This is a genomic window from Kribbella sp. NPDC056951 (assembly GCF_042674205.1).
Lineage (GTDB): Bacteria > Actinomycetota > Actinomycetes > Propionibacteriales > Kribbellaceae > Kribbella > Kribbella yunnanensis.
On sequence record NZ_JBHUQZ010000006.1, the window covers coordinates 1 to 55,583 of the forward strand.

Consider the following 55,583-nt stretch of genomic DNA (forward strand, 5'->3'; position numbering starts at 1 on the left):
AGATGATATCCGGTATTAGACCCCGTTTCCGAGGCTTATCCCGAAGTTGAGGGTAGGTTGCTCACGTGTTACTCACCCGTTCGCCGCTCGTGTACTCCCGAAGGAGCCTTACCGCTCGACTTGCATGTGTTAAGCACGCCGCCAGCGTTCGTCCTGAGCCAGGATCAAACTCTCCGTTGAAAAATATAGACAAGCTGGCCAAAGACCAGAGAGTCAACAACTTCGATTGATCCTTTGAATCAGAAACAAATCAAACTGACTTGAATCCAGAAATTATCAAAGGAATCCGAACACAGACAAAACAAGACCCGCACCCACAAGTCGAAGACCGGGGGCTGGGAAGATTGCCGATGCCTGTGTACGGGGTTAATGCTGTATTTCGGCATTGACTTTCGGCACGCTGTTGAGTTCTCAAGAATCGGACGCACACCGCGCTTCAAACTCTCATTCGAAGCTCCGGGGCAACCCGCCAAACTTTACTGTTTCGTCCAGGCCCGGTCAAATCGGGCTTTTTCGTCCCAGTCACCCGTGTTTCAGCGGCCGATCCGAGTCCGTAGACGCGTTTCAGCTGCGCTTACTTGGAGGGTGGTCAGGAGGTCCGGCCGCTTCCGCGTCCTGCACTCGCTCCCAACAAGAAGAACATTACTGATGTTCACCCCCCAGATGCAAATCGGGGGTGGAAGCCGGTCCAGCCGGCTCCCACCGCCACGTACAGCACCGTCCAGCAGACGCCTCTCGGCGAGTGGCCGCTCGGAGCGGCTGAGGTTGAGGCCCGGGGGTCTTGTACCGGACGGCATCAGGTGTAACCGGCCCGGTCCGCCACCTATTCCCGCACGCAGTCGAGCTCGAAGCCGGTCTGCTGGAAGACGAGCCGACCGTCCCGCAGCTCGAGCTCAGCCTGGGTGCTCGAAGCCATGAAGGTTGTGGCCGAGAGCGCGAAGAACCGCAGCGGCGGTTGCCCCTCGAACGTGACCTGCAGACCGCTCCCCCACACCTTCACCGCGAACCGCAGCCGATCACCCACGCGGTAGTCGCCGGCGAGCTCGGCCAGCACCTCTGCTGCCGGTTCATCCGACAGCTCGGCCGCCGGCTGGTAGTCCTCCCACCCGTACGACGACGCCGCGGTCGCGAACGCCCGCATCGCGAGCCGGTAGCCGCTATCCGAGTTCGTCATGACAGCAGCGCCGTACCCGGTTGCCCGGTCGACGAGGAGGTTGCAGCGGAAGCCGAGGTTCCCACCGCTATGGCCGAAGAGCTGACCGGACGCGTTCAGGAACGGACCGATCCCGACGTGGGTCAGGCCAGCGATCGGACTATCCATCTGGATGACAGGTGTCAGCATCTGCCGCGCGAGCTCCGGTGAGACGAGCGCGCCGCGCGCCCCGGCGGACGCCTCCTGAACCCCGATCCCGAATCTGGCGAGATCGGTCGGGGTAGTCCACAGGCCCGCGGCAGCCAGCTCCGGGTACACGTGCCACCCGCCCTCAACCGATTCGCCGGCCTCGTCGTGGCCGATCGCGGATCGCCCGGCGAGACCGGGCGGTAGCGGTTGGGCAAACGCACTGTCCGACATCTTCAGCGGTTCGAGAACCAACTCGCGCATGAGATCAGGGAACGGCGTACCGGTGACATCTTCGAGGAGCTGCTGGATGACCGTCGTACCGCCGCCTGAGTAGGCGAACTGTGCGCCTGGGATGCGCTCCACTCGTGGTCCGGCGGTGTTGCTCGGCGGCGCACCTGTGAGGATCTCGAGAGTCGTCGGCAACGAGCCATCGGGGTGGTAGCCCGGGAACCCGGGCGTTGACATCCCCGCGCTGTGGCTCGCCAACTGCCGCAACGTGACGACAGGTTGCCAAGCACGCGTCGGCGGCACCTGCCACGATGTCAGCCGGGTGTTGACGTCTTCGTCCAGCTCGAGCAACCCGCGATCCACCAGCCGCAACATCGCGAACGCCGCGACCGGCTTGCTGATGGACGCGGCCTGGAACAGCGTGCCCGCCTCGACCGGTGCCGGCTTACCTGCTTCGAGGACACCGGCCGTCCCGGCGTGCGCGATCTCGCCGTTCTCGATCACTGCCCAGCTCACGCCGGGCACCCGGAACTCCTCGCGATCCGCCTCGATACCGTCCCGCAGTACGTCCACGTTCCCCTCCTCGACGCCTCACCGGAACGCTACGCCGGATCGGGGGACTACCTCGACGGTTGCGGCGCGCTGCAGTCGATCTTCGGGTTGGCGCCGACGTAGTTCAGCGGGCCCGCCACCACGGTGACGAGGGTTGTGCCGATCTTGGCGCAGGTCGCATCGGAGCCGGAGAGATAACTCCGTTGGCCTGCTGCGGCGAGACCGATCAGCAACCACACGGCGACGATGATGGCGACGGTCCGGGAACCGGTCGTGGATGCTCGACGGGTGTGCATATCCACCTCCTGGGCTGGGCGAATCCCCGTGTGGAACGCCCTTCCAGTGCCCGTGCGGACCTGACCGAAAACGCTACCGCCGTCAACGTTGCGGGTCGGCCAGCTGCAGCCGGGCCAGAACGCGCGCGAGATCGCCGATGGCGACGTTGAGCTGCTTCAGCGCGGCCTGGTCGAGCGGGGGCGGCTGCTGCAGACCGAGGTTGGCCGCGAACCTGAGCTTGGCATCGGCCTCCGCGTCCCGCAGCGAGGTGTCGAGCGCCTCCTGCAGCTGCGGACTCGGCACCATCTCCGGTCTCTCGCGCCACTTGGTGACCGTGCGTGGCGAGATCCCGAGGTGCTCGGCGAAGGCCTCGTTGGTCAGCCGTAGCGCTGCCCGCAAGGCGTTCGCATGCCGTCCGGTCCATTCGTCGATGACTGTCATCGCTATCACTCTCCTGGGCGTTGATCACTCCTTGCAATCAGACTACGGCGATTGAGTGACCGTCGGAGTTCCTAATTTCTGCCCTGTGGATACCGGATGAGTTCCTGGTGAGGCCGACCGCTCGGCCGTTGACTTGGTCCATGGACGAGATCAGCGGTAGAACCGCGACGCTGCCGCGGAGATCCTCGCGGCGGCGGCATCTGAAGGTCGCCGGCGAGGCGGGAGCACGCCGTTTCCAGCTCGTGCGCCATGTCGACGTCTCCGGCGTCAGCGGGACCGGCGTCGTCGCCGAAGGCGTTGAGTGGACCGATGGTTCGGTGGCCCTGCACTGGGGCGGCCGGTACCCGACGACCACCGTCTGGGCCGACGGCATCGACGCTGTGCTCACGATCCACGGCCACAACGGATCCACCACGATCCGCTGGCTGGACGAATGAGCACCCACCGACCCCGGCGCGGCGGGTCCCTGCAGACAGCCCGTCGCGCCGGTCTACTCCGAGTAGAACTGCTCGCGATACTCACCGCGAGCCGGGCGCTGCGGTTCGGCCTGCTCTACTTCGAGCAGATCATCAACCGCTGCTGTGAACTCCAACTCCGCACGGCTCGGTTTCGGCTGCTCGACCGCCTCGGCCGACGTCCGGCGTACCGGCAGGTCGTTTGCGGCCGCAGACAGCTCGGCGAGCGTGTCGAGCAGACCCACCGCGTTCTCGACATCCCCAGGATGATTGGCAAGCCACCAGACCGCGGCCGATCCGGGCGTCGCAAACACGTCGTCCTTCAGGTAGGCACGCTTGTCCTGCTCCATCCGGCGTTCAATCAAGGTCGTCTGCTCGAGGCGATGCAGAGCGGCAAGGTGCTGCAGATGCTTGTGATCCGCATCAGGCAACCGCAACCGTACCTCGGTCGCCCAGCAACGCACCTGCCCCTTCTCATCCAGCGCCGGCTCCCCCAGGATCGCCGCAAGATGCTGCTGGTTGAGCGCCTCCTCAGTCACCTGCAACCCAACCGCCAACGCCCGCGCCCGCTTCAACAACGCATCAACCGCCACCGCCCCAAGATCCGCATGCCGCGACCCCGACAACACAGTCGACCACTGCACGACCGCCGAGAAGCTGAACTGGAAGTCCGCCGAAGCCGACGGCAACCGCACATCGACAACAGTCCGAGTCGGCGGCCCCGAAAACACCGGATCCGGCAGTACGACGGGCGCCGGTGCAGCCTGCACCTTCTGCACCACAGGCTTGGGCGGATCCGGCTGCTTCCACACAACTGCCAGCAAAACCAGCAGCACCACACTGAGCACGACCGCCGCCCATGCCGGCAATCCGACCACCAGCGACACGACGTACAAGACCACAACGATCGCGGCGGCCGTCAGAAGAGAGTTCCGATGGAGCTTCATGGTGGCGTTCCTTCACCGCGTCGGGCAGACGTCAGCAGAGCAGCCAATGCGCACCGGACGGCTTCCCCGTCCTCACGCCATCCAGGTCACCGGCAACCCAGACCACGGACCTCACCCCACGGCGAGCCCTCCCAAAGTCTCACATGCCCAACGGGCCGCGGCCGCCCGCCGCGTGTCGCTCAGCTCGCCCCGCCCCCGACCGAATTCAGCGTCGGTGCCCGGCCGCCCACTCCACACGGCCAGGCATCGATTCAGCTCGGAGCAGCCGGAGGCGAGTCCGGCTGCTCCGACCACCTGACCACGACCAGCGACCTAGCTCCGGTGAACTTGTTCATCGGTCGTTGCCCACCGACCAGGCACGACCCGTCCTGGCCCCGGCCTCGGAGTCACCGCTGGGCGGAGGGTCGGCGAGTGGTCGCAGCGTGGGCAGGTTGTACTCCTCGCGGAGCGCCTGGGCGACGACGGGGACGCCCGCCTGCTCGAACGCGTCCGCCAAGTTGTGAGCCGCAGGCCTGCGCGCGGGCTCCTCGAGTTTCTGAATCGCCTCGATCAGGTGCTGGCTCTCAGCGGACACATCTGTCTCGCTCGCGCCGGTCGCCAGCCGGGACAGCTTCGTCAGGACCTCGGCGAGCTCTACCGCTCGTTCGACTGAACCGTCGTGCTGGGCCAGCCACCACACGACCGCCGAAGCCGGCGTCCGTAGGGCATCGTCGCGAAGGTATGAGCGAACCCGGTTTTCGTTCGCGGCGCCGACCTCCCACAACAGACCATGGCGATGAGCCTCGTCCATTTTGGCGAGGTGCTGTTCGACTGCTTCCGGCAACTCGAGCCGCAGGCCGGTCGCCCACACTTCCAGATCTCCCCCGTCCGCCGTTGCCGGACGACCGATCCGGGCGGCCAGCTCATGTTGGGCCAGCGAGTACTGCGCCGGGCGCCACTTGGCGGTCACCTCCCGAGCCTGTTGGAGGACGAACTCACGGGCGACGTCCGCGTGATAGCTCTCGACCTTGGCAGCCTGCCAATGCACGGTCGCCGACACCTTGAGGAACACGGTCCCGTCCGCGGTCGGCAGTCCGCTCGTGGACAGTTCGGACTCGGAAGCCGCCGACACGTCGGCGAACAGCTGACCGCCTGCCTTTCGGTACGCGACAACACATCCGATCGTCAGCACCACCGACAGGCCAGCTCCGAGCCAGCCGAGCACAACACTCAGCCAGACGACGAAAGCTGTCCACGGCACGAGGATGGCTGCGATGACGACAGCCCTGGGGTGAGTGATCATTGGCCGGCCTCCGACAAGGTAGGTGCTGCAGGTCGCCGGCCACGCCGGACGAGTTGTTCGATGCTCTGCACGGTTCGTAACCGCAGGGGATCGTCACTGCGGTACTCGAGCCAGTCGAGAGCCGTGTTGAACAGAGCGTCGAGAAGGTCAGGCTGGTGCGCGCAGACCATCGCGAGCAGCTGCTGTACGGCCTGTGCGTCGCTCGGCCGCTCCTCCCCCAGCGCCTCGGCGTATGCCGTAAGCCAGGGCCGGAACAACGCAGCCCGCCGCGATTGATCGGTCTCGGTCAACGCGCGATGCCAGCCGGCGACGATCCGCTCGACAGCTTCGGTTCCCAGGAACATCGGCAGCCCGGCCGGCGCGGCGACCGCCGCGAAGCCGGCCGGATCGAATCGCCATCGCTCCAGGACGTAGTCGATCACCTGCAGACGGCGCCTCGGCTCCGCTGCCAGTTGCCCCAGGCCCTCGCGGGCTGCGCGACGGACGCCGTACTCCGAATGCTCGGCGAGCCAGGCCAGCCGCACCACCGCTTGATCGAGATAGCGATCCGCCAAGATGTTGACGCAGGCGGCGACCACGATGGCGACCCGGCCGTCCGGAAGATGTGTGTCGCGCGTCCAGTTGTACAACAGCTGCCGAGCCGCCGACGCCGTTCCGTCATCGTCGAGAAGATCCTCGAGCAGGGTGTAAGCCGCAGAACGCTGTGATTGGTATCTGTCGCCGGACCAGTCCGTCACGAGACGCAGCGCAAGGTCTGTGGCGCGCGTCCTGCGGCATTGCGCACCGAAGCGGCGAGCGAGCGTCGCCATGTCGAAGCGATCGAGGGCGCCGACTCCGGTCCGCACCAGCTCTCCGACCCAATCCGTCAGCGGGCCCCGGAGCCACGGCATGTCGTCCCAGAAGTACCGCAGCACCTCGGCCGGCATCTCCTGATCCGCGAAATGGAGCCGCTGCCCGGGCTCCGGCGTCACCGACAGGTCGAGGGTGATCGAGGCCAGCATCTGCTCGAGGCCCGGGACGTCCAGGGCGTGATCCGCGTCCTCCTCGGTGCCTCGGAGCAATCCGAGCAGGCGCTCGTGCGCGAGCGAGACGGTATGTGTCGACAATCCATGCAGAAGCGCCACAGTGATCAGCAGCGCACGCCCGCGCACGTCCTTCACCGACTGCACACCCCGAGCGATCGTGTCGGCGCGTTTCTCGGCCGAGTTGAGAACCTCCGAGAGGAGGACGTCTACCGGGATCTCCGGGCGATCGCGCCGGGCATTGCGGACCTGGTAGACGATGCGAACCAGCCCCTCGATACTCGACGAGGCGAAGCTCTCGCGGTACGCCGACAGGTTCGTCGGCGGCAGGCACTCGGCAGCGAGCTGCCGCTGCAGGACCTCGAACATGTCCGGGCGACCGATCTTGGCCTCGAAGCGGAGCAGGTCGACGTTCAACCGCTCGCCGTGCAGGTGCGGCAAGATCGTCACCAGCTTCGCCTGACGCTGCAACAACGCAGACTGCAGTGCCTGCAGATAGTCCTGCAGTTCGCCGAACGCTTCACCATCGACGTCGGACAGGTCGAGCATCAGGCGATCGTCGTCACGAACGTCCGAACCTTCGAAGATCCGCCGCTCGGCCTCGGCTGCCGACTTCTCCAGGTCCGGTGCGACGAAGCGGACCGCTGTGCCGGGTGCCATCCCGGCCCGCAGCAGCATGAGGCCCGCCGTACTGCGGCCGGTGCCAACTGCCCCGCTGAGGATCACCAGTCCATCCCGATCGGCGAGGATGCTCGCCGCACGGTCGAACCCGGGAGGTGGCACGAAGCTCTTCCACCGCTGTTCGAGCTTGTCCTGACTGAAGTCCCACGTCCGTGGCTTCCGAGGCCGCTGCTCGTAGTACCGGATGTCGTTCAGTTGGTCACCGGTGCCGGTGTGGATCGGTCCCTTGCTGTCATTGACCTCCGTGCGCGGCGCCTCCGGTGGAGTGGAGTCGGCCGGAGCAGACGGACGCTCGGCGTCGGGTTGTGCGGCCACCACCAGCTCAGTCATCGCTCACGTCCGTGGTACAGCGTGTTGTTCTGCGTCCCGCTCCCCGTGTAGATGGGTCCGCTGGATCCGTTGATCTGCACACCGAAACCTCCCGCCGGCTGATTCGGTGCAGGCGGAGTCGCCGTACCGGCCGGGGTCTCCCGCCCACGCGCAGGCTTCAGGAAGCCCGCGCCGAGCAGGTCTCCGGACGGTTTGGGCACCCGCAGGTAGGCCTGGCCTTGATACGTCTTCACCTCAGCGCCGGCCTCGACGTACAAGGACGCTGGATCGTCGGCGAAACGGGCAAGTACGGCGTCTTCGTACACCCGGCGCGAGATGATCGCGGCGACCTGCGTCACCTCGGGATCGGAGCCGTTGAGCAAGTGGCGGACAGGGTCGCTGTCGAGGAGACGGTGCAGCACCACGCGTTCGGCACCGCTGCCATCGCCGAGCTGGTTCTCGCCGGAATCCGCAATCGGGCCGACGTTGACACTCACCCGGAAGCGGATCGGGCCGTTCCAGAAGTGTGGGCGATAGCGGTTGCGGTGCTCGAGCTCTTCCTGCAAGGCGGTCAGGTACGGGTTCAGCAAGTGCGGCAGCAACTCGGGCGGCAGGACGATCGCATAGCCGTCGCCGGTGCCGTTGTGGGCGCTCTTCCGGGCCCAGATCCAGGCCAGGCCGGCGCGCTCGAAGGCCGACTGCATGATCTCGGGGATCAGCTTGGTCAGCTCCGTCTGGTCGCGCCCGGCATTGCCGCTGTAGTTCTTCATGTCGACGACCAGCAGGGCGCGGTACGGCGGGAGCTCGGAAACGCCGGTGTAGCGCGAATCCATCGGTGTGCTCATCGTGGTCTCCTCCGAACGGGTGGGTCCCATCAGAGTCGACGAGATCGGCCGGGCAGATTGTCCGGAATCGGACAGCCGGGCGGTGATGCAGAACTCAGATGCGAAAAGCTTCGGCCAGCCGGTCGAGATCGGCGACGACGAGGTGCGGTCCTCGCGTCAGCGCACCTGATGCCCGCAGAGTCGTGAGCTGGTCGGCGACCGTGCTGCGCGCGAGACCGAGTGCGCCGGCGAGCTCTTCCTGGGTGAACGGGACCCTTCGGGGGTCCGCTGCGGTGGCGGGCGCGAGGGCGACCGTGTCATGCAGCAAGCGGGCGATCCGGCGAAGTGCGGAGCGGTGGGCCAGATCGACCTGGCGCGAGACAGCTTGGTCGAACTTCGCGGTCACGTAGCGCTGATACTCCTGGGCGAGGCTGTGCTTCGCGAGGAAGCGCTCGAACTGCGCGATGGACAGGTAGTGCGCCGTACACCGGTCCAAGGCCTCGACCGTCGCCGTCCGTCGGCCTTCGGCTCCGGCCAGTTCGCCGAGAAGCTGACCGGCGCCGCGGATCGTGAGCAGGAGCTGGGCGCCGTCTGCCGCAGAGGCAAGGAGTTTGACGCGGCCGTGATCGAGCGCGAGCAGGAACCCGCCGGGATCGCCCTGGCGGAGGATCGGCTGCCCCGGACGGTAACTGCGCAGCGTTCCCTCGGCGAGCAGGAGTTGCCAGGCGGACGAACCAATCAGGTCCTGGAACGTCTGCGGCAGAGTCAATCCGATCACACTCCGTGCCTCACCAGCAGTGGAGACACAAGTTTCACACCGGCCACGGGTGGCGACGCTTGCTCTGCGTGTCGGTCAGCCGGTGAGGGAGCGGAGGGCTCGGCGGGAGGGGGTGAGGAGGACTGGTTTGTAGGGGCAGCGGGCGTCCGTGAGGGTTTCGTAGGCGCTGATGGCTCGGGTGGCGGCGTCCCAGCCTTGTTCGGCGGGGGTGCGGCCTAGGCCTCGGTTGCGGACCAGGGCGCCGTAGAAGGCGGAGCAGAAGACGGTGGCTTCGTACCAGCCGACGACGGTGCTGGTGCCGATGTAGGTGATGTCGTCCTGGAGGCAGTCGCGGATGGCGCGTTGCCATTTGCCGATGCCGGTTTTGCAGCCGTCGGCGATGACTACGCCGCTGGAGATGCCCCATTGGCGGTCGAGGAACCAGTCGGCCAGGGAACGCAGGGAGACCTGGGTGCGGCCGTCGGTGGAGAGGAAGGAGGGTTCTTCGCTGTGGTCACCGTGTGCCATCACGTGCAGGACGGTGGAGGGGGTGGTGAGGGCGGAGAAGGCGGTCTCGTGGTCGCGGGTGCGGACGAAGTTCACGTCGATGACGGGCTCGTCCCAGCCGGCGTTGATGTTGCCGGTGATGCCCTGGACGAAGGTCATCGAGGCGTCGAAGGAACTGTCGAGTCCGAGGTCCACCAGAGTGATCAGCCGATTGCGCATTCGCCCACCCTCCAACGCGTTTCGATCCCGCCCGGCCTCCATCATGGACCACGCTTCCGACAATTCGCGCCCCAGATACGGGTACTGAGACAAGGGCCGGGCCGTACGGCGTACGGTCGACTGAGGGCCGGATCCCGGGGTGGGAGCAGACGGTGAACGGCGTACCGTGGCCGGACAGTCGCTGCCGAGGAGGAGAACGATGAACCAGGTCCCGACGGTCACGTTGAGTAACGGAACTGCGATGCCGCGGATCGGGCTGGGTACGTCGCCGATGAACGACGTGGATGCCGAACGGGCGGTGAATCACGCGCTCGAGGTCGGCTACCGGCTGATCGACACCGCCGAGAACTACCGCAACGAGACCGGCGTCGGACGGGCGCTGCGACAGGCACCGCGCGACGAGTTGTTCGTGACGTCGAAGTTCAACAAGCGCTGGCACAGCGTTGACGGGGTCCGGACCGCGTTCGAGGCAAGTGCGGAGAAACTTGGCGTCGACTACCTCGATCTGCTGCTGATCCACTGGCCGAATCCGGACCAGGATCAGTACGTCGACGCGTGGCAGGGGCTGATCGCATTGCGTGATGCCGGCCTGGTCAAAGCCATCGGTACGTCGAACTTCAAGCCGACCCATCTCCAGCGACTGATCGACGAGACCAGGGTCGCGCCAGAGGTCAACCAGGTCCAGCTGAGCCCGGTGTGGGCGAAGCCGGCCGAGCGCGAGTTCCACGCCAAGCACGGGATCGTGACCGAGGCCTGGAGCCCGCTGGGCAAGGGCACCGACCTGCTCGACAACCCCATCCTGCAGGAGATCGCGAAGGAACACGGCCGGACGCCCGGTCAGGTGGTTCTGCGGTGGGAGACGCAACAGGACGTCGTACCGATCCCGAAGTCTGCCGACCGCGGCCGGCTCGCCGAGAACCTGGCGGTCTTCGACTTCGACCTCTCCCCCGAACAACTCGCGGCGCTGACCGCCCTCGACGGGACGGCCAAGACTGCAGCAGATTCGGACCGCTTCGGTCACTAGGGTCTGCCTATGACGAGGACGACACCCCCGCGCCCGGTGGACATCGCCGCGGTGTTCCCTGAGCTAGCTCCACTGGCACGATCGGCGGTGCGGTTACATCCTCGCCTAGGACAACCCAGCGTTCACGAGAGCTCGATCGGCGGGCCGCTGCTTTGGCCCGCCGGCGAGCACTGGCCGACGTGCACTGCCGAGCACGAGCTCTACGACAAGCCGGTGTCCGTCGACGATGTACGCCGACGCCGCGACCTGCTCGATGCCGCGTGGCTCCGGCCCCGCGCGCCGGAGGAGGACCTGCTCACTCCGGAGCAACGTTCGTACTTGTTGGAACTGGAAGAAGGCCATCCCGCGCACAGCGAGCCGAACCCGCTGCTCCCAGTCGCGCAGCTCTACCTTCACGATGTCCCGGGGCTGACGGGTCCCGATGGGGCAGATGTCCTTCAGGTGCTGTGGTGCCCGCTCGACCATGACGACTACGCGCCCGCGGTACGCCTGGTCTGGCGGAACTCGTCCGAGGTGGGCTCGGTGCTCGCCGAGCCACCGGTTCCGCTCGACGTCCAGGACGGCTATGTTCCGGAGCCTTGTGTGGTTCACCCTGAGGTCGTCACGGAGTACCCGGCGCCCCTTGAGCTTCCCGAGGAACTCGCCGATCGCTTGGATGCCTGGAGTCACGGCAGCAGCGACTACTTCACCGCGCACAGCATCGCTCCGGGCTGGAAGGTCGGTGGCTGGGGCCCTTGGAACATCAACGATCCGCGTCCGATGAACTGCGTAGTCTGCGGCGCCGGGTACCGGCCGTTCCTGACCATCGCCTCCGGAGAGTGGTACGGAAGTCACCGCAGCTGGATCCCCATCGAGGATCGCGACCAGCCCGGGCCCGTAGGCCTCCGAGACTCGGCCAACCCGCCGATGGTGGAGATCGGTAGCGACGACAACCTGCAGGTCTACAGCTGCCCGACCTCCTTCGACCATCCGCACTTCACCTACACGCAGTAGGCGGCTGGAAGCGCTCCCAGTTTTCGGCCTATGATCTGCGTTCCGATCACGACGACTGGGAGCCGCCCCAATGTCCTTCTCTGTTAGACGCGTAGCCGCTGGGCTTGCCGCCGGATTGCTGACCACCACGTTGCTGACTGTTGCGCCGGCGTACGCGAATACGCCGGCGAACTGCTATCACAACCCGACCAAGGAACTGCTCAACTCTCGGCTCAGTGCTGCCGTCTATTGCACCGATGGCGAGTGGCTGGGCGTCCACGACGACCAGGCTGACGGGTACAGCGCGCGGGCTGCCATCCAGCTGTACCAGAGCCAGGTCGGCTTCTGGTACGACGCGCACGAGTGCTTCGACGACACCACGGTGGCCGACTACCAGGGCTTTTCGTTCTGCAACTTCTCGGTGGCTGACGGCACCCTGGTCCGGATCCGGCTGTGGTCCCAGCGCAACGGTGCCGAGTCCTACTCGGTGGTGACCGGTTCCTTCACGACCTGAGGACGCACCGCGGCCCCCGGGGGAAGTGGGAAGTTCCCGGGGGCCGTAGTGCGTTCAGCTTGTCAGCTGCAGCCGGAGGTGCTGCCGCAGCCTTCGCAGACGTAGCAGGAACCGCTGGGGCGCATCTTGGTGCCGCAGGTGAAGCAGAGCGGGGCGTCGACCGAGGTGCCGGTGATGAGTTCGAACATCTCGGCGGTGGTGCGGACCTCGGAGGTGTCGACCGGCTTGGCCGCGGCAGCCTCGGTGGGCTTCTCGGTGACCTCGGCGATCGGCTCGACCGACTTCAGCGACTCGGCTTCGGAGATCTCGACGGGGGCCGGTTCGTAGGAGCCGGTGTCGAGCTGACGGGAACGCTCTTCGGCGGAGTAGATGCCGAGGGCCGCGCGCTCGTCGAAGGGCAGGTAATCCAGAGCAAGCCGACGAAAGATGTAGTCCATGATCGACTGCGCCATCCGGACGTCCGGGTCGTCGGTCAGACCGGCCGGCTCGAACTTCAGGTTGGTGAACTTCTGCACGTAGGTCTCCAGCGGTACGCCGTGCTGGAGGGCGATCGAGATCGCGATCGAGAAGGCGTCCATCACACCGGCCAGGGTGGAACCCTGCTTGCCCATCTTGAGGAAGACCTCGCCGAGGCCGTCGTCAGGGTAGGAACCCGCCGTCATGTAGCCCTCGGCGCCACCGACCGCGAACGACGTGGTCCGCGACGGCCGCGACTTCGGCAGGCGCTTGCGGGTCGGCCGGTACTCGATGACCTTCTCGACGATCTTCTCCGCGACGGCGGCCTGGGCCGCGACCGCGTCGTCGGACTCGGAAGCCTTCTTCGCCTTGGCGTCGGCCAGCGGCTGACCGACCTTGCAGTTGTCGCGGTAGACGGCCAGCGCCTTCAGGCCGAGCTTCCAGCCCTGGAAGTAGACGTCGGCGATCTCCTCGACCGTCGCGGTCTCCGGCAGGTTCACCGTCTTCGAGATCGCGCCGGACAGGAACGGCTGGGCCGCCGCCATCATCCGCACGTGGCCCATCGGCTTGATGGCGCGCTCACCCATCGCGGTGTCGAAGATCTCGTAGTGCTCCGGCTTCAGGCCGGGCGCGTCCACGACGTGACCGTTCTCCGAGATGTACTCGACGATCGCCTCGATCGTCTCCTCGGTGTAGCTGTACTGCCGCAGCGCCCGCGGGACCGTCTGGTTGACGATCTGCATCGAGCCGCCGCCGACCAGCTTCTTGAACTTGACCAGCGAGAAGTCCGGCTCGATGCCGGTGGTGTCGCAGTCCATCATGAAGCCGATGGTCCCGGTCGGGGCCAGCACCGAGGCCTGCGCGTTGCGCCAGCCGTTCTTCGCGCCGATCTTCAGTACGCCGTCCCAGGCCGCCGTGGCGTGGGTGTGGACGTCCTTGTCGATCGGGTGAATGGTGCGGATCGCGTCGTTGGCTGCGGCGTGCTTGCGCATCACCCGGGTGTGCGCTTCCTTGTTGCGCACGAAGCCGTCGTACGCGCCGACGACGCCGGCCAGCTCGGCCGACCGCCGGTACGACGTACCGGTCATCAGCGAGGTGATAGCGCCCGCCAGTGCGCGACCACCGTCGGAGTCGTAGGCGTGGCCCGTCGCCATCAGCAGCGCACCGAGGTTCGCGTAACCGATGCCCAGCTGCCGGTAGGCCCGGGTGGTCTCGCCGATCGGCTCGGTCGGGAAGTCGGCGAAGCAGATCGAGATGTCCATCGCGGTGATGATCAGCTCGACGGCCTTGACGAACTTCTCCGAGTCGAACAGGTCGTCGTCGCGGAGGAACTTCATCAGGTTCAGCGACGCCAGGTTGCAGGACGAGTTGTCCAGGTGCATGTACTCCGAGCACGGGTTGGACGCGGTGATCCGGCCCGTCTCCGGGGTGGTGTGCCAGTCGTTGATGGTGTCGTCGTACTGCAGCCCCGGGTCGGCGCAGGCCCAGGCGGCGTGGCTGATCTTGTCGAACAGCTCGCGCGCGTCGACCTTCTCGATGATCGAGTTGTCCAGCCGCGCCCGCAGCCCGAACTCGCCCTTGTCCTCGACCGCGCGCATGAACTCGTCGGTGACCCGGACGGAGTTGTTCGCGTTCTGGTACTGGACCGAGGTGATGTCGCGGCCGCCGAGGTCCATGTCGAACCCGGCGTCGCGGAGGACGCGGATCTTGTCCTCCTCGCGCATCTTGGTCTCGACGAACTCCTCGATGTCGGGGTGGTCGACGTCCAGGACGACCATCTTGGCCGCGCGGCGGGTGGCGCCGCCGGACTTGATCGTCCCGGCGCTCGCGTCCGCACCGCGCATGAAGGAGACCGGGCCGGAGGCGGTGCCGCCGGAGGACTGCAGCAGCTCCTTGGAGGACCGGATCCGGGACAGGTTCAGGCCGGCGCCGGAGCCGCCCTTGAAGATCAGCCCCTCTTCCTTGTACCAGTTCAGGATCGAGTCCATCGAGTCGTCGACGGCCAGGATGAAACAGGCCGAGACCTGCTGCGGCGACGTCGTCCCGACGTTGAACCAGACCGGCGAGTTGAAGCTGAAGTACTGGTGCAGGAGCATCCAGGTGAGCTCGTGCTCGAAGATCTCGGCGTCGGCCGGAGTGGTGAAGTAGCCGTAGTCCTCGCCGGCCTTGCGGTAGGTCTTGACGACCCGGTCCAGCAGCTGGCGCAGGCTCCACTCACGGTTGTCGTGACCGACCGCGCCACGGAAGTACTTGGTGGTGACGATGGTGGACGCGTTCACGCTCCAGTAGTCGGGGAACTCCACCCCGCGCTGCTCGAAGACGGTCTCACCGGTCTTCCAGTTCTGCTGTACGACGTCGCGGCGCTCCCACGTCACCTCGTCGTACGGGTGTACGCCCTCGGTGGTGAAAATCCGCTCGATGGTGAGTCCCGCGGGGGCGTTCTTCCGCCCACGGAACCCGGCCGCCGACCGCTTGGTCGACCCCGAGTGGCCGGTCACCGTCTCTGTCATGGTTGCTCCTCGCAATGTTGATCGCCCTGCCGCGGTCTGCCCGGGACCGCCCCGTTGGTACTGCCAACGCCGTACCGCACGTTGTGTTACTGCTACTGCGAATCCCCGATTTATGTCTGCTGGGTCGGCCTCAGCGGCGGCGGCTCGGTGCCCTCGGGCTCCTTCTCCGCGCGCAGCAGGGCGATCTCGGTCTCGAAATCGTCCGCCGACTCGAACTGCCGGTACACACTGGCGAACCGCAGGTAAGCGACCTCGTCCAGCTCCCGCAGCGGCCCGAGGATGGCAAGACCCACCTCGTGCGCGGGAACCTCCGGCGAACCGCTCGCCTTCAGCGCGTCCTCGACCTTCTGCCCCAACCGGGACAGCGCATCCACGCCGACGGGCCGGCCCTTGCAGGCCTTGCTCACGCCGTTGACGACCTTCTCCCGGCTGAACGGCTCGGTGGCGCCGGAGCGCTTCACGACGGTCAGCTGCATCTGCTCGACGGTGGTGAACCGCTTCTCGCAGACCGGGCACTGGCGGCGGCGACGGATCGCTCCGCCGTCCTCGGCCACCCTGCTGTCGACCACACGGGAATCGGTGTGCCGGCAATACGGACAGTGCACGGCTGATCACTCCTCCCGTAGGCCGCCGCTCGGGCGGGCTGTGGACTGCGTCTGTGGATGGATCTGGGGACAACCTGTGTATGGCCTGTGAGTAACCAACCACTACCTGTGGAAAATTACACCCGTGTAACCACTACATCTAGGGATCCTAGATCGCTGCTCCGACAGTTTGCAAGAACGGCCGGATCTCGCGCGCGTCGCTTCTGAATCGGTCTGACCCCTCCTTGGTTTCAACACTCGTGCGGCCCCGTGTAGTCCCGCGTGGCGCCACCAAAAGGGCCCTCGGCGGGAGGACACTGCGGCCCTCCCCCGGCGTCTGCGCGACTTGGCCGATAGGTCAGGATGGGGGCATGAAACCGGTGATCCTGGACGTCGACACCGGGCTCGACGATGCTTGCGCGCTGTTGCTCGCCGCCCGCCATCCAGGACTCGACCTGCAGGCCGTCACGTGCGTCGGCGGGAATGTCGGGCTGGACGACGTCGTGATCAACACGCTGACCGTGCTGGAGGCGGCCGGACGGACCGACGTACCGGTCGCTCGTGGTGCGGCGCTGCCGTTGCTGCAGCCGATGCGGGCTGCTCCGCATGTCCATGGTGTTGACGGGCTGGGTGATCTGGACTGGCCGCGGTCTACCCGCTCGCCGAGTCCTACGCCGGCGATTGAGCTGCTGCGTTCGGTTCTGCTGGATGCGGCTGCCAAAGACGATCCGGTGACGCTGATTCCGCTGGCACCGATGACGAATATTGCCTTGCTGCTCCGCACGTATCCCGAGTCTGCGGCTGGGCTGCGCGAGATCGTGTTCATGGGTGGTGCAGCTGGGATTGGTAACGCGACCGCTTCGGCCGAGTTCAACATCTGGACTGATCCGGAGGCTGCTGCGATCGTGCTCGCTGCCGCGGGTGAGCTCGGCGTACCGGTGACGATGTATGGGCTGGATGTTTTCTACGACGTGGTTGTGACGCTTGAGCAGGCGTCGGAGCTGGGCGGGTCTGCATCGGCTGATTTGGCGCGGAAGCTGATCGAGAGGCGCAGCGAGTTGTACGGCGCTGCGGGCGCGAGCATCGGTGATGGCGGCGCGGTGTGCGCGGTGATCGATCCGGACGGGCTCACTACGCGGCGGCTGCCCGTGCGGGTGGAGTTGGCGGGGAGTTGGTCGCGCGGGCGGACGATTGTCGACAGTCGGGGGTCGAGCGATCTGACCAGCGATCCGTACGGCGTTTCGCCGACTGTGGTGGATGTCGCGACGGCTGTGGATGGTTCGCGGTACGCCGAGTTGTGGCTGGGCGCGGTTAGGTAGTCAGCTCGAGTAGGCGGGATCTGAGGCCGGCGAGGAAGATGTCCAGGCCATCGCTGAACAGGTCTTCGGTGATTGTCGATTCGGCTACCACGGCCGCCAGGCCCCAGCGGGCGGTTACCTCGAAGAAGTGGCGGGCTTGGGGTCCGGGGACGCCGAGGCGTACTAGCGACTCGATTTGTACGCGGACCAGGAGGGCTCGGGAGCCGGCGCCTTGATCTCGATCCGGGGTTGCTTTTGCCTGCATGAGCGCGGCCAGGCCGGGATGGTCGGCGTAGAACGCACGGAATTCGAGCGAACCGCTTCTGGTGAGGGCGATCCATTCGTCGATGGTTCGGAGATCTTCGTACGCCGTTTCGTCGGACGCGAACTCGTCAAAGGCGTTGCGCGCGACCAGGTCGAGGAGCTCGGCCTTGTTCCGCACGTGGTGGTAGAGGGTGGGGGCTCGCACGCCTAGTCGCTCAGCCACCCCACGCATGGTCAGCCCGTCGACGCCGACCGCCCGAATGACGGCGAGGGCAGCGTCGGCGATGGCCGCGACCGTGATCCCGACTGCCGTGTGAGAGGAGGGGGCGCGCGTTGTCGCGGATGGCGCCGTGTGGTCCGGAATGCGAGCCGGGCGCTCGGGGCCGGGAGGCGGGTCTTCGGGCACGGGGAAACCTCGTTGTGGGATCTGTGGTGACGGCACTAGTGTCTAACGGTGTTAGACAGACTACTCGTGAGGGCGGCGTCGTGACTGGATTGCATCCGGCTTATCCACTGCGGACCGAGCGGCTGGACCTGCGTGCGCATCGGCGGGACGATCTCGACGATCTGCTGGCGTTCCACTCGAATCCGGACATCGTGCGGTATGTGCCGTGGCCGGTGCGGGATCGGGAGCTGACGCGGGAGGCGCTGGAGAAGAAGCTCACGCAGGACCGGCTGACCGAGGAAGGTCAGTGGCTGGTGCTCGCGATCGAACTGCGGGAGACCGGGACTGTGATCGGCGAGGTGCTGCTGAAGTGGGCGAGCGAGGCGGATCGGCAGGGGGAAATCGGTTATGCCCTGCATGCCGGGTATCACGGCAAGGGGTATGCGTCGGAGGCGGCGCGGGAGATGCTGCGGCTCGGGTTCGAGGATCTCGGGCTGCATCGGATCGTCGCCGTACTGGATGATCGCAATACTGCGTCGGCGCAGCTACTCGAGCGGCTCGGGATGCGCCGAGAGGCACATCATCTGCAGGCCTTGTGGTTCAAAGGTGAGTGGGGCAACGAGTTTGTCTATGCCCTGCTCAAGGATGAATGGCTCAGCGGGCGATCGGGATCTGCAGCGTCTGGCCAGGAGTGAGGTCGGCCGGGCCGGAGAGTTGATTCAGCTCGGCGATCTTCTCGATGACGAGCGTCGGGTCCTGATCGGGATTCGTCTCCTGGGCGATCGACCAGAGGCTTTGACCGGGCGCGACCTGGACCGGGACCGTGCTGCTGAAGTCGGGGCCTGAGTCGAGGACGCCGGCGATCCGCAGGCCGAGCACCGCGATGGCGGAACCGAAGACCAGCACCGACACGAACGAGACCAGCATCCGGCCGCGCCGGGTCAGCCGCAGGGAGGGGGCCTCGAGCTCGCGGGGCCGCCGCTCCTGATGCCTGACGACCACCTGGCGGCCGAGGACCTCGCCGCTGCAGGCACGGACCGGGAGTGGCTCGGTGGCGCTGCCGAGGATCCGGCGGCGTCGCGGAACCCCCTGGGGAGCGGGCGCAACCTCGGGCGCAAGCCGGCCGGCCAGCGCATCCGCTGCGAGTTCCGCTGTGCTCATCAGATCCTCCAGACCACGTTGTTCGCTGTGCTTCCTTGTCTACCGGCCGCCTCCGACAGTTTCTGCGGATGCGGCCAGCCGAACACCTGTTCGATCGAACGTCTGTACGAATGATTAACCCATCCACCCGGTCGACGCAACTACTTCCAACAGCGACACGCCAGCAGAATTCCCGCCCTATAACCCGACACACGAACAAACGTGCGAACCGACACGCCTTCGAACAGATGTTTGAAGAATCTCAGAATTCGGTCTACGGTCGTCTCAGTCGAACCTGACCAGGACCAGAGGAGCGGATCACCGATGCCCAGGACGCCGAGCGGTTCCAGCAAGAACGAGGACCGCGCCGCGGACACCGCGGACCGGACCGTGAGCGAGCTGCCCGACGGGCCGGCCGACGCGACCGGGCTGACGCCGCGGCAGCGCCGGGTGCTGGACGTGATCAAGGATTCGGTGGACAGCCGCGGGTACCCGCCCTCGATGCGGGAGATCGGCGAGCGGGTCGGGCTGACCAGTTCGTCGTCGGTGTCGCACCAGCTACGGGTGCTCGAGCAGAAGGGCCTGCTGCGCCGCGACCCGAACCGGCCGCGCGCCATCGAGGTCCGCTACCCCGGCGAGGTCGACGCCGCGGCCCGGCGCAGTGCGCTCGGCTCGGTGCGCCAGACGGCGTACGACGAGACCGGGGCCGGCGACGCGCATCCGGACGCGGTCTACGTGCCCGTGGTCGGGCAGATCGCCGCCGGTAACCCGATCCTCGCCGACCAGCAGGTCGAAGAGGTGTTCCCGTTGCCCAAGGCAATGGTCGGCGAGGGCACGCTGTTCATGCTGAAGGTCAAGGGTGAGTCGATGATCGACATCGCCATCTGCGACGGCGACTGGGTGGTCGTCCGGCAGGAGCAGACCGCGGAGAACGGTGACATCGTCGCTGCCATGATCGACGGCGAGGCGACCGTGAAGACGTTCAAGAAGACCAAGTCCGAGATCTGGCTGCTGCCGCACAACCCGGCGTTCGAACCGATCGACGGCAAGGACGCGGTGATCCTCGGAAAGGTCGTAACAGTTCTGCGGCGAGTCTGACATCTCAGACGGCAAGCGAAGTCGGGCGGGTCGTGTCAGCATTGTTCTCATGACGACTGTCTACGACTTCAGCGCGCGCCGGATCGAAGGCAATGAACAGTCTCTTGCCGATTTCCGCGACCAGGTGCTCCTGGTGGTGAACACGGCGTCGCAGTGCTCCCAGACCCCGCAGTACGCGGGATTGCAGAAGCTCTACAAGACCTACCGTCGGCAGGGCTTCTCGGTGCTGGGTTTTCCCTGCGACCAGTTCAACCACCAGGAGCCCGGTGACGAGAACGAGATCGCGAACTTCTGTTCGACGATCTACCACGTGACGTTCCCGATGTTCGCCAAGATCGACGTGAACGGATCGCGGACGATTCCCTTGTACAACTGGCTGAAACGCGAGCAGGGCGGCCTGCTCGGCGGCCGGGTCAAGTGGAACTTCACCAAGTTCCTGATCGGCCGCGACGGCGGGGTGATCGCGCGCTACGCGCCGACCAATACGCCGGAGAAGCTGGCCGACAAGATCGAGGCGGCGCTGGCGATACCGGCCGCTTCCCGGGAAGCGAACGACTGACCCAGCACGGCTTCCGCCCGGCGATCGATGCCGAGCGCAACTATTTCGCGACCCCGAGCTGCAACACCTGAACAGCCGGCGTCGCAATGCCCGGCGAATCCGTCCGTATACCGGGCAGTTTTCTCACGCCTCGGCGATTCCCTCACCCGTTGACTAAACCGGTATAGTTCGACATCTTGGCTGCCCATGAGAGCAGCCATCACGAAAGCCTGCGTCGCTGTCGCCGTCGGTGCTGTAGCGATGACGACGTCGATCACCCCCGCCGGTGCCATCACTGCCGCCACCGGCGCGCAGAACTGCGGCACGCCCATCACCTACGGCTACTACCGGCAATGGCGCGATGTCGCGACCACGAAACCCGAGGACCGCGCGCCGAACGTGCAGCGGTTGAGCGAGGTCCCACCGGAGATCGACATCGTCTCGGTCTTCGCGACCAAACCTGCCGAGGATCCGGACTTCTGGGTGGCGTTGCGCGACACCTATCTGCCCGCCCTGCACGCGCAGGGCACGAAGGCCGTCTTCACCTTGTGGATCGACGACTTCGCCAAGGCTCCAGTCGCCGACAACACCGCCGCGTACGACGCCTACGCCCAGCAGCTGTACGACGAGTACATCGTCAACTGGGGTGTCGACGGAATCGACATCGACGTCGAGAGCACCCCGAGCGGTACGGCGTTGACTCGCGCGGCCGGCATCATCAGCGCACTCGGCAAGCGGATCGGCCCGAAGTCGGCCTCCGGGAAACTCTTCATCTACGACACCAACCTGACCGGCAGCCACCCGGTCTTCACCCGGACGTCGTCGCTCTACAACTACGTGATGCTGCAGGCCTACGGCCGTGGCGCATCGACGCTGCAGTCCACCTGGCAGACGTTCTCGAGCCGGATCTCGTCGTGTCAGTTCCTGCCCGGCGTCTCGTTCTACGAGGAGCGCGGTGCGCACTGGGGCGACACGCTCGACCCCTTCGAGACCAGCCGGGCCGCGTCGTACGCGAAGTGGCAGCCGACCGGCGGTGAGAAGGGTGGCGTGTTCGCCTACGCGATCGACCGGGATGGCAAACAGCCTGGTGATGACACCATCTCGACCACCGACTACAGCTGGATGAAGCGGCTCGACGCGTTGGCCCAGTCAGTCGACGACTAGGACGCTGCTGGGGTCGATGTCGAGGCGTAGGCCGCGCCAGACCGGATGCCGGAGGCGTCCGTCGGCCGCCCAGCCGGAGAAGGTGATCTCGGCGACCAGCACCGGGTCCAGCCAGTGCGCTCGGCGCTGGTCGGGCCCGGGAATGGTCGCCGGGTTGAAGGCCGGTCTGTCGATCTCCAGGCCGGCAAGCTCCGTGCCGAGCAGGTCGAGCGTCGCGAAGTCGAGGCCCGAACCGACTTTGCCGATCAGGAGTAGTTCGCCGCCAGGTTCGGCGTACGCGCCGATGTAGAAGGAACCGATCTTGCCGTCGCGATTCCCCTCCCCCGGATGCCAGCCGCAGAGGATGACATCGCGGGTCTGCACCGGCTTCACCTTGATCCAGTCGGAGCTCCGCCGGCCAGGCAGGTAACGGGAACGACGGCGTTTCGCCACCACTCCTTCGAGCCCTGTCGAGACTGCGATACCGAGTGCTTCGTCGCCGTCGGCCAACGCGGCGGGCGTCTCGTAGAACGGGTCCCCGAGGTCGAGTGACTCGAGCAGTCCGCGCCGATCGTCGTACGTTGCCTCAAGCAACCACTTGCCGTCGAACCTAAGCACGTCGAACAACCGCACCGAGACCGGTACCTCGGTGATCAGATGACGCAGATGCCGGGGATCTCGCACATGCATCCGCCGTTGCAGCAGACCGAACGACGGCGCACCGTGCTCGTCCAGCGTGACGATCTCCCCATCCAGTACGGCGGGCAGTCGCAGACCGGGCGATTCGGCCAGACCGATTAGCTCGGGGTACCCGCCGGACACGTCTCGGCTGTTGCGCGACCACAACCGGCAGACACCGTCGTCGACCTCGACGACGACGCGAATGCCGTCCCACTTGAGCTCGTACGACCAGTCGGGTCCGGACGGCATCTCCCCCAGCGCCGCCATCATCGGCAGCACCGGCGGACCGCCCGACGGGCTCATACCGTCTGGAGTCTCTTCAAGGCGCCAAGCACCTTCTCACGATCCGCCGTCGGCCACATCGGAGGCAAGGAGGCGCGCAGGAAGCCGCCGTACCGCTGGGTGACGATCCTGGGGTCGAGGATCGCGACCACGCCGCGGTCGGTGCTGCGGCGGATCAGCCGACCGGTGCCCTGGGCAAGCAACAGCGCTGCGTGGGTGGCGGCGACGGCCATGAAACCGTTGCCCCCGGCCTCGTCCACCGCGCGCTGCCGGGCCGCCATCAGCGGCTCGTCGGGACGCGGGAACGGGACGCGGTCGATGATGACCAGGTTGCAGGTCGAGCCCGGTACGTCGATGCCTTGCCACAGCGACAGCGTCCCGAACAGAGATGTCTCGGGGTTGTCGACGAACTCCTTGGCCAGCTCACCCAATTGCGCATCGCCCTGGCAGAGGATGGTCAGGTCGGTCGCCTCGCGGACGGCGGCGGTCGCGGCCTCAGCCGCCCGGCGCGATGAGAACAGGCCGAGTGTGCGACCACCGGCTGCGGTGATCAGGTCGATGATCTCGTCGAACTGCTTCTGCCCGAGTCCGTCGCGATGCGGCGGCGGCAGGTGTTTGGCGACGTACAGAATCCCCTGCTTCTCGTACTCGAACGGGGAACCGACGTCGAGGCCGCGCCAGGGCAGTGGACCGGTCTCGTTGCTGTCGTCGAGCTCGGGCATCTCGTCGTCGTCCGTGAGCTTGTCGGCCGGCCGCAGGCCGACCTGACGCGCGATCGAGTCGAAGTCACCACCGAGCGAGAGGGTGGCCGAGGTGAGCACCGCGGTGCGGTCCTTCAGGACGAGCTCGCGGAGCAGACCGGCAACGGTGAGCGGCGCGATCCGCAGCTCGCGGCCGAAGCGCTCACGGTCGGCCATCCAGACGACGTCCAGATCGTTCAGCGCGGCGACCCGCTCGGCGACGTCGAAGATCTCCTTCACCGCGCCCTTGGCCTGCCGCTTCGCGCCGTCGGGGTCGTCGTCCTTGTCGTCGGACTTCTTGTTCAGGTCCGAGTACATCGAGCGAGCGGCGTCGCGAACCAGCCCGGCCGCCTCCAGGACGGGCGTGTTCGACGGCTCGATCCGGCCTTCGCGAGTGCCATCGAGCGCTGCGCGCAATGCGTCCGAGGCGTCGATCAGATCGTCGGCCTTGTCGTCGTCCACGAATCGTCGCGACCGCTTGGCGGCTCGCTCGACCATCTGCGGCGAGAGCTCGTCGCCGGCGGCACCGGTGACACGCGCCGGAAGCTCATGGGCCTCATCTACGATGATCACGTCGTGCTCGGGCAGGACAGTGCGGTTCTCGAAGGCGTCGATGGACAGCAGCGCGTGATTCGTGATCACGATGTCCGCCTTGCGGGCCTGCTCCTTCGCCTTCTCCGCGAAACACTCATCGCCATACGGGCATTTCTGCGCGCCGAGGCATTCCCGCGCCGCGATCGCCACCTGCTGCCAGGCCTGGTACTGATGCGAGGGCGCATGGTCACGGTCGCCGGCCTCGCCGTCGAGCAACTGCTGCTCGGCCCAGTCCCGCAGCTCCAGCACCTGCTGCCCGATCTGCCCCGGCGGCGGGACGTCGATCAGCATGCCGTCCTCGTCCGGCGCACCCTCGCGGATCCGGTGCAGGCAGGCGTAGTTGTTGCGGCCCTTCTGGATCGCGTACGACGGCCTGCGCGGCAGGAGCTTCTCGGTCGCGTCGAGCAGCGCCGGGACATCGCGGTCCACGAGCTGCGACTGCAGTGCGAGAGTCGCGGTCGAGACGACCACCCGGCGGTCCTCGATCGCGTGCAGCAGCGCGGGAACGAGGTAGCCGAGCGACTTCCCGGTGCCGGTGCCGGCTTGGACAAGTAGGTGCGAGCCGTCATGCATGGAGGTGTTGACGGCCTCGGCCATCTCCACCTGTCCAGGTCTGGTCTGCCCAGCGATCCCGGAGACAGCGGCTTCGAGCAATTCGCGTACGTCTACACCCACCGCCACACCCTAGCCCGCCGCGCCGACAGATTCCGCCTGGCGATCGGCGCCTGTGGATAACCCTCAGATGCTGACGAGTACGACGCCTGCGACGACCGCCGCGAGTCCGGCCAGCCGGGTGCGGGTGGCGCGTTCGTGGAGGACGAGGAAGCCGAGGAGCGCGCCGATGACGACGTTCATTGTGCGGCCGACCGCGACCGCGCTGACGGAGGCGTAGGAGAGGGCGAGGAGCGACAGGCCGTAGCTGGCCGGGACGAGGATGGCGACCGGGATCGCTCGACGCCACTCCCCCAGGGCTGCTCGGCGGTCGCGAGAAAGCACCGAGAGGACCACGACCTGGGCGAGATTGCTGACGGCCAGGTAGGCAAGCAGGTCCGCGTGCAAGGTACCGATCGCGTAGGCATCCCAGAGCGTGTACGCCGCCGTGCAGGCTGCGACCAATAGACCGAGCGCGATACCGCGGGCCAGCGTCCGGCCACGATGCAGACGGTCCATGACGAGAACGCCAGGTAGAACGATCAGAGCTCCGGCGTACACCCGCCAGCCGGAGACCGTAGCTAGCGCGACCAGGACGGGTGCAGAGCCTCGGCTGATCGGATAGACGGTGGCGAAGTCAGCGGCGCCGTACGCCTTCTGCAGGGTGACGGCGTACAGGGTGTGCAGGGCCATGCTGATCAAGGCCGGCCACCACGTCACGGCGAGATCGTCGGAACGCACGAGCAGGACGACGGAGACCGGGAGGGTGAGCAGGCCGCAGAGCCAGATGAAGGCGGATCCCTTGGTGCTGACGGTCTTCATCAGCAGGTTCCACGTGGCATGGCAGCACGCGGAGGCGGTCAGCAGCGCGAGGGCGGTCATGTAGACAATGTCTACACGACCGCTGTAGACACTGTCTACCTAGGCTGCGTCAGACCACGGCTCCACGGTCCGGAGCGGCGTCCCGGTCGACCTGGGCGCGCTTCGGGCGCGGCGGCGGGGCCGGGTAGCGGCGTTCGAGCTCGAGGAGCAGCGGCGCGGCGGTCAGGTTCGACGAGTAGGTGCCGACCAGGATGCCGAGCAGCAGCGCCAGCGAGAAGTCACCCAGTGAGTCGCCGCCGAGGACCAGCAGCGCGGACAGGATGAACAGCGTCGAGATACCGGTGTTGACCGTTCGCGGCAGCACGTTGACGATCGCCGTGTCGATGACCGGGCCGAGGTTCTCGGTGGCCCGGGCACTGCGGGTCTCGCGGATCCGGTCGAACACGACGACCGAGTCGTTCACCGTGTAGCCGATGATGGTCAGGATCGCGGCCAGGAAGATGCCGTCGACCGGTTTGCCGGTCCAGGCGAAGACGCCGACCACGACCGCCACGTTCTGGATCAGGGCGAGTACCGCACCCGCACCGAAGGTCCACCGGAAGCGAGCGGCCAGATAGGCCAGCTGTGCAAGCAAGGCGATCCCGAGCGCGATCAGACCCTTGTTGCGCAGCTCTTCACCGAGCGACGGACCGATGCTCTCGTTGCGCACCAGCTCGGCAGTGCCACCGCCGATCTGCGCGATCGACTCGCGGACCTTCTCCGCCTCGTCGTCCGAGATCGTCCCGGTTCGCACGGTGATGTTCTCGTTGTCGGTCGCCTGCACGATCGCTGTCGGATAGCCGGCCTCGCCCACCGCGGCCCGCGCCTGATCCGGCGTGATCGGCTGGGCCGTGCTGACCTCCAGCAACCGCCCGCCGGTGAACTCGATGCCGAGATTGAGACCTCGTATGACGACGCCCGCAACCCCGACGGCGATCACGATCACGCTGATCAGCAACCACCGGCGGCTGTGATTCATCAGGGCCGGCCGCCGTGCCTCCAGCCAGGTCCGCACGCGCCCGTGGCCGTCGATTCCACTCAGGCCGGGGCGCCGCAGCACGAACTTCCGCGACACGAAGAACTCGGCCAGCACTCGGGTGACCACCAGCGCGGACAGCAGCGATGCGAGCACACCGATGCTCAGCGTGACGCCGAAGCCGCGCACCGGTCCGGCCGCCAGGAAGAACAGCAGACCGGCCGCGAGCAGGGTGGTGATGTTGGAGTCCGCGATGGCGGACAACGCGTTCTGGAAACCGCTGCGCAGCGAACGGCGCAGGCCGTCGGTCCGCCCGGCGATGTGGTCTTCCCGGGCTCTCTCGAAGACCAGGACGTTCGCATCGACCGCCATCCCGATGGCGAGCACGAAACCGGCCAGACCGGGCAGCGTCAACGTGGCCCCGAGCACGGTCAGCGCGGCGTACGACATACCGGCGTACCCGATCAGGCCGAGCACGGCCATCAGGCCGACCAGCCGGTACACGAAGATGATGAAGATCGCGGTCAGACCGAGCCCGATGATCGCGGCCTCGGCGCTTGCCTGGATGGCGTCCTTGCCCAGCGAAGGGCCGACCGAACGCTGGTCGATGATCTCGACCGGCACCGGCAGCGAGCCGCCCTCGATCAGCGCCGCCAGGTCCTTGGCCTCGGCCTCGGTGAAGCGGCCGCTGATCGTGCTGGTGCCACCGGGGATGCCCGTGCCGCAGAGCTGGTTGCCGCCGTCCGGGTCGACCTGCGGGGCGCTGATCACCTCGTTGTCGAGGACGATCGCGATCATCCGCTTGGGCGTGTTCACCGGCTCGCAGGCGGCCTTGCCGGTGATGTTGGCCCAGATCTTGCCGCCGTCGCCCTTGAACTTCATCTGGACGAACCAGCCCTGGCCCGGCTGCTGCGGGTCGATCATCCCGTCGGCGCCGCTCACGAGCTGACCGGTCATCGCCGGCTTCGCGAGCTGCAGCACCCCGGATCCGGTGTCCGAGGGCAGCCAGATCTCACCCTTGGCGGGCTTGGCCGGCTTCTCGGCGACCTGGTTCAGCACCTCGTGGAAGGTCAGCTGGGCGGTCTTGCCGACCACCTTCGCGGCTTCGCGCGGGTCCTGGACACCGGGCAGCTCGACGATGATCCGGTTCTCGCCCTGGCGGGTGACGTTCGGCTCGGCCAGGCCGAGGGCGTCCACGCGCCGGTGCAGCACCTGGGTCACGTTGTCGGTGACGTCCTTGGTGACCTTCATCTCCGGCGTGTCCTTGGCCTCCAGCACGATCTGCGTACCGCCGCGCAGATCGAGGCCGAGCTCGGGCTTCGCGGTCAGGACGACGAACGTCGACAGAGCCAGCACGACGAACGCGAGCAACGCGCGAACGATGGACGACCGGTTCACTACAGCCTCCGGAGATGGGCACCCGCAGTACGGGTGTCGTGACAGAGAGCAGCCATGGTTGGCGTGGCGCACAGTGTACGGAGTTGAAGCAAACGTCCCAGCGCGGCAGCGCTGTGCCATGGCATCAGCGCACCCCTCAATTGATTGACCTGTCAGGTGAGTACGGCCTAACTTCTGCTCCACCCCGGTCCGTAGTCGACTGCGGACCGACGGTGATCACCCCTCCGCCCCGGTGGGTGATGAGTTCCCTGAGGAGGAACCGTGCGTCGTACCGTCTCACTGATTCTCGCCGTGGGCCTGGCCCCGGCCCTCGCCCTCGCCACCGCCGCCACCTCCGGCGCCGCCTCCGGCCCGGACCGGATCATCGTCCAGCAGGCCAAGGCCGAGCCCGGTGTCTCGGCCATCAAGGACACCTACATCGTCGAGCTGAAGAAGGGCATGAAGCTGAAGAGCGGCCTGGGCATCACGCCGCAGCGCCAGTTCAGCACCGCCGTCAACGGCTTCAGCGCGAAGCTCACCGCCGCCCAGCTGGGCGCACTGCAGAAGAACCCCGACGTCGTCGCGATCTCGCAGGACGTGCGGATCGAGAACGCCCTCGACGCCACCCAGACCAACCCGCCCTCGTGGGGTATCGACCGGATCGACCAGCGCAACCTGCCGCTGTCGAACTCCTACACCTACACCCGGACCGGCCAGGGCGTGCACGCCTACATCATCGACACCGGGATCACCCCCGGGCACGCGGACTTCGGCGGTCGCGCCAGCTTCGACTTCAACGGCATCGACTCCAACAACACCGACTGCCAGGGCCACGGCACCCACGTCGCCGGCACGATCGGATCCAACACCTACGGGGTGGCGAAGACCGCCCGGCTGCACGGCGTGAAGTGGCTGGACTGTGGCGGCGCCGGTACGGCGTCCTCCGCGATCGCGGCCGTGGACTGGGTGACCCGGAACGCGGTCAAGCCCGCCGTGGCCAACGCCTCGTGGAACTTCAGCGCGAACACCACGCTGGAGAACTCGCTGCGCGCCATGATCAACTCCGGTGTCTTCCTGGCCGCCTCGGCAGGCAACACCGGCGGGAACTCCTGTGAGCGCCTGCCTCGCAAGATCGAGACCGCACTGGTCGTGGCGGCGTCGGAGCGGAACGACGCGCGGGCGTCGTACTCGAGCACCGGTGCGTGTGTCGACGTCTACGCGCCGGGTTCGGCGATCGTCTCCACGCTGCGCACCGGTGGTAGCGGCTCGATGAGCGGGACCTCGATGGCGACGCCGCACGTCGCGGGTGTCGCGGCGCTCTACCTGCAGACCAGCCCGTCGGCCACCCCGGCCGCGGTGAAGTCCTACATCGAGACCAACGCGACCCCGAACAAGGTCACCGGTGGCGCAACCGGCGGAACGGTCAACCGCCTGCTCTTCACGAACGGCCTGTAGCCCAACGGACGACGCCCCCGGGACTACTCGGGGGCGTCGATCCCGTGTTCGATCGCGTAGCGGACCAGCTCGGCGCGGTTGTGCAACTGCAGCTTCCGCAGCGTGTTCTGCACGTGGTTCTCCACTGTGCGATGCGAGAGCACCAGACGGGTCGCAATCTGGCGGGCAGTCAGCCCGCGGGCGACCAGCCGGAGTACTTCGGTCTCCCGCTCAGTCAGCTGCGGCACTTCGGGACCAGCCCCCAACCGCCGGTACTCCCCCAGCAACAGTCCGGCCAGTCCGGCGCTGAAAACCGCGTCCCCCTCAGCAGTACGCCGTACTGCGTCGTCGAACTCGTCCAGTGATGCCGACTTCACCAGATAGCCCGACGCACCGTTCTTCACCGCGGCCAGTACGTCGTCCTGTTCCGCGCTGGCCGACAAGACGAGCACCCGGGTGTCGGGGAGCGCCGCGGTGATCTCTCGCGTCGCATCGACCCCGGAACCGTCGCCCAGCTGCAGGTCCATCACCACGACATCCGGCCGAGTCGCCAGCGCGATCTTCACCGCACTCGCAACATCCTGCGCGGTCGCACAGACGTCGTACCCGCGACTGCCGAGGTCACGCGCCACGCCTTCGCGCCACATCGGGTGGTCGTCGACGATCATCACTCTGGTCATGGGGCCTCCAGATCTGGACTGAGGAGCGCAGGGAGCGAAGCGACTGGAGCGACGAGGGAAGAGATGGAGTTATAGCCCCATGAGCCGCCGCGCCGGAGGCGTGGCATATGCAGAGTCATCGGTCTACCTTCAGCTCCCACTCGGTTCCCTCGCCTGGTGCGGTACGGACGGTGGCGGTGCCGCCAAGATCAGTGATGCGGCCACGGATGGACTGGCTCACTCCGAGGTGGCCGTCGACCCGGGCCTGTTCCAGCTGGGCCGGCGTCGTACCGATCCCATCGTCGCGGATCGACACCAGTACGGCGTCGTCGAGGTCCTCGACCACCACCCAGGTGCGGGCGTCGTCGCCGGCGTGCTTGTCCACGTTGCTGAGCGCCTCCTTGACCGCGGCGACCAATTCGCCGGCTGCGGCGGCCGGCAGCAGCACAGGTCCGGCCGGCACCACCACGTCGATCCTGGTGGTGGCCAACGGCAACAACTGGCTGCACACGTCGGTCTGGTCGCCGTCTGCCGTCACCGGGCGGGCGGCCATCAAGGTGCGCAGGGCAACCTCTTGTTCGGCGGCCATCCGAGCCAGCTCGACGGCCTCGCCACCGATGGCGTGACCGCGGCGCTGCACCTGAGCCAGCACCTGCAGGACACCGTCGTGAATAGACCGGCTGAGCCGCAGCCGCTCAGCGGTCGCGCTCTCCGTGGCGATGGCCTCCCGTAGCCGGTCGCCTGCGCGCCTCATGGTGGAGGCGGCGTACCCGACGACCAGTCCGGCGACCAGCAGCAGCTGCACGTTGCTGAGCACCTTTGCCGCGTTGTCGACACCCCGTAGCGACAGCAACGCCAGACTGATGGTGGCGGCGCCCAGCAGGCCACCATCGCGACCACGCGAGATCGCGAGTGCCAGCACCGGTCCGGCCGCCCACACCGAGGTCAGCACCGACGCACCGCCCCTGATGTCGATCAGCGGCTGCGCGAACAGCGTGGCGTACATACAGCCCGCTGTGACGACCAGGTCCGCGAAGGCGAGCCGGGTGTTCCGTCGTCCCCAGCGCCTGCTGTAGCCGAACGAGGAGATGAGCGTCCAGATCGCCATGATGACCAGCTGCAGTACGGCGCCGGACGGCCGGGCGATGCCCTCCCACCGGGTCCAGACGCCGAGACAGGCGAATCCGAAGGTGATCACCCGGAACACGACCAGCGCACGCCACAGCGGCTGCAAAAGGTCTACCGGATCGCGCTCCACCGCCACAGTCTGTCAACACTCCGGCCCGCTGCGACCGAGGCGTCGTACTCGGCCGGTTGAGTAATACCACTCATGGTGCAGGTTTCCCCGCGCCTTTCCCGTATTTTCCGCCATCTGCTTCCGGAGTCCCCTGGTTGCCCCGTACTCTCGCGCAGAACACGCTCGGGGGAGCTACGAACACGCCGCGTCACCATGCGCGGCGGAGTCCACAATGCATGGAGGGGAATCGTGCGCAAGCTACCCGCTGGGCTGTTCAGCCTGGCCTTGGCGGCAACGGCCGGGATCGGATGGGCCGCGGCCGGTAACGCCGTCACGCCGTCCACCCAGAGTTCGGGACCGATCGCCAGTGAGACCGCACCCGCACCGGACGAGATGCCGAACCCGCTCGAGGAGAAGCGTCGCGATCTGCGCCAGGAGGCACTCACCAAGGTGCTGAACGGCACGGCGAAGCCGGAGCTGCGGAACGGCAGCCAGGTCGTGAAGCTGGGCACCAAGGCCGCCGCCGCGAAGGGGATCAAGAACAAGTCCGGCAAGGTCGACCAGTACGTCGAGCTGAGCCGCGAGAAGAGCGACAAGATCTTCGTCGTACTCGCCGAGTTCGGCAACGAGCGGCACCCGAGCTACCCCGACGTGGACACCTCGCCGAACTTCCCCGGCCCGGTGACCTGGGACGGGCCGCTGCACAACGCTATCCCGGAGCCGGACCGCGCGGTGGACAACAGCACCGTCTGGCAGTCCGACTACAGCCAGAAGTACTTCCAGGACCTGTACTTCGGCAAGGGCAACTCGGTCAAGAAGTACTACGAGAAGCAGTCGTCCGGCCGGTACACCGTCGACGGCACCGTCACCGACTGGGTGAAGGTCAAGTACAACGAGGCCCGCTACGGCCGCTCCAACGGCAAGCCGTGCGCCGCGAACAACTGCAACAACGTCTGGGCGCTGATCTCGGACTCGGTCAATCAGTGGGTGGCCGACCAGAAGGCCAAGGGCCGCACCACCGCGCAGATCAAGGCCGACCTGAAGTCGTTCGACGTCTGGGACCGCTACGACTTCGACGGTGACGGCAACTTCAACGAGCCCGACGGCTACATCGACCACTTCCAGATCGTGCACGCCGGCGGCGACCAGGCCGACGGTGACCCGTGGCAGGGCGAGGACGCCGTGTGGTCGCACCGCTGGTCGGTGCAGTACCCCGGTGGCCCGGCGACCAACCCGAACGGTGGCTCGCAGATCGGCGACACCGGCCTCTGGGTCTCCGACTACACGATCCAGCCGGAGAACGGCGGGATCAGCGTCTTCGCACACGAGTTCGGCCACGACCTCGGCCTGCCGGACCACTACGACACCTCCGGCCCGGCGATCGAGAACAGCGTCAACTGGTGGTCGATCATGGCGCAGAGCCGGGTCTCCAAGGCCACCGACGGCGGGATCGGCGAGCAGGCGGCCGACTTCGGCGCCTGGGACAAGTTGCAGCTGGGCTGGCTGGACTACGAGATCGTCGCCGCCGGCCAGAACCGGACGCTCGAGCTCGGACCGCACGAGTACAACACCAAGAAGGCCCAGGGCCTGGTCGTGACGCTGCCGAAGAAGTCGGTGACGCACGAACTGGTCGCTCCGGCCGCAGGTACGAAGTCGTGGTGGAGTGGCCAGGGCAACCAGTTCACGCACACCATGAACCGTCAGGTCACCCTGCCGGCCGGCGCCGCGAGCCTCACCTTCCAGGCCAACTGGTCGATCGAGGACTGTGGCAACGTCGCGTGTGACTACGCCTACGTCGAGGTGAACGACGGCACCGGCTACAAGCCGATCGCCGGCAACATCACCAAGGCGGCTGAAGGCAACGGCATCGACGGCAAGAGCAACGGCTGGGTTCCGGCGACCTTCGACCTCTCTGCTTACGCAGGCAAGACGATCGGCCTGCAGTTCCGCTACACCACGGACCCGGCAGCTGCCGAGATGGGCTTCTTCGCCGACGAGATCAAGGTGACCTCGGGCGCCACCACGGTGCTCAGCTCCGGTGCCGAGACCACGCCGGACGGCTGGGCGCTCAACGGCTTCAGCACGGTCGGAGCGTCGTACACGAGTCAGCACGACAACTACTACCTCGCGTCGCACATCAACTACGTCGACTACGACGCGCACCTGAAGACCGGCCCGTACAACTTCGGCTTCGCCAACACGGCGCCGGACAAGGTCGAGCACTTCCCGTACCAGGACGGTCTGCTGCTCTGGTACTGGGACACCTCGCAGGAGGACAACAACACCAACGAGCACCCCGGTGCTGGTCTGGTGCTGCCGATCGACAGCCACCCGACCCCGATCAACCGCCTCGACGGCCAGCTCTGGCGGCCGCGGGTCGGCGGGTACGACGCTCCGTTCGGGCTCGAGAAGGCCGACTCCTTCTCGCTGCACATCAACGGCAACGCCAGCTACATCCGCGGCCAGGCCGGAGTCTCGACCTTCAACGACTCCAAGCCGTTCTGGTTCGCCGAGCAGCCGATGGCCGGCGTCAAGGTGCCGAACAACGGCGTCAACATCAAGGTGCTCTCGCGCAACGGCACGAGCATCAAGGTCCAGGTCTCCAAGCGGAAGTAACGCCCTGATCTGAAAGCAGCCCCCGGGTCACTGCCCGGGGGTTGCTGCTGTCTGGGCCACCTGGGTCCGATCGGGCCGGCTCTTCAACTTCTCGATGGTCGCCTCGTAGCCGAAGCCGGCCAGCAGCGCCTGCCAGAAGGTGAGTTCCAGATCCGGCTTCAGCGACCGCACGATCGCCAGCAGGACGAGTGCGGTGACCAGGCAGAAGAGGAACAGCCTCAGGTACTTCGGCACCCACGGCGGAAGTCCCGCGGTCGCCCCGAAGTCCTTCTGGATATAGCCCTTCAGGAACGTGTACAGAATCGCGGCCAGCACTCCCAGCGCGATCCCGAGATAGTCGTCCATCGCAAACCCCTCCCAAGGTTCAGTCGATGACCGGTAACCGCTCGTCGAGCGGAACCGCCAGCGTCGAGCGCTCCAGCGGTACGCCGTCTGGCGTGAGGAAGACGAGATCGAAGACGACGCAGACCGGGGCGTGCGTCGCTTCCTCGTACGCCGACGGTTCGACGTACCCGATCGCCACCCGCAAAGCGGTCTCGCCCGCCGGCCGCAACAGGTCCGCGGCGAGTGCCTCGATCTCGCGCGGATCGCGACGACGTTCGACCGGTACGGCGGTCGCCAGCGGCCGCACGCCGACATCCACGAAGGCGCCGTCGTGGCCGGTGATCAGGCTGACTCGACCGCCGGGCCCGATCGACGCCGTACCGCCGATCACCGTCAAGCACTCCCGCTCGACGACAGGTGACGAAGGCTCGACCTCCTCCAGAGATCGTGGCGGCGAAGTCCGCTCGAGATAGCTCTCGGCCAGCTCCCAGTCGCGGAACCGGACAGTCCCCGACCACGGCATGTGCTCCGCGTCGGGCAGGTCCCAGGCCAGAAAACCGAGCTGCTCCTCCACCGGCGCGAACACGAGTGTTGGCCCGGCCTCAGCCCAGTGCTTCTGCTCGTACACCCAGCCGGCCGCATCGCTCAGGCTGAGTTCCGTCCAGCGCATCAGTACTTCGCCTTGACGGTCGGTGTCGCCGAGGTGCGTGGTCCGGGCAGATTGTCGATGTCGAGAGTATCCAGAGTGTTCTGGGCGTCCTGCGGGTCGTCACCGAACGCGATCGCGAGTGGCTCATCGGTCTGGTAGTACGCGCCGGCTTGCATGGACCCGAACCAGGCGTCCTTGACCGGGAGCTGCCGCAACATGGTGGCGAAGGCGCGACCGCGGATCGACGCCAGCTTGGACACCGAAGCGGCCGAGCGGAAACCGAGGACCATCCGCAGCTCGGTGCCGAGACTGCTGTTCTCCCATTTCGTCGTCCAGCCCGGCTGTTTGACGTTGTCGAGATTGCAGCAGTCGAAGACCACCACCGCCGGACCGCGACCGCCGAAGTTGCTGGTCAGGAGATCCCAGTCAAGCGCATGCAGGGCAACGGAGAACCCGTTGCTGCCGAGGCCGCCGTGCGACGCGACATACAGGATGTCAACGTCCTGGCAGGCGCCGGGATCGAGCGACGTGCTCGTCAGGTCCTCGTCGCAGAGCACGAACTGGATGTCATCCCCCGCATTGAGCATCCCCTGCAGGAACAGCGACGGCGCCCGGTACGCATAGCGCAGCCTGGTGTGCCGCACCGACGTCTGCAACGCCTGCTGCCACAACGGCCGGTCAAAATGCGTCGCCCAGGCGACGCCCACCCTGATCGCCATCCCCAACCCCCATTTCGGAGGATGACACAGCGTGAGGCCGCCGCCAAGATGCCGATGGATGATTCGATGCGCGGGTGGCGGACCGCCGGCACTCACCAACTCTGTGTTGCCTGCTTGATTCACGCTCAGCACGCCCTGCCCGGACGGCTCAGGAACGGGTTGATGAGTGGCACAGGTCCGCCGCGGGCCCGGTGGGGCCCGTTGCGCGCGAGGAATGCGGATGGCTGGGGCGCTTAGGAGGTCGCCTGGATGTCTGCGGTCCCTGCCGGCATGGTCACGGGAAGGGTGTTTGCCCGTCCGGCGGACGGTTGCCGCCGCGAAGTACGTACTGGTCGCCCAGTAGCTCGTAGGGTCCGGCATCGCCCGCTACGAGGTAGCGGTCATCAGTTGCATCATCCGCACCTGTACTGGGTGTAACAAAGACAAGGTATTTCGTGCCCGGCGTGAGAATCGCCGACGCATTGCCACTTTGACCCGCAACACCTAGTTGCCTGATCTCGATATTCGGCACCGTCACGTCACCCCAGACAACCTTCGTTACCGCCAGTCGGGTAATGGTGGTCGGAATCCCCGAAATCTCACCGGTTGCCTGCTCACCAGCGGTGCCTTCGACTATTGCGGTGCTGGCCGCGCGCAGTTCGGCAAGCGTGGAGAATGTCTGCGCATGATTGACATTGAGTCGGTGCTCAACCCCGCGTGGTGCGCCTGCACCGGCTATCTGCGGCACGTTAGCCCCTTCGCTGACACTTGACTGTGACTGCCCGCCGTCAAGTAACTGGCCTCGTGCGAGCATTCGGCTTTTGGCCCATTGTCATTGTCGCGGGTGGTGGGACCTGCTGGCGTTCGAGGCGGTCTCAGCCGGACGCGGTCCGTTCTCGGGCGCGCGGTAGCGCGCATGGGGCTGGGCGGTCGCCCGGCGGCTGGGGTGGGGTGGGCGGGGCGTTTGCGTAGCACGCGACGAAGGAGTGGGCGTAGCTGACGCGGGGGAAGGAACAAAACAACCCCCGAGGAGTTGGTCCTCGGGGGTTGTTTGTTGTGCTGTTAGGCGGAAGCTACCTCGTACGGCGTGAGGTCGCCGGCCAGGGCCGGGTGGACTCGGGCCGTGACGCGGGTGCCGTCGGCGGTGTGTTCGAGTTGCTCGACGGAGCCTTCGGAATGGATGCGGGAGACCAGGTCCCCGCGGTCGTAGGGCAGCAGGAGGTCCAGGGAGATGTGCGGCTGTGGCAGTGCACCCTCGAGGAACTCGCGGAGCTTGTCGATGCCCTCGCCGGTCTTGGCCGAGACCACGATGGCGCGTGGTTCGCGGGCCAGGATCGGGGCCAGCGCCAACGGGTCGGCGGCGTCGGCCTTGTTGATGACGATGATCTCGGGGACGTCGAGGGCGTTGATCTCGCCCAGGACCTCACGGACCGCGTGGATCTGCGAAAGCGGATCAGGGTGCGACCCGTCGACCACGTGCAGCAGCAGGTCGGCGTCCGCGACCTCCTCCAGCGTCGAGCGGAAGGCCTCGACGATGTCGTGCGGCAAGTGCCGGACGAAACCGACGGTGTCGGTCAAGGTGTAGACACGGCCGTCGGCCGTGGTGGTCCGCCGGGTGGTCGGGTCCAGGGTCGCGAACAGCGCGTCCTCGACCAGTACGCCGGCGCCGGTGATCCGGTTGAGCAGTGAGGACTTGCCCGCGTTGGTGTAGCCCGCGATCGCGACCGAAGGAACCAGGTTGCGGCGACGCTCCTGGCGCATGGTCGAGCGGGTGCTCTTCATGTCCTTGAGCAGCCGGCGCAGCTTGGAGATCTTGGTGTTGATCCGGCGCCGGTCGGTCTCGATCTTGGTTTCACCAGGACCACGGCCACCGATACCGCCACCGGCCGCACCAACGCGTCCACCGGCCTGGCGGGACAGGTTGCCACCCCAACCACGCAGGCGCTGCTTCATGTACTGCAGCTGCGCCAGCTCGACCTGGGCCTTGCCTTCCTTGCTCTTCGCGTGCTGCGCGAAGATGTCCAGGATCAGCGCGGTCCGGTCGACCACCTTGACCTTGAGCTTGTCCTCCAGGTTGCGCAGCTGCGCGGGAGCCAGCTCACCGTCGGCGATCACCGTGTCCGCGCCCGAGGACGCGACCAGGTTGCGCAGGTCGGACACCTTGCCGGAACCGATGAAGGTCGCCGGGTCCGGCTTCTTGCGGCGCTGGATGACTCCGTCCAGCACCTCCGAACCGGCGGTCTCGGCGAGCAGCTTCAGCTCGGCCAGCGAGTTCTCGGCGTCCTCGGCGCTGCCTTCGGTCCAGACGCCGACCAGCAGCACCCGCTCCAGCAGCAGCTTGCGGTACTCGACCTCGCTGATGTCGGTCAGCTCGGTCGACATGCCGACTACACGGCGGAGCGCCTGGCGCTCTTCGAGGTCCAGGCCTTCGGTGCTCAGATCACGTTCGTCGTACTCACTTTCGGTCTCGTCATGACCCGTCAACGGAGTGCCGGAGTCATCGCCCTCGAGGAGGTCGGTTTCGACATCGGTGGTCTCGTCGTAAAAGTTCGATTGGGTCGTCATATACCTTCCATGGTGGCACGGGCCACCAGTACAGGCGACCCGATTAACCACGTCAACGCCTCAGCGGCTGCCTGAATTCCCGTTCAGCCAGGCGCGGTCGAAGTCGCCGCGGGCGTGCAGGACGGCCGGACCGGTCAGTTCCAGGTGGTTGTCATCGCGCCACGTGACCGTGACTTCACCGCCTGGTACGCCGACGCGGTACGTGACCGGTAGTGCTTGCTTGGCGGCTTTTGCCGCTGCCACGGTCACTGCGCAGGTCCCCGTGCCGCAGGAACGGGTCTCGCCCGAACCACGCTCGTGGACGCGCATGTCCACGTCGTACGGACCACGCCGTACGACGAACTCCAGGTTGACGCCGTTGGGGAACGCCTCCTGCGGGGACCAGCTCGGCTGGTCACACAGGTTGCCTGGCTCACTCAAGTTGTCGATGAAGGCCACTGCGTGCGGATTGCCCATGTCGACGTGCAGAGCGGGCCACTGGTGGCCGTTGGCGGTGACAACGATCCCGGCGGGTCCGGGCAGGGTGGGCTCGCCCATGTCGACGGTGAGCGTGCCGTCGTCGTTCTGGACGACCTCTTTGACACCTGCGCGAGTTCCGACGCGCACCGGCTTGTCGTCGATCAGACCGGCGTCTGCGAGGTACCGGACGAACACCCGGACGCCGTTGCCGCACATCTCGGCAATCGACCCGTCCGCGTTCCGGTAGTCCATGAACCAGTCGCCGCCGTCCTCGACGTACTGCTGGCTGGTGCCTTCAAGGACCCGCAGTACGCCGTCCGCGCCGAGGCCGGCGTGGCGGTCGCAAAGGAACTGCACCAGTTCCGCGTCCAGCTCCCCGTGGACCGTGCCGTCGGGGTCGGGGAGGATCACGAAGTCGTTCTCCGTGCCATGGCCTTTCAGCCAGGGGAACGTGGTGCTCGTCATGGGTAGATCGTACGGTGTTGCGTTATGGAGCTGATCGCCTACTTCTGGGAGCAGGAGGACGCCGTTGCCGTCGCTGCGCGGCTGGACGGTGTCGTACGGCGGGGGCGGTTCCACGGGGAGGACGACGACGAGGACCACCCGTGGCTCGTCGTACTGGACGCTGCGGTGAGCCGCTCCGAGCTGGACTCGTTGCTGACCGAACACGACGGCTGGCTGGAGACCGCGCCGGAAGAGCCGGTCGCAGCGCCGCCGCCGTTGCCTAGCGGGCCTAAGCGGTTCAAGAAGACTTGAGTTCGGTGGTGGCGATCGTGTTGGCGGCGATGAACGCCGTGTCGACCTCGTGCCCCAGACCTGACGCGGTCGGGACCTGTACGACGCCCTGCGTGGCAACGACGGGTGGCGTGATCACGTCCTGGGCGTAGTACTTGGCGGAGGCCGAGACGTCGGACGGGAGCGTGAATCCGGGGAGGCTGGAGAGCGCTATATTCGCCGCTCTCCCGATGCCGAACTCGTGCATGCCGCCGCACCAGACCGGGATACCCGCCGCGTGCGCGCGGTCGTGCGCCTCGCGGGCCGCGGTGAGCCCGCCCATCCGGGAGACCTTGATGTTGAGAACGCGGAGAGCGCCCAGAGAGAGCGCTGTCTCGAGATCTTCGACGGTCTCGATGCTCTCGTCCAAGCAGATCGGGGTATCGATGTCCTGCTGCAGGTGGGCATGGGCCAGCAGGTCGCGCGGGGCGAACGGCTGCTCGATCATCGTCAGGCCGAACTCGTCCAGCGCCTCGAGATCCTCCCACTGATGCGCGGCATAGATGCCGTTGGCATCGACGTGGAGATCGAGGTCGGGGTGGGCCGCTCGGACCGCGCGGACCGGTTCGACGTCCCAGCCGGGAGCGATCTTCAGTTTCACGCGGGGGTAACCGGCTGCAAGGTGCCGGTCGACCTCGGCCAGCAGGTCGTCGATCGTCGGCTCGATGCCGAGCGAGACGCCGGCCACGACCTCACTCCGGACACCGCCGAGCGCCTCGGCCAGCGATACACCGTTGATAGTTGCCCAGAGCACCCATCCGGCCGTGTCCAGGCCGGACTTGGCGAACTGGTTGCCGCGAACCTTCGCCCACAGCTGCGGAAGCTGCTCGGGGTGTTCCCATTCCTGGCCGAGGATCGCGGGAACGAGATAGCGCTCTCCCATGTGCCAGCAGGTCTCGACGGTCTCGGGCGCGTAGTACGGGTCGGACGGCGAGGCGATCTCTCCCCAGCCGGTTGCGCCGGAGGCATCGGTCAGCTCGACCAGGATGTGGTCGAGGAGGCTCTTGCCGTGTGAGCTGGTCCGGAACTCGTGCACCAGCGGCAACCGGACTCGGTGCAACCTGGCCGCGAGGATCTTCATGCTGTTCCTCTCACGAGATGTACAGACCCAGCTCGGTGTTCAGGCGATCGCGCTCTCCCAGGCGTCGGCGGGCGCCTTTGGCGCTGGCCGTGGTGAGGGTCGCGAGAACGTGCAGGACGGAGGCGATCACTGTCGGCGAGTCGACGTACGACGCGCTTCCGGTGGCGACGTAGATGCACTGATCCGCGACCGCTGCGAGTGGGGCGTCTTCGAAGTCGGTGACGACGACGAGCTCACCGCCTGCCGACTTGAAGGAACGCGCGATCTCGACTGTGTCCCGGCGGTACCGGCGGAACGAGAACGCGACCATCAGGTCGCTGGACCGGACATCGGACAGTACGTCGACCGCGCGCACGACCGTTCCGTCGACGAGTGTTACCTGGGACAGGCCGGCGCTCAGGTCGAAGGCGAGCAGGGATGCGTACGAGAACGACTTCGCCGAACCGACCACGAATCGGCGCCGGGCCGCGACGATCCGGGCCGCGGCCAGCGCGATCGCGTCGTCGGCCAGGATCTTGTCGAGCGCTTCCTCGATCGAGGCTCGCTCCTGCTCGATCACGCGCCGCTGGAGCAGCGTCGACGACCGCCGTTGCAGGCGCGCGTCGTACCGGTCCTGGGGGCTGGCGAGTTCGCGGTTCCGCTCGTCATCGGCCGTCATTCGGCTGGTCCGAACAGGTACGACGCGGTGTGCTCGTCGTCGCGGTGGATGCCGGTGGCAACGAGTCCCTTGGCCAGGAGTTCGGCGAATTCGTCGCGGACGCGGGAAACCGAGAGAGCGCTCACTGCGGCGCGATCAACCGGGATCTCGACCCGAGCAACCGGTTCTGGGAGTTGCACCTTCTCCTGGGTCAAGTTCCATTCGACGACTAGGCGGTCGGTGCCGGGGCCGTACAGGTCGGGGCGGTACCAGCGGGCGCGGGCGCCTAGGACGTTCAGGTTGAAGTGGGCGTTGCGCACCTGGAACGGGTCATACGTCCAGCGCATCCGGGTCATGCCGTTCGCGAGGGCGACCTCGCGTTGCGCGTACTTGAGCATCCGCCCGAGGCCGCGGCCCTGCAGGTCCGCGGACACGACGGCTGATTGCGAGTAATGGTAGAGAGCGCTCTCCGATGTTCCCGGGAAGCCGTAGGCGAAGGCGACGAGACGATCAGACGCGTCCAGAACGCCGACCACGGATCCGCCGTTGCCGGCCAGGGCTGCGAGCAAGCGCGGGTTCAGGCCGTGATCCGGCTGCTGGTAGCCGAAGACCTCGCGATACAGCGCCGCAGCTTCGGCGTACTGCTCCGGGGTCTGCAGTGAGACCGCCCGGAAGTCGTCGGACACTACGCGCTCCTCTCGAAGATACGAAACGGATCATGTCCGTCGTACGAGTAGAACGCTCGACTTCCGGGTCAGTCAATCAGCGACCGGATGATGATACGGATGCTATCTGTTGGTCGGCCAGAGTTGGTGGACGGTTCCGGCCGAGCCGCCGCCGCGGCGGGTGGGCTCGGCAGCAGCCAGGAAACCGCCGTTGGGCAGGAACTCGAGCGCAGCCACAGCGCCGATCTCGGCAGCCGAGGTGAACGCATCCCCGGACGGCACGAGCGTGTGACCGTACGGCTTGAGCGCAGCGCCGTAGGCGTCGATGAACGGCGGCTCGGCGGTGACGTTGGCCGTGTTGCGCTGCGAGGCGCGCGGTGCAGCCACCGCCTCAGGCAGCGTCATACCGCGGTCAACGCGGTTCGTCAGGGTCTGCAGCACCGTGGTGATGATGGTCGACCCACCCGGCGAACCGAGTGCGAGGAACGGCTTCCCGTCGCGCAGCACGATCGTCGGCGACATCGACGAGCGCGGGCGCTTCCCCGGCTGGATGCGGTTCGGGTCGGCGTCGCTGTAGACGGTGGAGAAGTCGGTGAGCTCGTTGTTCAGCAGGAAGCCACGGCCGGGGACGGTGATGCCGCTACCGCCGGTCTGCTCGATGGTCAGGGTGTACGAGACCACGTTGCCCCACTTGTCCGCGGCAACCAGGTGCGTGGTGGACAGGCCCTCGGTGTCCGGGCGCTCGTTGGTCACGGTCGTTGCGCCACAAGCGCCGTACTGGCCGTCCGGCACACCAGGCTTGACCGGCTTCACCGCAGCCTTGGCCGGGTCGATCAGACAGGAGCGCTCGGCACCGAAGCCGCGTGACAACAGCTCCTTCGTCGGTACGTCGACGTACGCCGGATCACCGACGTACGCACCGCGGTCGGCGAAGGCGAGTGCCGACGCCTCGAGGTAGCTGTGCAGGGCTTGCGGAGTCGACTGCTTGCTCAGCTGCAGCGGAGTGAGGATGTTGAGCGCCTCCCCGACTGTAGTGCCACCAGATGAGGACGGTGCCATGCCGTAGACGTCCAGTCCGTCGTACCGGACCTTGGTCGGCGCACGGTCGATCACCTTGTACTTCGCGAGGTCCGCAGTGGTCAGGTGGCCGGGCATGACCGGTAGTGCGGTCCCAGGCGTCTTCGGCGGGTTCTTCACCGTCGCCTCGATCTCACCAGCCAACTGGCCGCCATAGAACGCCGGGAGCCCCTTAGCGCCGAGCAGGCGGTAGGTGTCGGCCAGCTCGGGGTTCTTGAACACCGTGCCGACCTGCGGCGCGTCACCACCGGGCAGGAACAGCTTCGCGGTCGGCACGATCGCAGCGAACCGGGCCTTGTTGTCCAGCGTCTGGCTGCGGAATGTGGTGTCGACGACAAACCCGTGCTGCGCCAGATCCGCGGCCGGCTTCAGCGCCTTCCCCAGCGACAACGTGCCCCACTGCCGCAACGCGCGGTCCCACGTGGCCGGCGTACCAGGAATGCCGACTGACACCCCAGAAGTGACCAGCTCCGGGAAGAACCGGTACGGCGCGCCTGTCGCCGGGTCGATGAACGCATTGGTCGGCATCGCGGCCGGTGCGGTCTCGCGGCCGTCGATCGTGAGCACCTTGCGCTGCTTGGCGTTGTAGAAGACGAAGTACCCGCCACCGCCGATACCTGCGGAGTACGGCTCGGTGACACCGAGTGCTGCGGCAGTAGCGACCGCCGCGTCGACCGCGTTGCCCCCACGGCGCAGTACGTCGAGACCGATCTTGGTCGCATCAGGGTCGACCGAGGCGACAGCGCCGCCGTACCCGATGGCTGTTGGGTACTTGGTGCGCGCCTGCGCCGCATCATGGGCCGGCTCCGGCACCAATGGCTTCGGTGGGCTCGCGGACGCACCGCTCAGACCGAAACCGGACAGGACTAGCGCACTCGCGGACAGCGACGCGATCAGCTTCTTCACCGGGTCTCCAGGAGCTCAGGCGGCAGGGATCTGTCCCTTGCCTATCCCGAACTCGCCCCGGGCGCCAGTCGAAAGGCGCATCCGGAGCAGATCAGTTGATCGTGCAGGACCCCAGGAACTGGCGCACCGTCTCGTCGGTCCAGGCCTGGTCCCCCGCCGGAGCCTCGACCAGCAGCCACTGACCGGACACCTGCACCTGACCGGTCAACCGGCCGGCCAGCGTCCCGATGTGGTACCTCTTGCCGGCCGCATCGGTCACCCGGACCCCGTCCAGCGTCAGTGCGGACTCCCGGCGCTCCAGCACCACCTTCGCGGCCACCTCTGCGGTCCGCATCTCCGGCTGCGCCAGTACGACCCGGTCGGCCGCGATCGGCTTCTCGGCGACCCAGCCGACCGGGGCGAGGGTGCAGCCGATCGTGTTCCAGGCCTGCTGGTTGGCCGCGAGCTCGACACCACTGGAGAACAACGACATGGGGCCTTCACTGGCCTTCGCGCTCGGTGCGGTCGATCCGGCCGCACTCCCGGAGGCCGCGACCGACGACTCGTTCTCACCGCCAGCCGCAACCGGTGCATCGCCGGCACCGCCCCACCACTTCAGTTGGCCGAACGCGAGCACCGCGGCCGACACCGCGGCCACGCACAGCACTCCGGTCACCCGGCGGCGCCGTTTGATCCGGCGCAACGCTCGCCGCCCCCGCGCGACGTCCGCGTCGATATCCGCCGGCGGCAGGCCATCGGCGGCCTCCTCGGCGAACCCCTCCAGCAACTTCTTGACCTCGTCCACTACTCCGCTTCCGTCCCTCTCCCGGCGGTGTCGGCCGGGATATCAGCCACTCCCCGTTGCCTGATCCGGCTGTTCGTCGGTCATCAGGTCCTTCAAACGCTTGAGCGCCTTGGCGGTCTGGCTCTTCACCGTTCCCTCGGTGCACTCCAGGATCCGCGCGCAGGTCGCGACGTCGAGATCCTGGAAGTACCGCAGTACCAGGACCGCGCGCTGGCGGGGCGCCAGGTCCAGCAGCGCCCGCCGGACCGCGATCGTGTCCACCGGATCCGTCTCGTCGGCCAGTCTCGGCTCGAGCGTGTCGGCGGTCACCACCTCGGGGTGGCGGCCGGCCCGGCGGCGCTCGTCCAGGAACGCGTTCACCAGAATGCGGTGCGCGTACGGCCCGGCGCCTTCGTGCCGGATCCGGTGCCAGTGCACGTAGACCCGGGTACAGGCGGTCTGGACCAGATCCTCCGCGGTATGCGAATCCCCCGCGGTCAGCAACAGCGCCGTTCTCATCAATCGGGTGCGATCCGCGAGCAAGTACTCGCGGAACTCCGCCTCACGGTCACCCCCTCGCATCGACGACCCCCGCGGTGGGGGCGTTTTCTACCCCGACTACGCCATCGGCACCCGTTCGGTTGCCTGCGGCCAGCACATCGATCGCCTTGTCCAGCAGGGCGGAGTCGTCGTACGGCAGCCAGGTGATCCGCGGATCCTTGCGGAACCACGAATCCTGTCGCCGCGCGAACCGCCGGGTCGACTGCGCGGTCCGCTCCCGGGCCTCGGCCTCGTCGATCTCGCCGTTCAGCAAAGCGATCACCTGGGAGTAGCCGAGGGCTCTGTTCGCGGTGCGGCCTTCGAGCAGGCCGTGCTTCAGCAGCTCGCGGACTTCGTCGACGAAACCGGAGTCGAACATCCGGTCCACCCGCCGGCCGATCCGCTCGTCGAGCTCCGGCCGCGGTACGTCGAGACCGATCTGAACAGCCGGGTAGACATAGCGGTGCTCGGGCAGCGTCGCACTGTACGGCGCTCCGGTGATCTCGACGACCTCCAGCGCGCGGACGATTCGGCGACCGTTGCTGGGGAGGATCTGGGCCGCGGCCTTCGGGTCGACGGCTTCGAGCTTCTGGTGGAGCGCACCGGATCCGAGGTCTTCGAGCTCAGCTTCCAACCGCTCCCGTACGGCGGGGTCGGTGCCGGGGAAGGTGAAGTCGTCGAGGATCGCCCGCACGTAGAGCGCGGACCCTCCGGCCAGGACCGGAATTACCTGCCGACTCGCGCAGTCGTCGATCGCGGACCGCGCCAGCTGCTGGAACTCGGCCACGGTCGCGGTCTCGGTCACGTCGAGAATGTCGAGCAGATGATGCGGTACGCCGCTCCGCTCGGGGACGGTGATCTTCGCCGTACCGATGTCCATCCCGCGGTAGACCTGCATCGCGTCCGCGTTCACGACCTCGCCGCCCAGGCGTTTGCACAGGGCAACGGACAGGTCGGACTTGCCGGCCGCTGTGGGGCCGACGACCGCGACGACGAGGGGTTCGGCCATCGCTCCAGTGTGGCAGTTCAAGTCTGCACCAAGAAGCATCGGGGTGCCCTTGTGGATGACCCCGGAAGACGGGTAGACACGACAGCAGTTCGCAACACCGGATTACGGGAGGAATGAAGCTGTGACGAATCCGTTCGAGGGAGAGTCCGAAGCGGCCAAGGACGCTTTGGGTCTGGGGGACGACGAGCTGGACGCCGCGAAGCGCAGCGGCGGTGACGTCGAACTGAAGGCGAGTGGTGGCGACGTGGAGTCCGGCGGTGACGTCGAATCGGGCGGTGACGTCGAGTCGGGTGGCGATGTCGAGTCGGGTGGCGGCAGCCAGGACTCCGGCGGCGACGTCGAGTAACAACCGCTGAATTCCTGTCCGACAGTTCGCGGCGGTCCTAGGACTTCAAGGGCCATTGATGTAATCATCTACCGCTAGCTGTCAGTAAGCAGTTCACTACGCAGGAATGGGAGCCCCCAGCGATGGGCATCTTCGACAAGTTCAAGGACAAGGCCGAGGACCTGAAGGACAAGGCCGGCGACCTGGTCGATCAGCACGGCGACAAGGTCGGCGACGGTCTGGACAAGGCCGGTGACTTCGTCGACGAGAAGACCGGCGGCAAGTACGGCGACAAGATCGACCAGGGTGTCGACAAGGCCAAGGACGGCCTCGATGGCCTCGACGGCCAGAACGACGACATCCCGGACGCGGACAAGCCTGCCTGAACGCTTCCTTGACAAAGGGCCGCGAGCACTCCGCTCGCGGCCCTTTGCTGTTGTGGACGGAGTACCGCGGATGAGATCCAGCCGGCTGATGACGTCGTTGTTCCTGGTGCGTCACGACCAATTGCTGCTGTTGTATCGCCGGGGATCCCGGGCGATCGACGACTCATGGGTGGGGATCGGCGGCCACCTCGAGCCGGCTGAGATGAGCAACCCGGCAGCTGGCGTTGTGCGCGAACTGGAAGAGGAGATCGGGGTTTCCGCTGGGCAGATCTCCGGGCTGGCGCTGCGGTACGTCGCGTTGCGGGACACCGGCACCGAACTCCGTCACACCTACTACTTCACGGCCGTGCTGAAGGACGACGTACTGGTGCCTTCATCGTGTGCGGAGGGCGATCTGCGGTGGTTCGACCTCACAGTGGATCCGTCGGCGCTGGAGATGCCACCGACCGCGCGCCTCGCCCTCGGCCACTGGCTGCAGACGGGCCGGTACGACGAGGCGCTGCGGTTCATCACGATCGACGCCTCCGCCCGAGGTGCGGTCAGCGGAGGCGGCGGGCTACTGCGGGGATGATGAGGGCGGCGGCGACCAGGTGGGTGGTCATCAGGAGGGCCTTGGTCGTGGGGGCGGCGTCGGCGAGGACGTCGGGGGTGAAGGACAGGGCGGTCAGGGCGACGGTGATGCGGATCCAGGCCGTGCGCGGGCGGGCGGCGAACCGGCGGAGACCCAGGGCGATGAGGAGGCCTAGGGCCGCGAAGATGGTGGTCATGACCGCGAAGCCGGGGACCGGGATCGGGGCGCCGGCGACGTTGAGGCTGATGCCGGCGGCTTGGGCGGTGCCTGCGACTGCCGCGGTGGCGACGGCGGCGAGGACGGTGGCTACGGCGCCGTCGCGAAGCAGGAGTCCGGTGGACGGGGCAACGGTCGTGGTGGTGAGGGTGACGGTCATGGTGACCTCCGGGGCAGTGGAGCGGCCTGGCGCCGATCTCTTACCTGTACGTCGAAGCGGACCCACGTGAATTGACACGTGTGGTCGAGATTCTTTGGCGCGTGGTTGTCGGTGGGGGTGGTTAGGGTCTGGGAATGGATCGGTTTCGGGTGGTGCCGGCGGCGTACGTGGTGTTGCGGCGGGGCGACGAGGTGCTGATGATGCTGCGAGCCAACACCGGGTATATGGACGGGTATTGGGCGGTGCCGGCCGGGCATGTGGAGCACGGGGAGTCTGCGGTGGAGGCCGCGGTGCGGGAGGTCCGCGAGGAGGTCGGGGTGGAGATCGCTCCGGAGGATTTGGTGCCGGTGACCGCTATGCATCGGACGGGCGGGAACGGCGACCCGATCGACGAACGAGTCGACTTCTTCTTCACGACGTCGCGGTGGACAGGTGAGCCACGGACGATGGAGCCAGGGAAGGCGGACGGGCTGGGGTGGTTCGCGCTCGACAAACTCCCGGAGCCGACAGTGCCGCATGAGGCGCGCGTGCTGGCGGGGCTGGACACTGGACTGCCCGCCGTCATCGTCCAAGGCTTCAACTGAGCCCAGTTGGCGCCAACCGCCAACCGCACACCAGCTAGCAAGAAGGCTCATAGGGTCCACCCCCTCCCCCACAACACCGTCTCGTTCACGAAACACGGAGGGGCGCAATCACAGAAGCACGCCGACGAAATCGGCCGAACGAAGCGCCGCCCCGAAGTGGACTCCGTTGGCAGCGGGCTCCAGGCGGCGATGGACCAGGGCTTCAGCTGAGCTCGCCAGCACCCCGGTCGACAAGAAACTCATCGAGCGCCTCCGTCCCCACAACACCGTCTCGTTCACGAAACACGGAGGGGCGCAATCACAGCGGCACGCCGACGAAGTCGGCCAAATGAACTGTCGCCGCGGGAGCGGTGTCCATCCGCGGCGGACTTCCTGAGGTGTTCGCCCAGGGCCCGCGCCTTCTCCCCTCAACACCGGTTCGTTCGCGGAACTCGGTCAGGCGGATCCACAGGAGCACGCCGACGAAGTCGGCCAAATGAACTGTCGCCGCGGAGCGGTGTCCTTTGACGGTGGGTTCCTGTGGTGTTTTGGTTGTGTTCATGTTGGTTCGGGGGGTGGGTTCTAATGTTCGCTGCGGTGTCAGGTAGCGACGTGGAGGCAGCTCATGGATCAGCAGTACGACGGGACGAGCCGGCGGCGGCTCTTGCAGGCGGGAGCGCTCAGCGCGGGGGCCGTGGTGGCCGGCGGGGTGCTCGACAGTGGACCGGCTGCGGCTAGTACGTCGTACGGCGGGCGCGTCGACACCGAACACCCGCGGTTCACGGTGGCCGTCGTACCGGACACGCAGTATCAGTTCGATGAGGATCGCGGCGACCCCGCACCACTGACCGCGACCTTCAACTATCTCGTCGAGCAGCGCTCAGCGGAGAACCTCGTGTTCGTCGCGCACCTCGGTGACGTGGTGGAGAACGCACTGGCCTCGGAGTTCGCGCAGGCGGATCCGGTGTTCAAGGTGCTCGACCGGGCCCGGATGCCGTACTCGGTGCTGGCCGGGAACCACGACATCGACGGTTCCAAGGACGACAGTCGCGGCGACTCGCCGTACCTCCGGACGTTCGGGCCGCAGCGGTTCCGGCGGATGGCGACGTACGGCGGCTCAACGGCGAACGGGTACAACTCGTACCACGTGTTCCGCGCGGCCGGGCGGCAGTGGTTGCTGTTGGCAATGGACTGGCGGCCGTCGGACGCGAGTTTCGCGTGGGCGCGCGCGGTGATCGCGGCGCATCCGAAGCTGCCGGTGATCCTGACGACGCACGAGCTCGTGTACGCCGACACCGGTGTCGCGGAGCTGAGCGATCACGGCAACCGGGTCTGGGATCAACTGGTGAAGGACAACGACCAGATCTTCCTCACCCTGAACGGTCACTTCTGGCCGTCTGGGCGACTCGTCAAGCAGAACGCCGCCGGACATGACGTGCACCTGCACCTGACCAACTACCAGGACCGGTACTACGGCGGTTCCGGGATGGTCCGGCTGTACCACTTCGACCTGGCCCGGAACACGATCGACGTCGAGACGATCGCCCCGTGGATTCTCAACCAGAACCCCGCCAAGCGCAGTGAGCTGGCCGCGGCCGAGATCGAGCTGACCGATGACGTCAACCGGTTCAGCGTCCCGATCGACTTCGAGCAGCGGTTCGCGGGATTCGCGCCGGTTCCGGTGCGGCCGGCCCGGCCCGCGAAGCAACTGGTGATTCCGGGAACGGCGGCGTACTGGCGGTTCGACGGGCCGGTGAGCGAGCAGGTCGTCGACCAGTCCGGGCAGGGGAACCACCTGACCCGCGTGCAGCTTGGCGGGGACGCACCGAGCGCGTCGGGCGAGTTCCACCCGGAGCAGCCGGGGCATGCGAGCTGGGTGTTCCCGGGTGGGAAGAATCCGGCCCGCGGTGGGTATCTGCAGACGGCCGACAACGCGCCGCTCAACAAGCTCACGTTCCGCGGCGGGTACACGATCGAGGCGTTCGTGAAGCTGGCCAACGACGGGCAGGACCACTCGTGGGAGGGCCTGATCTCCCGGCTCGGAACCGGGCGGGATGCCGGGAAGACGGGAAGTGACCCGGACGAGCCGGTGGTGAAGCTCGGGTTCTCCGGTGGACGGCAGGTGCAGTGGGCGGTGTACCCGCTGGATCGCAACGACACCTTCACCAACTGGGGTCACGAGCAGGTGGCCGGGCAGTGGTTCCACCTCGCGATCGTCAACGACGGACGACACAGCATCGTGTACGTCGACTCGTCGGAACTGCTCCGCAATCCCGCGACCCCGTCGAACGGGCTGGCGGCAGTCGGCAAGCCGTGGCTGGTCGGCGCCGGGCACTACGACAACACCGTCGACCAGGGGTTCGCCGGGCACATCGGTGAGGTGCGGATCGTGAGCCGCGCGCTGAAGCCGTCCCAGTTCCTGAACGCGTAGGCGGACCCCAGCCACTCACCAACCCTCGCCGGACGACCTCGGCCACGCTCAGCTGAGCGTGGCGCGGGGGCCCTGAGCGAGGTTAGTGAGTGGCACAGGTCCGGCTTAGCCGAGCATGCTCCGGATCAACGCCGCCTGCGCCGGCAACAACGCCTTCTCGGCGGGTGTCAGGGTGATGTTGTTGCTGCGGGCATCTAATGCCGCGGCTAGGCCGGGGGTTGGGTCGATCGAGTGGGCGAGGTAGGCAGCGAGGGCCTCGCGGAGGAGTGGGGACAGGTCGGCCCACGCCGGATCGAGGGCAACCTGGGCGAAGATGACCGCGGTCATCGCGATGTCGAACTCGGCGGTGCCCTCTTCGGCGTTGCGCCAGTCGATGACGATCGGACCGGCCTCGGTCGCGATCACGTTGTACGGATGCAGGTCGCCGTGGACGACGACGAGACCCGGCGTCCCGCTCGGCGCCGGGATCGCGTGCAGCCGACGATGCAGGTCGGCATGCAGTACGCCGAGCTCGGTCGCAGCGAGCTCACCGGCAACAGCTGAGTCGGCGAGCGTGGGGCCGGTGAGCCGTTCGATCACCATGTCCGCGCCGTCAACTTCCCGTACGGCGGGCACCGGGTAGCCGAACTTCGCCACGTGCCGCATGAAGTCAGCCTCGTCCCGCACCGGAAACCCATCCCGATACCGCCGAACTACCCAGTCGTCGTCCAGCGCGTACACATCCGCATCCCGCCCAGCCGCAAACGGCTCGGCACCAGGCGGAAGCAATCCCCCGCGGGTCGGCACGGACGCGGCCGACCCTATTGCGTTCACATCCGCCGCTCCGGCCGAAGAGCAGGAGTCCGACGCAGCCTCCTCGGAAGTGGTGGAGGAGGAGGGGGCAGGCTCCGCGCCCGGGGGAAGGAGAGTCGAGGGGAAGGTCGCGCCGGCAACTCGATCACCCGGCGACGCCCCACCGGAGGTGGTGGAGGGGGCGGCGGCCTCCTCCTCCGGCGGGGTCATGCGATCGCGCAACCGCCGGTGACCGGCTCCATCGGCTTGGCGCCGAGGGTGGGCATGCCGAGCATGACGCCTGCAGGTGCGGGGGGCGCGTCCTGGAGGCGTTGCCAGGCGTCGCCGGCTCGGGTTCGGCGGATGGAGCCGAAGGTGTCGGCTACCAGGTGGTGGGGGGCGGCGTAGGTGACCTCGACGGTGGCGAGGTCGCCGGGGCGGGGTGGTTCTACGCCTTCGGGGAGGGCGAAGTGGACGAGGCGGTTGTCGCGGGCGCGGCCGCTCAGGCGGTGGGTGGCGGCGTCCTTGCGGCCTTCGCCTTCGGCGACGAGGACTTCGAGGGAGCGGCCGACGGTGAGCTTGTTCTCGGCCCAGGCCATGTCGTCCTGCAGCGCGACCAGGCGCTCGTACCGCTCCTGGACGACCGCGCGCGGAACCTGGTCCTCCATCGACTCGGCCGGCGTACCAGGGCGCTTGGAGTACTGGAAGGTGAAGGCGCCGGCGAAGCGCGCCTGGCGCACGACGTCGAGCGTGCCCTGGAAGTCTTCCTCGGTCTCGCCCGGGAAGCCGACGATGATGTCGGTGGTGATCGCCGCTTCCGGCATCGCCGCCCGCACGTCTTCAATGATCTTCAGGTAGCGGTCCCGACGGTACGAACGGCGCATCGCCTTCAGCACCCGGTCCGAACCGGACTGCAGCGGCATGTGCAGTGAGGGCATCACGTTCGGCGTCTCGGCCATCGCCTCGATCACGTCGGCGGTGAAGTCGCGCGGGTGCGGCGACGTGAAGCGGACTCGCTCCAGCCCGTCGATCTCCCCGCAGGCCCGAAGCAGCTTCGAGAACGCGTAACGGTCGCCGAACTCCACGCCGTACGAGTTGACGTTCTGGCCGAGCAGGGTCACCTCGAGGACGCCTTCGGCGACGAGCGCCTCGACCTCGGCGAGCACGTCGCCGGGGCGGCGGTCCTTCTCGCGGCCGCGCAGCGCCGGGACGATGCAGAACGTGCAGGTGTTGTTGCAGCCGACGCTGACCGAAACCCAGGCCGAGTACGCCGACTCGCGCCGCGTCGGCAGCGTGGACGGGAACACGTCCAGCGACTCGAGGATCTCGACCTGCGACTCCTCGGCGATCCGAGCGCGCTCCAGCAGCACCGGCAGCGAACCGATGTTGTGGGTACCGAACACGACGTCGACCCAGGGCGCCTTCTTGGTGATGGACGCCTTGTCCTTCTGCGCCAGGCACCCGCCGACCGCGATCTGCATCCCCGGCCGCTTGGCCTTGACCGGCGCCAGGTGCCCGAGGTTGCCGTACAGCTTGTTGTCGGCGTTCTCGCGGACCGCGCAGGTGTTGAAGACCACGACATCGGCCTGGTCGCCCTCGGGCGCGCGCACGTAGCCCGCGTCCTCCATCAGGCCGCGCAGCCGCTCGGAGTCGTGGACGTTCATCTGGCACCCGTAGGTGCGGACCTCGTAAGTACGCATAACAGCCACCAAGAATACGTGCAGAAGGAGCGGCCGCCGTACACGCTTGCTAGCACTTGCTGCGGGTGGTTGCCGTGCCGCGGCAGGTTCCGGACACTCACGCGCAGTATCGTGCTCAGCGTGATGACACCATCACCCTACGCGCCGGTTCATTGCAGATCGTTACCACCACGGAACCGACCGGCGATGCGACGGCCCCCCGGCCTCCGCTAGGTTCTGGCCATGAGCGATTCCGGCACCTTGACGCAAACGGGTCTGGTGGCCCTCACCGGCGTCAACAAACATTTCGGCGAACTGCACGTCCTGAAGGACATCAACCTGTCCATCGCCAAGGGCGAGGTCGTCGTGGTGATCGGCCCGTCCGGGTCCGGCAAGTCGACGCTCTGCCGCGCGATCAACCGGCTCGAGACGATCGACTCGGGCACCATCGAGCTGGACGGTCAGCCGCTGCCGAGCGAGGGCAAGTCGCTGGCGACCCTGCGCGCCGACGTCGGCATGGTGTTCCAGTCGTTCAACCTGTTCGCGCACAAGACGATCCTGCAGAACGTCACCCTCGGCCCGATCAAGGTCCGCAAGACCGACCCGAAGCAGGCCGAGAAGCGCGCCCTGGAGCTGCTGGAACGAGTGGGGGTGGCCAGCCAGGCGTCGAAGTACCCGGCGCAGCTGTCCGGCGGCCAGCAGCAGCGGGTCGCCATCGCCCGGGCGCTGGCGATGGATCCCAAGGTCATCCTCTTCGACGAGCCCACCTCGGCGCTCGACCCGGAGATGATCCAGGAGGTCCTGGAGGTGATGATCGACCTCGCCAAGCAGCAGATGACGATGGTCGTGGTCACCCACGAGATGGGGTTCGCGCGGAGTGCGGCGAACCGGGTGGTCTTCATGGCCGACGGCGAGATCGTCGAGCAGTCCGACCCGGAGACCTTCTTCACCAGCCCGACCTCCCGGCGCGCCCAGGACTTCCTCGGCAAGATCCTGAAGCACTGAGCTTCCGCCCGCGGCCGTACCCAGCAATCACACATCAAAGGGGAACCTGAACATGAGAATGCGTCACCTCGTCGCCGGACTCGGCGTCGCGGCGCTCGCGCTGACCGCGACCGCTTGCGGCAAGGAAGAGCCGGCGGCCGGAGGCAGCGGCGACAAGGCCGCGTCCGACTCCTGTGGCACGCTGCACAAGTTCGAGACCGCCACCGGTGTGGACGTGGCCGGCAGCCCGGCGTTCGCCAAGATCAAGAGCCGCGGCAACCTGATCGTCGGCGTCAAGGCCGACCAGCCGAACCTCGGCTACAAGGACGCCGACGGCAAGCGCTGCGGCTTCGACATCGAGGTCGCCCGGATGGTCTCGGCGAACCTGGGCTTCGACCCGGACAAGATCGAGTACAAGGAGATCCCGTCCGCCAACCGCGAGACGGCGATCGGCGGCGGCGAGATCGACTACTACGTCGGCACCTACTCGATCACCGACAAGCGCAAGGCGCTGGTCTCCTTCGCCGGCCCGTACTTCGTGGCCGGTCAGGACCTGCTGGTCAACAAGGCCGACACCTCGATGGACGCCGGCAAGACCGCGCTCAAGGGCAAGAAGGTCTGCTCCGCGACCGGCTCGACCCCGATCCAGCGGGTCAAGGACGAGCAGCTCACCGAGGCCAGCAACATCTCCGAGTTCAAGACCTACTCGGAGTGCGTCTCGCAGCTGCTGGACAAGAAGGTCGACGCCGTCACCACCGACGACGCCATCCTGAAGGGCTACGCGGCCACCGCACCCGACCAGCTCCGCGTGGTCGGCAAGCCGTTCAGCACCGAGAAGTACGGCATCGGCCTGCCGAAGGACGACAAGGCGCTGCGCGACCAGGTGAACACCATCCTGGAGAAGTCCGCGACCGACGGCACCTGGAAGTCGATCTACGACGAGACGCTCGGCAAGTCCGGTTCGCCGGGCACCCCGCCGCCGCTCGAGAAGTACTGATCCACTCCCCGGCCGCGACGTCCTCACCGGCGTCGCGGCCGGGCTCTGTAGAGGCTTAGCACGAGGAAGGTCGCGATGCTCTCGGTTCTCACCGACAACTGGGATCTGTTCCGGGACGGATTCTGGCTGACGATCAGGTTGTTCCTGGTCTCCGCCGTACTCAGTCTGGTGCTCGGCACCATCCTGGCTGCGTTCCGCGTCTCCCCGATTCCGGCTTTGCGCGCGGTCGGAACCGGCTACGTGAACACCCTGCGGAATACCCCGTTGACGCTTGTCTTCGCCTTCTTGTTCTTCGGCGCGGCCAAGACGGACCTGGCGCTCCCGTCGCCGTTCTGGTCGGGCGTCGGGGCATTGACGATCTACACCGCGGCGTTCGTCTGCGAGGTGGTCCGGTCCGGCGTCAACACCGTCTCCCCCGGCCAGTCCGAGGCCGCCCGAGCAGTCGGTATGACGTTCTTCCAGGTGCTGACGCTGATC

At 67.0% G+C, this 55,583-nt stretch carries 56 protein-coding genes and 1 rRNA gene (1 of these 57 running past the window's edge); 20 read left to right on the plus strand and 37 right to left on the minus strand.

Annotated elements, in window-relative coordinates; all coding sequences use genetic code 11:
* The 4 genes from ACFTSF_RS23225 to ACFTSF_RS23240 all read right to left on the minus strand — a co-directional run.
* A 16S ribosomal RNA gene (locus tag ACFTSF_RS23225) occupies positions 1-180 on the minus strand; the annotation flags it as partial.
* Between the two features lie 643 nt (positions 181-823).
* On the minus strand, positions 824-2,143 hold the full coding sequence (locus tag ACFTSF_RS23230; protein ID WP_380155767.1) for a serine hydrolase domain-containing protein: 1,320 nt from the start codon (positions 2,141-2,143) through the stop codon (positions 824-826).
* Between the two features lie 47 nt (positions 2,144-2,190).
* Positions 2,191-2,418, minus strand: coding sequence for a hypothetical protein (locus ACFTSF_RS23235; protein WP_344155811.1), 228 nt, complete (start codon positions 2,416-2,418; stop codon positions 2,191-2,193).
* An 82-nt stretch (positions 2,419-2,500) separates the two neighbouring features.
* Entirely contained in the window at positions 2,501-2,839 is a 339-nt protein-coding gene (locus ACFTSF_RS23240) for a helix-turn-helix transcriptional regulator (RefSeq protein WP_344155808.1), read from the minus strand.
* 140 nt (positions 2,840-2,979) lie between these two features.
* Here ACFTSF_RS23240 and ACFTSF_RS23245 point away from each other — a divergent pair, with 140 nt between their 5' ends.
* Complete coding sequence (locus ACFTSF_RS23245; RefSeq protein ID WP_344155806.1) at positions 2,980-3,276, plus strand: hypothetical protein; 297 nt, start codon at positions 2,980-2,982, stop codon at positions 3,274-3,276.
* Positions 3,277-3,329: 53 nt separating this feature from the next.
* Here the strand turns inward: ACFTSF_RS23245 and ACFTSF_RS23250 are convergent, their stop codons facing one another.
* The 6 genes from ACFTSF_RS23250 to ACFTSF_RS23275 all read right to left on the minus strand — a co-directional run bounded on the left by ACFTSF_RS23250 (position 3,330) and on the right by ACFTSF_RS23275 (position 9,842).
* The gene (locus ACFTSF_RS23250) at positions 3,330-4,241 is read right to left on the minus strand and encodes a hypothetical protein (RefSeq protein ID WP_380155768.1); all 912 of its coding nucleotides are present in this window, start codon (positions 4,239-4,241) and stop codon (positions 3,330-3,332) included.
* 331 nt (positions 4,242-4,572) lie between these two features.
* Positions 4,573-5,523 (minus strand): hypothetical protein, encoded by a 951-nt coding sequence (locus ACFTSF_RS23255; protein WP_380155769.1) that lies wholly within the window; start codon positions 5,521-5,523, stop codon positions 4,573-4,575.
* Complete coding sequence (locus tag ACFTSF_RS23260; RefSeq protein ID WP_380155770.1) at positions 5,520-7,556, minus strand: hypothetical protein; 2,037 nt, start codon at positions 7,554-7,556, stop codon at positions 5,520-5,522. Before ACFTSF_RS23260 ends, ACFTSF_RS23255 begins: the two co-directional genes overlap by 4 nt.
* Complete coding sequence (locus tag ACFTSF_RS23265; RefSeq protein WP_380155771.1) at positions 7,553-8,380, minus strand: hypothetical protein; 828 nt, start codon at positions 8,378-8,380, stop codon at positions 7,553-7,555. The genes ACFTSF_RS23260 and ACFTSF_RS23265 overlap by 4 nt, the downstream gene beginning before the upstream one ends.
* A 94-nt stretch (positions 8,381-8,474) precedes the next feature.
* The gene (locus ACFTSF_RS23270; RefSeq protein WP_380155772.1) at positions 8,475-9,137 is read right to left on the minus strand and encodes a Crp/Fnr family transcriptional regulator; all 663 of its coding nucleotides are present in this window, start codon (positions 9,135-9,137) and stop codon (positions 8,475-8,477) included.
* A 75-nt stretch (positions 9,138-9,212) separates the two neighbouring features.
* Positions 9,213-9,842 (minus strand): hypothetical protein, encoded by a 630-nt coding sequence (locus ACFTSF_RS23275; RefSeq protein WP_344155788.1) that lies wholly within the window; start codon positions 9,840-9,842, stop codon positions 9,213-9,215.
* A gap of 199 nt (positions 9,843-10,041) precedes the next feature.
* Here ACFTSF_RS23275 and ACFTSF_RS23280 point away from each other — a divergent pair, with 199 nt between their 5' ends.
* The 3 genes from ACFTSF_RS23280 (at position 10,042) to ACFTSF_RS23290 (ending at position 12,352) form a co-directional block, all read left to right on the plus strand.
* Positions 10,042-10,866, plus strand: a complete 825-nt coding sequence (locus ACFTSF_RS23280; protein WP_380155773.1) for an aldo/keto reductase — start codon at positions 10,042-10,044, stop codon at positions 10,864-10,866.
* Between the two features lie 9 nt (positions 10,867-10,875).
* Positions 10,876-11,859 carry a hypothetical protein gene (locus ACFTSF_RS23285; RefSeq protein ID WP_380155774.1) on the plus strand — a complete coding sequence of 328 codons (984 nt, stop codon included), beginning with the start codon at positions 10,876-10,878 and terminating at the stop codon, positions 11,857-11,859.
* 70 nt (positions 11,860-11,929) lie between these two features.
* Complete coding sequence (locus ACFTSF_RS23290) at positions 11,930-12,352, plus strand: hypothetical protein (protein WP_380155775.1); 423 nt, start codon at positions 11,930-11,932, stop codon at positions 12,350-12,352.
* Between the two features lie 62 nt (positions 12,353-12,414).
* Here the strand turns inward: ACFTSF_RS23290 and ACFTSF_RS23295 are convergent, their stop codons facing one another.
* Positions 12,415-15,318 (minus strand): vitamin B12-dependent ribonucleotide reductase, encoded by a 2,904-nt coding sequence (locus ACFTSF_RS23295; protein ID WP_380155776.1) that lies wholly within the window; start codon positions 15,316-15,318, stop codon positions 12,415-12,417.
* Positions 15,319-15,428: 110 nt separating this feature from the next.
* On the minus strand, positions 15,429-15,923 hold the full coding sequence (gene nrdR / locus ACFTSF_RS23300; protein ID WP_132173398.1) for a transcriptional regulator NrdR: 495 nt from the start codon (positions 15,921-15,923) through the stop codon (positions 15,429-15,431).
* 350 nt (positions 15,924-16,273) lie between these two features.
* Between nrdR and ACFTSF_RS23305 the strand changes: the two genes are divergently transcribed.
* Positions 16,274-17,221: a nucleoside hydrolase gene (locus tag ACFTSF_RS23305; protein ID WP_380155777.1), complete on the plus strand. Its 948-nt coding sequence runs from the start codon at positions 16,274-16,276 to the stop codon at positions 17,219-17,221.
* Here ACFTSF_RS23305 and ACFTSF_RS23310 read toward each other — a convergent pair.
* Positions 17,214-17,870: a TetR/AcrR family transcriptional regulator gene (locus ACFTSF_RS23310; protein WP_380155778.1), complete on the minus strand. Its 657-nt coding sequence runs from the start codon at positions 17,868-17,870 to the stop codon at positions 17,214-17,216. The two genes, ACFTSF_RS23305 and ACFTSF_RS23310, sit on opposite strands and share 8 nt — an antisense overlap.
* A gap of 80 nt (positions 17,871-17,950) precedes the next feature.
* On the opposite strand from ACFTSF_RS23310, the gene ACFTSF_RS23315 reads away from it, so the two are divergent.
* Positions 17,951-18,544: a GNAT family N-acetyltransferase gene (locus ACFTSF_RS23315; protein ID WP_380155779.1), complete on the plus strand. Its 594-nt coding sequence runs from the start codon at positions 17,951-17,953 to the stop codon at positions 18,542-18,544.
* Here ACFTSF_RS23315 and ACFTSF_RS23320 read toward each other — a convergent pair.
* A complete protein-coding gene (locus tag ACFTSF_RS23320; protein WP_380155780.1) occupies positions 18,504-19,010 on the minus strand; it encodes a LysM peptidoglycan-binding domain-containing protein in 507 nt (168 codons plus the stop codon). The two genes, ACFTSF_RS23315 and ACFTSF_RS23320, sit on opposite strands and share 41 nt — an antisense overlap.
* A 303-nt stretch (positions 19,011-19,313) precedes the next feature.
* Here ACFTSF_RS23320 and lexA point away from each other — a divergent pair, with 303 nt between their 5' ends.
* The 3 genes from lexA (at position 19,314) to ACFTSF_RS23335 (ending at position 21,789) form a co-directional block, all read left to right on the plus strand.
* Positions 19,314-20,087 (plus strand): transcriptional repressor LexA, encoded by a 774-nt coding sequence (gene lexA, locus ACFTSF_RS23325; protein WP_344155760.1) that lies wholly within the window; start codon positions 19,314-19,316, stop codon positions 20,085-20,087.
* A 49-nt stretch (positions 20,088-20,136) separates the two neighbouring features.
* Entirely contained in the window at positions 20,137-20,646 is a 510-nt protein-coding gene (locus ACFTSF_RS23330) for a glutathione peroxidase (protein WP_344155757.1), read from the plus strand.
* Positions 20,647-20,832: 186 nt separating this feature from the next.
* Positions 20,833-21,789, plus strand: coding sequence for an endo-beta-N-acetylglucosaminidase family protein (locus tag ACFTSF_RS23335; RefSeq protein ID WP_380155781.1), 957 nt, complete (start codon positions 20,833-20,835; stop codon positions 21,787-21,789).
* Here ACFTSF_RS23335 and ligD read toward each other — a convergent pair.
* From ligD to secD, 4 genes are read right to left on the minus strand one after another with little or no spacing between them, the layout of a single operon-like run.
* On the minus strand, positions 21,775-22,752 hold the full coding sequence (gene ligD / locus ACFTSF_RS23340; RefSeq protein ID WP_380155782.1) for a non-homologous end-joining DNA ligase: 978 nt from the start codon (positions 22,750-22,752) through the stop codon (positions 21,775-21,777). The two genes, ACFTSF_RS23335 and ligD, sit on opposite strands and share 15 nt — an antisense overlap.
* Positions 22,749-24,746 carry an ATP-dependent DNA helicase gene (locus ACFTSF_RS23345; RefSeq protein ID WP_344155748.1) on the minus strand — a complete coding sequence of 666 codons (1,998 nt, stop codon included), beginning with the start codon at positions 24,744-24,746 and terminating at the stop codon, positions 22,749-22,751. The genes ligD and ACFTSF_RS23345 overlap by 4 nt, the downstream gene beginning before the upstream one ends.
* Before the next feature lie 57 nt (positions 24,747-24,803).
* Positions 24,804-25,598, minus strand: a complete 795-nt coding sequence (locus ACFTSF_RS23350) for an EamA family transporter (protein ID WP_380155783.1) — start codon at positions 25,596-25,598, stop codon at positions 24,804-24,806.
* Between the two features lie 49 nt (positions 25,599-25,647).
* Complete coding sequence (secD, locus tag ACFTSF_RS23355; RefSeq protein ID WP_380155784.1) at positions 25,648-27,951, minus strand: protein translocase subunit SecD; 2,304 nt, start codon at positions 27,949-27,951, stop codon at positions 25,648-25,650.
* A 261-nt stretch (positions 27,952-28,212) separates the two neighbouring features.
* On the opposite strand from secD, the gene ACFTSF_RS23360 reads away from it, so the two are divergent.
* Complete coding sequence (locus ACFTSF_RS23360; protein ID WP_380155785.1) at positions 28,213-29,385, plus strand: S8 family peptidase; 1,173 nt, start codon at positions 28,213-28,215, stop codon at positions 29,383-29,385.
* Positions 29,386-29,408: 23 nt separating this feature from the next.
* Here ACFTSF_RS23360 and ACFTSF_RS23365 read toward each other — a convergent pair whose 3' ends face one another.
* Complete coding sequence (locus ACFTSF_RS23365; protein WP_132406479.1) at positions 29,409-30,044, minus strand: response regulator transcription factor; 636 nt, start codon at positions 30,042-30,044, stop codon at positions 29,409-29,411.
* Positions 30,045-30,159: 115 nt separating this feature from the next.
* Positions 30,160-31,281 carry a MacS family sensor histidine kinase gene (macS, locus tag ACFTSF_RS23370; protein WP_380155786.1) on the minus strand — a complete coding sequence of 374 codons (1,122 nt, stop codon included), beginning with the start codon at positions 31,279-31,281 and terminating at the stop codon, positions 30,160-30,162.
* Between the two features lie 228 nt (positions 31,282-31,509).
* Here macS and ACFTSF_RS23375 point away from each other — a divergent pair, with 228 nt between their 5' ends.
* A complete protein-coding gene (locus ACFTSF_RS23375; RefSeq protein WP_380155787.1) occupies positions 31,510-33,876 on the plus strand; it encodes an immune inhibitor A domain-containing protein in 2,367 nt (788 codons plus the stop codon).
* 27 nt (positions 33,877-33,903) lie between these two features.
* Here ACFTSF_RS23375 and ACFTSF_RS23380 read toward each other — a convergent pair whose 3' ends face one another.
* From ACFTSF_RS23380 to dapF, 6 genes are all read right to left on the minus strand, one after another.
* Complete coding sequence (locus ACFTSF_RS23380; RefSeq protein WP_380155788.1) at positions 33,904-34,221, minus strand: hypothetical protein; 318 nt, start codon at positions 34,219-34,221, stop codon at positions 33,904-33,906.
* 19 nt (positions 34,222-34,240) lie between these two features.
* Complete coding sequence (locus tag ACFTSF_RS23385; RefSeq protein WP_380155789.1) at positions 34,241-34,870, minus strand: hypothetical protein; 630 nt, start codon at positions 34,868-34,870, stop codon at positions 34,241-34,243.
* Complete coding sequence (locus tag ACFTSF_RS23390) at positions 34,870-35,568, minus strand: DUF6345 domain-containing protein (protein WP_380155790.1); 699 nt, start codon at positions 35,566-35,568, stop codon at positions 34,870-34,872. The genes ACFTSF_RS23385 and ACFTSF_RS23390 overlap by 1 nt, the downstream gene beginning before the upstream one ends.
* Positions 35,569-35,842: 274 nt before the next feature.
* A complete protein-coding gene (locus tag ACFTSF_RS23395) occupies positions 35,843-36,295 on the minus strand; it encodes a hypothetical protein (RefSeq protein ID WP_380155791.1) in 453 nt (150 codons plus the stop codon).
* A gap of 314 nt (positions 36,296-36,609) precedes the next feature.
* Positions 36,610-38,112, minus strand: a complete 1,503-nt coding sequence (gene hflX, locus ACFTSF_RS23400; RefSeq protein WP_344155718.1) for a GTPase HflX — start codon at positions 38,110-38,112, stop codon at positions 36,610-36,612.
* Positions 38,113-38,172: 60 nt separating this feature from the next.
* Positions 38,173-39,036: a diaminopimelate epimerase gene (gene dapF / locus ACFTSF_RS23405; RefSeq protein ID WP_380155792.1), complete on the minus strand. Its 864-nt coding sequence runs from the start codon at positions 39,034-39,036 to the stop codon at positions 38,173-38,175.
* Between the two features lie 24 nt (positions 39,037-39,060).
* Between dapF and ACFTSF_RS23410 the strand changes: the two genes are divergently transcribed.
* Positions 39,061-39,327 carry a hypothetical protein gene (locus ACFTSF_RS23410; protein WP_380155793.1) on the plus strand — a complete coding sequence of 89 codons (267 nt, stop codon included), beginning with the start codon at positions 39,061-39,063 and terminating at the stop codon, positions 39,325-39,327.
* Here ACFTSF_RS23410 and menC read toward each other — a convergent pair.
* The 7 genes from menC to miaA all read right to left on the minus strand — a co-directional run bounded on the left by menC (position 39,314) and on the right by miaA (position 46,023).
* Complete coding sequence (gene menC / locus ACFTSF_RS23415) at positions 39,314-40,426, minus strand: o-succinylbenzoate synthase (RefSeq protein WP_380155794.1); 1,113 nt, start codon at positions 40,424-40,426, stop codon at positions 39,314-39,316. The two genes, ACFTSF_RS23410 and menC, sit on opposite strands and share 14 nt — an antisense overlap.
* 10 nt (positions 40,427-40,436) lie before the next feature.
* Positions 40,437-41,084: a MurR/RpiR family transcriptional regulator gene (locus tag ACFTSF_RS23420; protein ID WP_380155795.1), complete on the minus strand. Its 648-nt coding sequence runs from the start codon at positions 41,082-41,084 to the stop codon at positions 40,437-40,439.
* Complete coding sequence (locus ACFTSF_RS23425; protein ID WP_380155796.1) at positions 41,081-41,749, minus strand: GNAT family N-acetyltransferase; 669 nt, start codon at positions 41,747-41,749, stop codon at positions 41,081-41,083. Before ACFTSF_RS23425 ends, ACFTSF_RS23420 begins: the two co-directional genes overlap by 4 nt.
* 102 nt (positions 41,750-41,851) lie before the next feature.
* Positions 41,852-43,711, minus strand: coding sequence for a gamma-glutamyltransferase (gene ggt / locus ACFTSF_RS23430; RefSeq protein ID WP_380155797.1), 1,860 nt, complete (start codon positions 43,709-43,711; stop codon positions 41,852-41,854).
* Between the two features lie 91 nt (positions 43,712-43,802).
* Positions 43,803-44,495 (minus strand): hypothetical protein, encoded by a 693-nt coding sequence (locus tag ACFTSF_RS23435; protein ID WP_380155798.1) that lies wholly within the window; start codon positions 44,493-44,495, stop codon positions 43,803-43,805.
* A 42-nt stretch (positions 44,496-44,537) separates the two neighbouring features.
* A complete protein-coding gene (locus ACFTSF_RS23440; RefSeq protein WP_344155695.1) occupies positions 44,538-45,056 on the minus strand; it encodes a sigma-70 family RNA polymerase sigma factor in 519 nt (172 codons plus the stop codon).
* Positions 45,043-46,023, minus strand: coding sequence for a tRNA (adenosine(37)-N6)-dimethylallyltransferase MiaA (gene miaA, locus ACFTSF_RS23445; RefSeq protein WP_380155799.1), 981 nt, complete (start codon positions 46,021-46,023; stop codon positions 45,043-45,045). The genes ACFTSF_RS23440 and miaA overlap by 14 nt, the downstream gene beginning before the upstream one ends.
* A 121-nt stretch (positions 46,024-46,144) precedes the next feature.
* Between miaA and ACFTSF_RS23450 the strand changes: the two genes are divergently transcribed.
* The 3 genes from ACFTSF_RS23450 (at position 46,145) to ACFTSF_RS23460 (ending at position 47,305) form a co-directional block, all read left to right on the plus strand.
* On the plus strand, positions 46,145-46,369 hold the full coding sequence (locus ACFTSF_RS23450; RefSeq protein ID WP_380155800.1) for a hypothetical protein: 225 nt from the start codon (positions 46,145-46,147) through the stop codon (positions 46,367-46,369).
* A 122-nt stretch (positions 46,370-46,491) separates the two neighbouring features.
* Positions 46,492-46,734 carry an antitoxin gene (locus tag ACFTSF_RS23455; protein WP_344155686.1) on the plus strand — a complete coding sequence of 81 codons (243 nt, stop codon included), beginning with the start codon at positions 46,492-46,494 and terminating at the stop codon, positions 46,732-46,734.
* Positions 46,735-46,804: 70 nt separating this feature from the next.
* Positions 46,805-47,305, plus strand: coding sequence for an NUDIX domain-containing protein (locus ACFTSF_RS23460; RefSeq protein ID WP_380155801.1), 501 nt, complete (start codon positions 46,805-46,807; stop codon positions 47,303-47,305).
* On the opposite strand, the gene ACFTSF_RS23465 is transcribed toward ACFTSF_RS23460, so the two are convergent.
* The gene (locus ACFTSF_RS23465; RefSeq protein ID WP_380155802.1) at positions 47,274-47,681 is read right to left on the minus strand and encodes a DUF6069 family protein; all 408 of its coding nucleotides are present in this window, start codon (positions 47,679-47,681) and stop codon (positions 47,274-47,276) included. The two genes, ACFTSF_RS23460 and ACFTSF_RS23465, sit on opposite strands and share 32 nt — an antisense overlap.
* A gap of 134 nt (positions 47,682-47,815) precedes the next feature.
* Between ACFTSF_RS23465 and ACFTSF_RS23470 the strand changes: the two genes are divergently transcribed.
* Positions 47,816-48,265 (plus strand): NUDIX domain-containing protein, encoded by a 450-nt coding sequence (locus ACFTSF_RS23470; protein WP_380155803.1) that lies wholly within the window; start codon positions 47,816-47,818, stop codon positions 48,263-48,265.
* 108 nt (positions 48,266-48,373) lie between these two features.
* On the opposite strand, the gene ACFTSF_RS23475 is transcribed toward ACFTSF_RS23470, so the two are convergent.
* Positions 48,374-48,508 (minus strand): hypothetical protein, encoded by a 135-nt coding sequence (locus ACFTSF_RS23475; RefSeq protein WP_380155804.1) that lies wholly within the window; start codon positions 48,506-48,508, stop codon positions 48,374-48,376.
* Between the two features lie 361 nt (positions 48,509-48,869).
* Here ACFTSF_RS23475 and ACFTSF_RS23480 point away from each other — a divergent pair, with 361 nt between their 5' ends.
* The gene (locus tag ACFTSF_RS23480) at positions 48,870-50,675 is read left to right on the plus strand and encodes a LamG-like jellyroll fold domain-containing protein (RefSeq protein WP_380155805.1); all 1,806 of its coding nucleotides are present in this window, start codon (positions 48,870-48,872) and stop codon (positions 50,673-50,675) included.
* 105 nt (positions 50,676-50,780) lie between these two features.
* Here ACFTSF_RS23480 and ACFTSF_RS23485 read toward each other — a convergent pair whose 3' ends face one another.
* Together ACFTSF_RS23485 and miaB are read right to left on the minus strand one after the other, a co-directional pair.
* Positions 50,781-51,461 carry a phosphotransferase gene (locus tag ACFTSF_RS23485; RefSeq protein ID WP_380155806.1) on the minus strand — a complete coding sequence of 227 codons (681 nt, stop codon included), beginning with the start codon at positions 51,459-51,461 and terminating at the stop codon, positions 50,781-50,783.
* A gap of 212 nt (positions 51,462-51,673) precedes the next feature.
* Positions 51,674-53,146 carry a tRNA (N6-isopentenyl adenosine(37)-C2)-methylthiotransferase MiaB gene (gene miaB / locus ACFTSF_RS23490; RefSeq protein ID WP_380155807.1) on the minus strand — a complete coding sequence of 491 codons (1,473 nt, stop codon included), beginning with the start codon at positions 53,144-53,146 and terminating at the stop codon, positions 51,674-51,676.
* A 255-nt stretch (positions 53,147-53,401) separates the two neighbouring features.
* Here miaB and ACFTSF_RS23495 point away from each other — a divergent pair, with 255 nt between their 5' ends.
* From ACFTSF_RS23495 to ACFTSF_RS23505, 3 genes are all read left to right on the plus strand, one after another.
* Positions 53,402-54,130, plus strand: a complete 729-nt coding sequence (locus ACFTSF_RS23495; protein ID WP_344155853.1) for an amino acid ABC transporter ATP-binding protein — start codon at positions 53,402-53,404, stop codon at positions 54,128-54,130.
* Between the two features lie 52 nt (positions 54,131-54,182).
* A complete protein-coding gene (locus ACFTSF_RS23500; protein WP_344155672.1) occupies positions 54,183-55,106 on the plus strand; it encodes a glutamate ABC transporter substrate-binding protein in 924 nt (307 codons plus the stop codon).
* 75 nt (positions 55,107-55,181) lie between these two features.
* Positions 55,182-55,583: the 5' portion of an amino acid ABC transporter permease gene (locus tag ACFTSF_RS23505; RefSeq protein ID WP_344155669.1), read on the plus strand. It continues 246 nt past the right edge of the window; the window shows 402 of its 648 coding nt (coding positions 1-402); the start codon lies at positions 55,182-55,184; its stop codon lies beyond the right edge, outside the window.

Coding starts and splice junctions, on each gene's coding strand:
- ACFTSF_RS23275 (WP_344155788.1), bottom strand. CDS start 9,842: ATGCGCAATCGGCTGATCACTCTGGTGGACCTCGGACTCGACAGTTCC.
- ACFTSF_RS23385 (WP_380155789.1), bottom strand. CDS start 34,870: ATGCGCTGGACGGAACTCAGCCTGAGCGATGCGGCCGGCTGGGTGTAC.
- ACFTSF_RS23255 (WP_380155769.1), bottom strand. CDS start 5,523: ATGATCACTCACCCCAGGGCTGTCGTCATCGCAGCCATCCTCGTGCCG.
- ACFTSF_RS23350 (WP_380155783.1), bottom strand. CDS start 25,598: ATGACCGCCCTCGCGCTGCTGACCGCCTCCGCGTGCTGCCATGCCACG.
- ACFTSF_RS23480 (WP_380155805.1), top strand. CDS start 48,870: ATGGATCAGCAGTACGACGGGACGAGCCGGCGGCGGCTCTTGCAGGCG.
- ACFTSF_RS23465 (WP_380155802.1), bottom strand. CDS start 47,681: ATGACCGTCACCCTCACCACCACGACCGTTGCCCCGTCCACCGGACTC.
- ACFTSF_RS23240 (WP_344155808.1), bottom strand. CDS start 2,839: ATGACAGTCATCGACGAATGGACCGGACGGCATGCGAACGCCTTGCGG.
- ACFTSF_RS23440 (WP_344155695.1), bottom strand. CDS start 45,056: ATGCGAGGGGGTGACCGTGAGGCGGAGTTCCGCGAGTACTTGCTCGCG.
- ACFTSF_RS23290 (WP_380155775.1), top strand. CDS start 11,930: ATGTCCTTCTCTGTTAGACGCGTAGCCGCTGGGCTTGCCGCCGGATTG.
- miaB (WP_380155807.1), bottom strand. CDS start 53,146: ATGCGTACTTACGAGGTCCGCACCTACGGGTGCCAGATGAACGTCCAC.
- lexA (WP_344155760.1), top strand. CDS start 19,314: ATGCCCAGGACGCCGAGCGGTTCCAGCAAGAACGAGGACCGCGCCGCG.
- ligD (WP_380155782.1), bottom strand. CDS start 22,752: ATGAGCCCGTCGGGCGGTCCGCCGGTGCTGCCGATGATGGCGGCGCTG.
- ACFTSF_RS23390 (WP_380155790.1), bottom strand. CDS start 35,568: ATGGCGATCAGGGTGGGCGTCGCCTGGGCGACGCATTTTGACCGGCCG.
- ACFTSF_RS23455 (WP_344155686.1), top strand. CDS start 46,492: ATGGGCATCTTCGACAAGTTCAAGGACAAGGCCGAGGACCTGAAGGAC.
- ACFTSF_RS23475 (WP_380155804.1), bottom strand. CDS start 48,508: ATGAGTTTCTTGTCGACCGGGGTGCTGGCGAGCTCAGCTGAAGCCCTG.
- ACFTSF_RS23410 (WP_380155793.1), top strand. CDS start 39,061: ATGGAGCTGATCGCCTACTTCTGGGAGCAGGAGGACGCCGTTGCCGTC.
- ACFTSF_RS23470 (WP_380155803.1), top strand. CDS start 47,816: ATGGATCGGTTTCGGGTGGTGCCGGCGGCGTACGTGGTGTTGCGGCGG.
- ACFTSF_RS23305 (WP_380155777.1), top strand. CDS start 16,274: ATGAAACCGGTGATCCTGGACGTCGACACCGGGCTCGACGATGCTTGC.
- menC (WP_380155794.1), bottom strand. CDS start 40,426: ATGAAGATCCTCGCGGCCAGGTTGCACCGAGTCCGGTTGCCGCTGGTG.
- ACFTSF_RS23460 (WP_380155801.1), top strand. CDS start 46,805: ATGAGATCCAGCCGGCTGATGACGTCGTTGTTCCTGGTGCGTCACGAC.
- ACFTSF_RS23330 (WP_344155757.1), top strand. CDS start 20,137: ATGACGACTGTCTACGACTTCAGCGCGCGCCGGATCGAAGGCAATGAA.
- ACFTSF_RS23260 (WP_380155770.1), bottom strand. CDS start 7,556: ATGACTGAGCTGGTGGTGGCCGCACAACCCGACGCCGAGCGTCCGTCT.
- ACFTSF_RS23365 (WP_132406479.1), bottom strand. CDS start 30,044: ATGACCAGAGTGATGATCGTCGACGACCACCCGATGTGGCGCGAAGGC.
- ACFTSF_RS23265 (WP_380155771.1), bottom strand. CDS start 8,380: ATGAGCACACCGATGGATTCGCGCTACACCGGCGTTTCCGAGCTCCCG.
- ACFTSF_RS23250 (WP_380155768.1), bottom strand. CDS start 4,241: ATGAAGCTCCATCGGAACTCTCTTCTGACGGCCGCCGCGATCGTTGTG.
- ACFTSF_RS23335 (WP_380155781.1), top strand. CDS start 20,833: ATGAGAGCAGCCATCACGAAAGCCTGCGTCGCTGTCGCCGTCGGTGCT.
- ACFTSF_RS23245 (WP_344155806.1), top strand. CDS start 2,980: ATGGACGAGATCAGCGGTAGAACCGCGACGCTGCCGCGGAGATCCTCG.
- ACFTSF_RS23285 (WP_380155774.1), top strand. CDS start 10,876: ATGACGAGGACGACACCCCCGCGCCCGGTGGACATCGCCGCGGTGTTC.
- dapF (WP_380155792.1), bottom strand. CDS start 39,036: ATGACGAGCACCACGTTCCCCTGGCTGAAAGGCCATGGCACGGAGAAC.
- ACFTSF_RS23420 (WP_380155795.1), bottom strand. CDS start 41,084: ATGACGGCCGATGACGAGCGGAACCGCGAACTCGCCAGCCCCCAGGAC.
- ACFTSF_RS23235 (WP_344155811.1), bottom strand. CDS start 2,418: ATGCACACCCGTCGAGCATCCACGACCGGTTCCCGGACCGTCGCCATC.
- miaA (WP_380155799.1), bottom strand. CDS start 46,023: ATGGCCGAACCCCTCGTCGTCGCGGTCGTCGGCCCCACAGCGGCCGGC.
- ACFTSF_RS23380 (WP_380155788.1), bottom strand. CDS start 34,221: ATGGACGACTATCTCGGGATCGCGCTGGGAGTGCTGGCCGCGATTCTG.
- hflX (WP_344155718.1), bottom strand. CDS start 38,112: ATGACGACCCAATCGAACTTTTACGACGAGACCACCGATGTCGAAACC.
- ACFTSF_RS23280 (WP_380155773.1), top strand. CDS start 10,042: ATGAACCAGGTCCCGACGGTCACGTTGAGTAACGGAACTGCGATGCCG.
- ACFTSF_RS23295 (WP_380155776.1), bottom strand. CDS start 15,318: ATGACAGAGACGGTGACCGGCCACTCGGGGTCGACCAAGCGGTCGGCG.
- ACFTSF_RS23500 (WP_344155672.1), top strand. CDS start 54,183: ATGAGAATGCGTCACCTCGTCGCCGGACTCGGCGTCGCGGCGCTCGCG.
- ACFTSF_RS23320 (WP_380155780.1), bottom strand. CDS start 19,010: ATGAGCACAGCGGAACTCGCAGCGGATGCGCTGGCCGGCCGGCTTGCG.